Annotated in this window: 60 protein-coding genes and 2 tRNA genes (2 of these 62 running past the window's edge); 50 read left to right on the top strand and 12 right to left on the bottom strand. The window is 69.4% G+C overall.

From position 1 onward, the window contains the following. A protein-coding gene (locus tag BLR68_RS13470; protein WP_018185590.1) for a LacI family DNA-binding transcriptional regulator crosses the window boundary here: on the bottom strand, nucleotides 1–499 show its 5' end (the start). 536 nt of this gene lie to the left of the window's left edge; 499 of the gene's 1,035 nt are visible here — the first part of the coding sequence; its start codon is at nucleotides 497–499; its stop codon lies beyond the left edge, outside the window. A 221-nt stretch (nucleotides 500–720) separates the two neighbouring features. Here BLR68_RS13470 and BLR68_RS13465 point away from each other — a divergent pair, with 221 nt between their 5' ends. The 4 genes from BLR68_RS13465 to BLR68_RS13450 all read left to right on the top strand — a co-directional run bounded on the left by BLR68_RS13465 (nucleotide 721) and on the right by BLR68_RS13450 (nucleotide 5,982). Beyond that, nucleotides 721–2,736, top strand: coding sequence for a beta-galactosidase (locus BLR68_RS13465; RefSeq protein WP_018185589.1), 2,016 nt, complete (start codon nucleotides 721–723; stop codon nucleotides 2,734–2,736). Continuing rightward, on the top strand, nucleotides 2,733–3,668 hold the full coding sequence (locus BLR68_RS13460) for a carbohydrate ABC transporter permease (RefSeq protein ID WP_018185588.1): 936 nt from the start codon (nucleotides 2,733–2,735) through the stop codon (nucleotides 3,666–3,668). The genes BLR68_RS13465 and BLR68_RS13460 overlap by 4 nt, the downstream gene beginning before the upstream one ends. Then, entirely contained in the window at nucleotides 3,665–4,564 is a 900-nt protein-coding gene (locus BLR68_RS13455) for a carbohydrate ABC transporter permease (protein ID WP_018185587.1), read from the top strand. Before BLR68_RS13460 ends, BLR68_RS13455 begins: the two co-directional genes overlap by 4 nt. An 80-nt stretch (nucleotides 4,565–4,644) precedes the next feature. Beyond that, nucleotides 4,645–5,982: an ABC transporter substrate-binding protein gene (locus BLR68_RS13450; RefSeq protein ID WP_018185586.1), complete on the top strand. Its 1,338-nt coding sequence runs from the start codon at nucleotides 4,645–4,647 to the stop codon at nucleotides 5,980–5,982. A 97-nt stretch (nucleotides 5,983–6,079) separates the two neighbouring features. Here the strand turns inward: BLR68_RS13450 and BLR68_RS13445 are convergent, their stop codons facing one another. Then, on the bottom strand, nucleotides 6,080–7,444 hold the full coding sequence (locus BLR68_RS13445; protein ID WP_018185585.1) for a cryptochrome/photolyase family protein: 1,365 nt from the start codon (nucleotides 7,442–7,444) through the stop codon (nucleotides 6,080–6,082). A 74-nt stretch (nucleotides 7,445–7,518) separates the two neighbouring features. Continuing rightward, complete coding sequence (locus tag BLR68_RS13440; protein WP_018185584.1) at nucleotides 7,519–8,688, bottom strand: diacylglycerol/lipid kinase family protein; 1,170 nt, start codon at nucleotides 8,686–8,688, stop codon at nucleotides 7,519–7,521. Between the two features lie 103 nt (nucleotides 8,689–8,791). Between BLR68_RS13440 and serS the strand changes: the two genes are divergently transcribed. The 5 genes from serS to BLR68_RS13415 all read left to right on the top strand — a co-directional run bounded on the left by serS (nucleotide 8,792) and on the right by BLR68_RS13415 (nucleotide 12,605). Further along, nucleotides 8,792–10,057, top strand: a complete 1,266-nt coding sequence (gene serS, locus BLR68_RS13435) for a serine--tRNA ligase (protein ID WP_018185583.1) — start codon at nucleotides 8,792–8,794, stop codon at nucleotides 10,055–10,057. Beyond that, nucleotides 10,054–10,923 carry an HAD-IIB family hydrolase gene (locus tag BLR68_RS13430; protein WP_018185582.1) on the top strand — a complete coding sequence of 290 codons (870 nt, stop codon included), beginning with the start codon at nucleotides 10,054–10,056 and terminating at the stop codon, nucleotides 10,921–10,923. Before serS ends, BLR68_RS13430 begins: the two co-directional genes overlap by 4 nt. A gap of 100 nt (nucleotides 10,924–11,023) precedes the next feature. Further along, nucleotides 11,024–11,108: transfer RNA gene (locus BLR68_RS13425), tRNA-Ser, on the top strand. 68 nt (nucleotides 11,109–11,176) lie between these two features. Beyond that, on the top strand, nucleotides 11,177–12,442 hold the full coding sequence (locus tag BLR68_RS13420; RefSeq protein ID WP_018185581.1) for an LCP family protein: 1,266 nt from the start codon (nucleotides 11,177–11,179) through the stop codon (nucleotides 12,440–12,442). A 74-nt stretch (nucleotides 12,443–12,516) separates the two neighbouring features. Continuing rightward, a tRNA-Ser gene (locus BLR68_RS13415) sits at nucleotides 12,517–12,605 on the top strand. Nucleotides 12,606–12,655: 50 nt separating this feature from the next. On the opposite strand, the gene BLR68_RS13410 is transcribed toward BLR68_RS13415, so the two are convergent. Continuing rightward, nucleotides 12,656–14,119, bottom strand: coding sequence for an MFS transporter (locus BLR68_RS13410; RefSeq protein ID WP_018185580.1), 1,464 nt, complete (start codon nucleotides 14,117–14,119; stop codon nucleotides 12,656–12,658). Between the two features lie 100 nt (nucleotides 14,120–14,219). Here BLR68_RS13410 and BLR68_RS13405 point away from each other — a divergent pair, with 100 nt between their 5' ends. Next, on the top strand, nucleotides 14,220–14,954 hold the full coding sequence (locus BLR68_RS13405) for a TetR/AcrR family transcriptional regulator (RefSeq protein ID WP_018185579.1): 735 nt from the start codon (nucleotides 14,220–14,222) through the stop codon (nucleotides 14,952–14,954). A gap of 18 nt (nucleotides 14,955–14,972) precedes the next feature. Here BLR68_RS13405 and BLR68_RS13400 read toward each other — a convergent pair whose 3' ends face one another. After that, on the bottom strand, nucleotides 14,973–15,287 hold the full coding sequence (locus tag BLR68_RS13400) for a DUF7882 family protein (protein WP_018185578.1): 315 nt from the start codon (nucleotides 15,285–15,287) through the stop codon (nucleotides 14,973–14,975). 68 nt (nucleotides 15,288–15,355) lie between these two features. On the opposite strand from BLR68_RS13400, the gene BLR68_RS13395 reads away from it, so the two are divergent. The 8 genes from BLR68_RS13395 to BLR68_RS13360 all read left to right on the top strand — a co-directional run bounded on the left by BLR68_RS13395 (nucleotide 15,356) and on the right by BLR68_RS13360 (nucleotide 23,507). Then, complete coding sequence (locus BLR68_RS13395) at nucleotides 15,356–16,060, top strand: TetR/AcrR family transcriptional regulator C-terminal domain-containing protein (RefSeq protein WP_018185577.1); 705 nt, start codon at nucleotides 15,356–15,358, stop codon at nucleotides 16,058–16,060. A 191-nt stretch (nucleotides 16,061–16,251) separates the two neighbouring features. Further along, the gene (locus BLR68_RS13390; RefSeq protein WP_018185576.1) at nucleotides 16,252–17,238 is read left to right on the top strand and encodes a MetQ/NlpA family ABC transporter substrate-binding protein; all 987 of its coding nucleotides are present in this window, start codon (nucleotides 16,252–16,254) and stop codon (nucleotides 17,236–17,238) included. A 42-nt stretch (nucleotides 17,239–17,280) separates the two neighbouring features. Further along, entirely contained in the window at nucleotides 17,281–18,345 is a 1,065-nt protein-coding gene (locus BLR68_RS13385; RefSeq protein WP_018185575.1) for a methionine ABC transporter ATP-binding protein, read from the top strand. Then, nucleotides 18,338–19,003: a methionine ABC transporter permease gene (locus BLR68_RS13380; RefSeq protein ID WP_018185574.1), complete on the top strand. Its 666-nt coding sequence runs from the start codon at nucleotides 18,338–18,340 to the stop codon at nucleotides 19,001–19,003. Before BLR68_RS13385 ends, BLR68_RS13380 begins: the two co-directional genes overlap by 8 nt. After that, nucleotides 19,000–20,181: an acyl-CoA dehydrogenase family protein gene (locus BLR68_RS13375; RefSeq protein WP_018185573.1), complete on the top strand. Its 1,182-nt coding sequence runs from the start codon at nucleotides 19,000–19,002 to the stop codon at nucleotides 20,179–20,181. The genes BLR68_RS13380 and BLR68_RS13375 overlap by 4 nt, the downstream gene beginning before the upstream one ends. Further along, nucleotides 20,178–21,371 carry an acyl-CoA dehydrogenase family protein gene (locus BLR68_RS13370; RefSeq protein ID WP_018185572.1) on the top strand — a complete coding sequence of 398 codons (1,194 nt, stop codon included), beginning with the start codon at nucleotides 20,178–20,180 and terminating at the stop codon, nucleotides 21,369–21,371. Before BLR68_RS13375 ends, BLR68_RS13370 begins: the two co-directional genes overlap by 4 nt. Nucleotides 21,372–21,408: 37 nt before the next feature. Beyond that, entirely contained in the window at nucleotides 21,409–22,797 is a 1,389-nt protein-coding gene (locus BLR68_RS13365) for an NtaA/DmoA family FMN-dependent monooxygenase (RefSeq protein WP_018185571.1), read from the top strand. 113 nt (nucleotides 22,798–22,910) lie between these two features. Beyond that, nucleotides 22,911–23,507, top strand: a complete 597-nt coding sequence (locus BLR68_RS13360; RefSeq protein WP_018185570.1) for a fasciclin domain-containing protein — start codon at nucleotides 22,911–22,913, stop codon at nucleotides 23,505–23,507. Nucleotides 23,508–23,582: 75 nt separating this feature from the next. On the opposite strand, the gene BLR68_RS13355 is transcribed toward BLR68_RS13360, so the two are convergent. Both BLR68_RS13355 and BLR68_RS13350 read right to left on the bottom strand, forming a co-directional pair. Beyond that, nucleotides 23,583–24,560, bottom strand: coding sequence for an alpha/beta hydrolase (locus BLR68_RS13355; RefSeq protein WP_018185569.1), 978 nt, complete (start codon nucleotides 24,558–24,560; stop codon nucleotides 23,583–23,585). Nucleotides 24,561–24,644: 84 nt separating this feature from the next. Continuing rightward, the gene (locus tag BLR68_RS13350) at nucleotides 24,645–25,679 is read right to left on the bottom strand and encodes a LacI family DNA-binding transcriptional regulator (RefSeq protein WP_018185568.1); all 1,035 of its coding nucleotides are present in this window, start codon (nucleotides 25,677–25,679) and stop codon (nucleotides 24,645–24,647) included. 248 nt (nucleotides 25,680–25,927) lie between these two features. On the opposite strand from BLR68_RS13350, the gene BLR68_RS13345 reads away from it, so the two are divergent. From BLR68_RS13345 to BLR68_RS13265, 18 genes are all read left to right on the top strand, one after another. Continuing rightward, nucleotides 25,928–27,292: an ABC transporter substrate-binding protein gene (locus tag BLR68_RS13345; protein WP_018185567.1), complete on the top strand. Its 1,365-nt coding sequence runs from the start codon at nucleotides 25,928–25,930 to the stop codon at nucleotides 27,290–27,292. 3 nt (nucleotides 27,293–27,295) lie between these two features. Continuing rightward, nucleotides 27,296–28,255 (top strand): carbohydrate ABC transporter permease, encoded by a 960-nt coding sequence (locus BLR68_RS13340; RefSeq protein WP_018185566.1) that lies wholly within the window; start codon nucleotides 27,296–27,298, stop codon nucleotides 28,253–28,255. Beyond that, a complete protein-coding gene (locus tag BLR68_RS13335) occupies nucleotides 28,252–29,076 on the top strand; it encodes a carbohydrate ABC transporter permease (protein WP_018185565.1) in 825 nt (274 codons plus the stop codon). The genes BLR68_RS13340 and BLR68_RS13335 overlap by 4 nt, the downstream gene beginning before the upstream one ends. Nucleotide 29,077: 1 nt before the next feature. Continuing rightward, nucleotides 29,078–30,001 carry a glycoside hydrolase family 68 protein gene (locus BLR68_RS13330; protein ID WP_018185564.1) on the top strand — a complete coding sequence of 308 codons (924 nt, stop codon included), beginning with the start codon at nucleotides 29,078–29,080 and terminating at the stop codon, nucleotides 29,999–30,001. A gap of 7 nt (nucleotides 30,002–30,008) precedes the next feature. Then, the gene (locus BLR68_RS13325; RefSeq protein ID WP_018185563.1) at nucleotides 30,009–30,395 is read left to right on the top strand and encodes a DUF1304 domain-containing protein; all 387 of its coding nucleotides are present in this window, start codon (nucleotides 30,009–30,011) and stop codon (nucleotides 30,393–30,395) included. 1 nt (nucleotide 30,396) lies between these two features. Next, on the top strand, nucleotides 30,397–31,374 hold the full coding sequence (locus BLR68_RS13320; RefSeq protein ID WP_018185562.1) for a Gfo/Idh/MocA family protein: 978 nt from the start codon (nucleotides 30,397–30,399) through the stop codon (nucleotides 31,372–31,374). A 152-nt stretch (nucleotides 31,375–31,526) separates the two neighbouring features. Continuing rightward, nucleotides 31,527–32,576, top strand: coding sequence for an acyltransferase family protein (locus BLR68_RS13315; RefSeq protein ID WP_018185561.1), 1,050 nt, complete (start codon nucleotides 31,527–31,529; stop codon nucleotides 32,574–32,576). 46 nt (nucleotides 32,577–32,622) lie between these two features. Next, nucleotides 32,623–33,222, top strand: a complete 600-nt coding sequence (locus BLR68_RS13310) for a DUF1349 domain-containing protein (protein WP_018185560.1) — start codon at nucleotides 32,623–32,625, stop codon at nucleotides 33,220–33,222. Nucleotides 33,223–33,338: 116 nt separating this feature from the next. After that, nucleotides 33,339–33,485 carry a hypothetical protein gene (locus BLR68_RS18010; RefSeq protein WP_018185559.1) on the top strand — a complete coding sequence of 49 codons (147 nt, stop codon included), beginning with the start codon at nucleotides 33,339–33,341 and terminating at the stop codon, nucleotides 33,483–33,485. Beyond that, nucleotides 33,482–33,571, top strand: coding sequence for a K(+)-transporting ATPase subunit F (gene kdpF, locus BLR68_RS13305; protein WP_018185558.1), 90 nt, complete (start codon nucleotides 33,482–33,484; stop codon nucleotides 33,569–33,571). Before BLR68_RS18010 ends, kdpF begins: the two co-directional genes overlap by 4 nt. Next, complete coding sequence (gene kdpA, locus BLR68_RS13300; RefSeq protein ID WP_018185557.1) at nucleotides 33,571–35,244, top strand: potassium-transporting ATPase subunit KdpA; 1,674 nt, start codon at nucleotides 33,571–33,573, stop codon at nucleotides 35,242–35,244. The genes kdpF and kdpA overlap by 1 nt, the downstream gene beginning before the upstream one ends. Before the next feature lie 3 nt (nucleotides 35,245–35,247). Further along, entirely contained in the window at nucleotides 35,248–37,413 is a 2,166-nt protein-coding gene (kdpB, locus tag BLR68_RS13295; RefSeq protein ID WP_018185556.1) for a potassium-transporting ATPase subunit KdpB, read from the top strand. 19 nt (nucleotides 37,414–37,432) lie between these two features. Then, complete coding sequence (gene kdpC, locus BLR68_RS13290; RefSeq protein WP_018185555.1) at nucleotides 37,433–38,047, top strand: K(+)-transporting ATPase subunit C; 615 nt, start codon at nucleotides 37,433–37,435, stop codon at nucleotides 38,045–38,047. Between the two features lie 2 nt (nucleotides 38,048–38,049). Next, on the top strand, nucleotides 38,050–40,563 hold the full coding sequence (locus tag BLR68_RS13285) for a sensor histidine kinase (RefSeq protein ID WP_018185554.1): 2,514 nt from the start codon (nucleotides 38,050–38,052) through the stop codon (nucleotides 40,561–40,563). Next, a complete protein-coding gene (locus tag BLR68_RS13280; RefSeq protein ID WP_018185553.1) occupies nucleotides 40,560–41,261 on the top strand; it encodes a response regulator in 702 nt (233 codons plus the stop codon). Before BLR68_RS13285 ends, BLR68_RS13280 begins: the two co-directional genes overlap by 4 nt. 79 nt (nucleotides 41,262–41,340) lie before the next feature. Then, complete coding sequence (locus tag BLR68_RS13275; RefSeq protein ID WP_018185552.1) at nucleotides 41,341–42,486, top strand: zinc-dependent alcohol dehydrogenase; 1,146 nt, start codon at nucleotides 41,341–41,343, stop codon at nucleotides 42,484–42,486. A 20-nt stretch (nucleotides 42,487–42,506) separates the two neighbouring features. After that, nucleotides 42,507–43,082, top strand: coding sequence for a hypothetical protein (locus BLR68_RS13270; protein WP_018185551.1), 576 nt, complete (start codon nucleotides 42,507–42,509; stop codon nucleotides 43,080–43,082). A gap of 114 nt (nucleotides 43,083–43,196) precedes the next feature. Beyond that, entirely contained in the window at nucleotides 43,197–44,003 is an 807-nt protein-coding gene (locus BLR68_RS13265) for a lytic transglycosylase domain-containing protein (RefSeq protein ID WP_018185550.1), read from the top strand. Nucleotides 44,004–44,023: 20 nt separating this feature from the next. On the opposite strand, the gene BLR68_RS13260 is transcribed toward BLR68_RS13265, so the two are convergent. After that, the gene (locus BLR68_RS13260) at nucleotides 44,024–44,215 is read right to left on the bottom strand and encodes a hypothetical protein (RefSeq protein ID WP_018185549.1); all 192 of its coding nucleotides are present in this window, start codon (nucleotides 44,213–44,215) and stop codon (nucleotides 44,024–44,026) included. Nucleotides 44,216–44,592: 377 nt separating this feature from the next. Here BLR68_RS13260 and BLR68_RS13255 point away from each other — a divergent pair, with 377 nt between their 5' ends. From BLR68_RS13255 to BLR68_RS13230, 6 genes are all read left to right on the top strand, one after another. Beyond that, nucleotides 44,593–44,883, top strand: coding sequence for a hypothetical protein (locus tag BLR68_RS13255; protein ID WP_018185548.1), 291 nt, complete (start codon nucleotides 44,593–44,595; stop codon nucleotides 44,881–44,883). Between the two features lie 90 nt (nucleotides 44,884–44,973). After that, entirely contained in the window at nucleotides 44,974–45,291 is a 318-nt protein-coding gene (locus BLR68_RS13250; protein WP_018185547.1) for a hypothetical protein, read from the top strand. 68 nt (nucleotides 45,292–45,359) lie between these two features. Further along, nucleotides 45,360–45,599, top strand: coding sequence for a hypothetical protein (locus tag BLR68_RS13245; protein WP_018185546.1), 240 nt, complete (start codon nucleotides 45,360–45,362; stop codon nucleotides 45,597–45,599). A gap of 122 nt (nucleotides 45,600–45,721) precedes the next feature. Further along, on the top strand, nucleotides 45,722–46,270 hold the full coding sequence (locus BLR68_RS13240) for a Dps family protein (protein ID WP_018185545.1): 549 nt from the start codon (nucleotides 45,722–45,724) through the stop codon (nucleotides 46,268–46,270). A gap of 7 nt (nucleotides 46,271–46,277) precedes the next feature. After that, nucleotides 46,278–46,601, top strand: a complete 324-nt coding sequence (locus BLR68_RS13235; protein WP_018185544.1) for a DUF7882 family protein — start codon at nucleotides 46,278–46,280, stop codon at nucleotides 46,599–46,601. After that, nucleotides 46,595–46,843 carry a hypothetical protein gene (locus BLR68_RS13230; RefSeq protein WP_018185543.1) on the top strand — a complete coding sequence of 83 codons (249 nt, stop codon included), beginning with the start codon at nucleotides 46,595–46,597 and terminating at the stop codon, nucleotides 46,841–46,843. Before BLR68_RS13235 ends, BLR68_RS13230 begins: the two co-directional genes overlap by 7 nt. Here BLR68_RS13230 and BLR68_RS13225 read toward each other — a convergent pair. Further along, nucleotides 46,833–47,162 (bottom strand): DUF7882 family protein, encoded by a 330-nt coding sequence (locus BLR68_RS13225; protein WP_018185542.1) that lies wholly within the window; start codon nucleotides 47,160–47,162, stop codon nucleotides 46,833–46,835. The two genes, BLR68_RS13230 and BLR68_RS13225, sit on opposite strands and share 11 nt — an antisense overlap. A gap of 61 nt (nucleotides 47,163–47,223) precedes the next feature. Here BLR68_RS13225 and BLR68_RS13220 point away from each other — a divergent pair, with 61 nt between their 5' ends. Beyond that, nucleotides 47,224–47,547: a DUF7882 family protein gene (locus tag BLR68_RS13220; protein ID WP_018185541.1), complete on the top strand. Its 324-nt coding sequence runs from the start codon at nucleotides 47,224–47,226 to the stop codon at nucleotides 47,545–47,547. A 199-nt stretch (nucleotides 47,548–47,746) separates the two neighbouring features. On the opposite strand, the gene BLR68_RS13215 is transcribed toward BLR68_RS13220, so the two are convergent. Continuing rightward, a complete protein-coding gene (locus BLR68_RS13215) occupies nucleotides 47,747–48,100 on the bottom strand; it encodes a DUF7882 family protein (RefSeq protein ID WP_018185539.1) in 354 nt (117 codons plus the stop codon). Nucleotides 48,101–48,398: 298 nt separating this feature from the next. Between BLR68_RS13215 and BLR68_RS13210 the strand changes: the two genes are divergently transcribed. Together BLR68_RS13210 and BLR68_RS13205 are read left to right on the top strand one after the other, a co-directional pair. Further along, a complete protein-coding gene (locus tag BLR68_RS13210; RefSeq protein WP_018185538.1) occupies nucleotides 48,399–48,623 on the top strand; it encodes a ribonuclease H family protein in 225 nt (74 codons plus the stop codon). A gap of 33 nt (nucleotides 48,624–48,656) precedes the next feature. Continuing rightward, nucleotides 48,657–49,163 carry a MarR family winged helix-turn-helix transcriptional regulator gene (locus BLR68_RS13205; protein ID WP_018185537.1) on the top strand — a complete coding sequence of 169 codons (507 nt, stop codon included), beginning with the start codon at nucleotides 48,657–48,659 and terminating at the stop codon, nucleotides 49,161–49,163. 19 nt (nucleotides 49,164–49,182) lie between these two features. Here BLR68_RS13205 and BLR68_RS13200 read toward each other — a convergent pair whose 3' ends face one another. After that, nucleotides 49,183–49,728 (bottom strand): flavin reductase family protein, encoded by a 546-nt coding sequence (locus tag BLR68_RS13200; RefSeq protein WP_018185536.1) that lies wholly within the window; start codon nucleotides 49,726–49,728, stop codon nucleotides 49,183–49,185. 222 nt (nucleotides 49,729–49,950) lie between these two features. On the opposite strand from BLR68_RS13200, the gene BLR68_RS13195 reads away from it, so the two are divergent. From BLR68_RS13195 to BLR68_RS13185, 3 genes are all read left to right on the top strand, one after another. Continuing rightward, complete coding sequence (locus tag BLR68_RS13195; RefSeq protein ID WP_018185535.1) at nucleotides 49,951–50,940, top strand: pyridoxal-phosphate dependent enzyme; 990 nt, start codon at nucleotides 49,951–49,953, stop codon at nucleotides 50,938–50,940. After that, nucleotides 50,937–52,094, top strand: a complete 1,158-nt coding sequence (locus BLR68_RS13190; RefSeq protein WP_018185534.1) for a cystathionine gamma-synthase — start codon at nucleotides 50,937–50,939, stop codon at nucleotides 52,092–52,094. The genes BLR68_RS13195 and BLR68_RS13190 overlap by 4 nt, the downstream gene beginning before the upstream one ends. 117 nt (nucleotides 52,095–52,211) lie before the next feature. Then, complete coding sequence (locus BLR68_RS13185; RefSeq protein WP_018185533.1) at nucleotides 52,212–53,195, top strand: Gfo/Idh/MocA family protein; 984 nt, start codon at nucleotides 52,212–52,214, stop codon at nucleotides 53,193–53,195. Nucleotides 53,196–53,198: 3 nt separating this feature from the next. Here BLR68_RS13185 and BLR68_RS13180 read toward each other — a convergent pair whose 3' ends face one another. Beyond that, nucleotides 53,199–53,774, bottom strand: a complete 576-nt coding sequence (locus BLR68_RS13180) for a DnaJ family domain-containing protein (protein ID WP_018185532.1) — start codon at nucleotides 53,772–53,774, stop codon at nucleotides 53,199–53,201. Nucleotides 53,775–53,867: 93 nt separating this feature from the next. Between BLR68_RS13180 and BLR68_RS13175 the strand changes: the two genes are divergently transcribed. After that, the gene (locus BLR68_RS13175) at nucleotides 53,868–54,485 is read left to right on the top strand and encodes a PadR family transcriptional regulator (protein ID WP_018185531.1); all 618 of its coding nucleotides are present in this window, start codon (nucleotides 53,868–53,870) and stop codon (nucleotides 54,483–54,485) included. Then, nucleotides 54,482–54,922 carry the 5' portion of an ABC transporter ATP-binding protein gene (locus BLR68_RS13170; RefSeq protein WP_018185530.1) on the top strand. 279 nt of this gene lie beyond the right edge of the window, so only the first 441 of its 720 coding nucleotides appear in the window; the start codon lies at nucleotides 54,482–54,484; its stop codon lies beyond the right edge, outside the window. The genes BLR68_RS13175 and BLR68_RS13170 overlap by 4 nt, the downstream gene beginning before the upstream one ends.

Below are 54,922 nucleotides of genomic sequence, written 5' to 3'. Positions count from 1 at the left end.
TGTCGCGCGGGTGGCCGACGAATGCGGCGGGCAGGCCCAGGTCGGCGATCGCCCGTGTGATCGGGTCGCCGACGCGCGCCGAGACGATGATGACGCCGTCGATCAGTCCGCCGCTCAGATAGCGCGCGAGTCGCTCGATGTCGCGGGTGGTGTCGGCGATCATGAACGACAGCTGGTAGTCGGCCTCCGACAGCGCCGCGTTCGCGCCGAGCAGGATCGAGCCGATGTTGGGGTCTTCGACGAAGAGTGAGTGCGGCTCGTGGACGATCAGTCCGATGGCCTGCGAGCTCTGCATGACGAGGCTGCGCGCGGCCCGGTTGGGGACGAATCCGACCTTCGCGATCGCGGCTTCGATGGCCTCGCGCGCCTCGTCCGAGACGTACGGCTGTCCGTTGAGAACCCGGCTGACGGTCCCTCGGGAGACACCCGCCTCGTTGGCGACGTCCTTCACGGTCGCACGCCGACGTCGGCCGATGACATCCGTGCGGTCGCTGCTCACGCGTTCATCGTATGTGCACGCACACACGGCTCACACGCACCGCCGCGCCGCCCGCCGAGGGTACGGTTTCCCGTGATCCCCGGGATTCCCGGGAAACCAGGCGCCCTGCGGGGTCGTGTTGACATCCGAATCGCGTCTGCCTACTCTGTACACGTTCACAGAGCCTCAACGCGGAGGAACACCGCGCAGACCTGTGCACGTTCACAGGATCTGAGGAGAACATGTCGGCCCCCGCCCGCCCCTTCGCGCACGACGGCATCGCGTTCGGTTGTGACTACAACCCCGAACAGTGGACGCCGGACGTCTGGGACGAGGACATCGCGCTGATGCGCGAAGCCGGTGTCGACTTGGTCGCCATCAACATCTTCGGCTGGGCGCACATCGAGCCGCGCGCCGGCGAGCACGACTTCGCCCGTCTCGACGACATCATCGGGCGCCTCCACGCCGCCGGCATCCGGATCAACCTCGGTACCGGCACCGCTTCCACCCCCGCGTGGCTGACGACCGCCCACCCCGAGATCCTGCCCGTCGTCGAGGACGGGACGCGCCGCTACCCCGGTGGACGCCAGGCGTGGTGCCCGAGCTCGCCCGTCTACCGCGAGGCTGCCCTCGCCCTCGTCGACGCCGTCGCAGCACGCTATGGCTCGCACCCGGCCGTCGCGCTCTGGCACGTGTCGAACGAGCTCGGCTGCCACAACGCGCTCTGCCACTGCGACGAGAGCGCCGCGGCCTTCCGCGAGTGGTTGCAGGCGCGCTACGGCACGGTCGCCGAGGTCAACCGCGCGTGGGGGACCGCGTTCTGGAGCCAGACCTACTACGAGTGGGACGAGATCCTCACCCCGAAGGCGACGCTCTCCAGCCGCAACCCCGGCCAGGTCCTCGACTACCACCGCTTCAGCAGCGACGCCCTCCTGGCTCACTACCGCGCCGAAGCCGACGCCATCCGTGCGCACAGCGATGTCGCGATCACGACGAACTTCATGGTCACCGCGCACATCGAGAACCTCGACTACTGGTCGTGGGCGGCCGAGATGGACATCATCGCGAACGACCACTACCTCGACCATCGCCTCGGCGACCCCCGGTCCGAGCTCGCCTTCGCCGCCGATCTCTCCCGCGGTCTCGCGCAGGGGTCGCCGTGGCTCCTCATGGAGCACTCGACCGGCGCCGTCAACTGGCAGCCGCTCAACAAGCCCAAGGCTCCGGGCGAGATGATCCGCAACTCGCTCACGCACGTCGCACGCGGCGCCGACGGGGTCTGCTTCTTCCAGTGGCGTGCCTCGGTGCAGGGCAGCGAGAAGTTCCACTCCGCGATGCTTCCCCACGCCGGCACCGACTCCGCCGTCTGGCGCGAGGTCGTCGAGCTCGGCGGCATCGTCGAGCGCCTCGGCGAGGTCGCCGGCTCCCGCGTCGTCTCCGACGTCGCCTTCCTCTTCTCGTGGGAGTCCTGGTGGGCGACCCAGAGCGAGACCCGCCCGAGCCAGGCGTTCGGCTACCTCGACCAGGTGCACGCGGCGCACCGTGCCCTCCACGCGAACGGGCTCACCGTCGACGTGGTGGCCCCGGGCGCCGACCTGTCGGACTACCGCTTCGTCGTCGTCCCGGGCCTTCACCTCATGACCGAAGCGGATGCCGCGGTCCTCACCTCGTGGATCGCCGACGGCGGCACCGCACTCATCACCTTCTCGACGGCGATCGTCGACGAGAACGACCGCGTCTACACCGGCGGCTACGCCGGACCCCTCCGCGAGGCGATCGGCCTCCACATCGAGGAGTTCGCCCCCGTCGCGCCGGAGGCGTCGCTGACCCTGAGTGACGGGTCCACCGCGCGGCTGTGGTCCGAGCGGTCCCGCACCACCACCGCCGAGGTCCAGGCATCCTTCACCGATGGTCCCGCCGCCGGGATGCCGGCGCTCACCCGCAACGCCTCGGGCGAGGGTGCGGCCTGGTACCTCGCGACTCTTCCCAGCGAAGCCGACTACCGTGACCTCGTCGCGCGCCTCGCCGACGAGGCCGGAGTCGCTCCTGCCGCCGTCGTCGAGCCCCGTACGCGCGATCTCGAGATCGTCCGCCGACGCGGCGAGCTCGCGTCCTATCTCTTCGTGATCAATCACGGCGAGACCGACGTCCACGTCGACTCCGACGGTGTGGACCTCGTGACCGGCACGTCCGTCGCCGGTCGCGCCATCGTGCCCGCCGGCGCGGTGCGCATCATCAGAGAGGAGGCGGCCGTATGACCGCCACGGAAGTCCTCGTGACGCGTTCGACGGCGAAGCCGCCGCGCGCGAAGCGGATCCCGCGGGCCAAGACCCCGCACAAGGGGGCGATCGCGGTCTTCCTGGGACCGTTCGGCATCCTCTTCGCCCTCTTCTACCTGCTGCCGATCGGCTACGCCATCTGGCAGTCGCTGCTGGTCGTCCAGCGCGACGGTCTCTACGGCGAGCCCACCGAGGTGTTCGGCGGACTGACGCAGTACATCCAGGTGTTCCAGAACGCGCCGTTCTGGGAGTCGGTCGGACGGGTGCTGCTGTTCGGCGTCGTGCAGGTGCCGGTCATGCTCGGCCTCGCGCTGCTGTTCGCGCTGCTGCTGGACTCGCCGGTCCTCAAGGGCAAGCGGTTCTTCCGTCTCGCCTTCTTCGCCCCCTACGCCGTTCCCGGCGTCATCGCGGCGATCATGTGGGGCTTCCTGTACTCGCCGAACCTGTCGCCGTTCACCGGCCTCACGAACTCGGTCGACTTCCTCTCGCCCGAGATGGTGCTGTGGTCGATCGCCAACGTCGTGACGTGGGTCTTCGTGGGCTACAACATGCTCATCATCTACTCGGCCCTGCTCGCGATCCCCGCCGAGGTCTACGAGGCCGCGCGCCTCGACGGTGCCGGGCAGGTCCGCATCGCCTGGTCGATCAAGATCCCCATGGTGGCGCCCGCCATCATCCTCACGGCCGTGTTCTCGATCATCGGAACGCTGCAGCTGCTCGCCGAACCTCAGGTGTTCCGTTCGTTCAGCACGGCGGTCTCCTCCACCTTCACGCCGAACATGACGATCTACGCGACCAGCTCGGTGCCGAACCCGTACCTCGCGGCGGCCTTCTCGGTCGTGCTGGCCCTCGCCACGTGCGTCCTCTCGTTCGCGTTCTTGAAGCTCACCCAGCGGAAGGCCGAGCAATGAGCCTCCTCACCCGTACCAACGGCGCCCTGGCGACCGACCTGCCGAAGAGCCGGGGTCCGCGGGAGTCGATCCTCTCGCGCGGCGCGGCCCTGCTCATCATGGGCATCTTCACGCTCTACTTCCTCGTGCCCATCTGGTGGCTGTTCATCGCCTCCTCGAAGGACCGCGGTCAGCTGCTGACGACCAACCCCCTGTGGTTCGCCGACTGGAACCTGTTCGCCAACATCGGCGACCTGATCTCCTACAACAACGGCATCTACTTCCGCTGGCTGCTCAACAGCCTGGGGTACGCGGGTCTCGGCGCTCTGCTGGCGACCGTGTTCGCCGGCATGGCGGGATACGCCCTCGGCAAGTACCGGTTCCGTGGTCGTGAGGCGTTCTTCAACATCGTCCTCGGGGGCGTCCTCGTCCCGGCGACCGCGCTCGCGCTGCCGCTGTTCCTGCTGTTCAGCCAGGTGAATCTGACCAACACGTTCTGGGCGGTCCTCCTGCCGAGCATCGTGAGTCCCTTCGGCGTCTACCTCGCGCGCATCTACGCCTCGTCGTCGGTGCCCGACGAGCTCATCGAGGCCGCGCGCCTCGACGGTTCGGGTGAGGTCCGCACGTTCTTCACGGTTTCGACGCGGCTCATGGCGCCGGCTCTCGTGACGGTGTTCCTCTTCCAGTTCGTGTCCATCTGGAACAACTTCTTCCTGCCGCTGATCATGCTCCGCAGCCAGGACCTGTTCCCGGTCACCTACGGGCTTTACACGTGGAACACGCAGCTCAACCAGATCCCCGAGCTGCGCACCTACGTCCTGGTCGGCGCCTTCCTGTCGATCGTGCCGCTCATCATCGCTTTCCTCTTGCTTCAGCGCTTCTGGCGCAACGGACTCGGCACCGGTTCCGTGAAGTGAGCTCCTGCCGCGGGCGGACCCCTCGGCATCCCTGCAGTACCACCACCTGTCACCCGATCAACGATCAGATTGGAAATCCCATGCAGCACACCAAGAAGGCAGTCGTCGCCGGCGTCGCACTGCTCACTGCGTTCACCCTTGCCGGCTGCGCCGGCGGCAACGGTGGAGGCAGCGGCGACGGGGCAGCAGACCCCGCCGCGTGCGCCCCCTCCGACGGCAAGGTGACCCTCGACTTCACGTCGTGGATCCCGGGCATCGAGGACGCCGCGAAGATGTGGAACGACGAGAACCCCGACATCCAGGTCAAGGTCCAGACGGGCCCCAACGGCAACTCCGGCACGTACGCGAGCTTCTTCAGCCAGCTCGAGGCAGGTAACGCCCCCGACCTCGGCCAGATCGAGTACGACGCGCTGTCGAGCTTCCGCGTGCAGGACGGTCTCGAGGACCTGTCCGCGTGCGAGGACGTCGTCGCCGCGAAGGACGAGTTCATCCCGTGGACCTGGAACCAGGTCACTCTCGGCTCCGACGGCGTCTACGGCATCCCACAGGACTCGGGCCCCATGGCGCTGTTCTACCGCTCGGACCTGTTCGAGCAGAACAACATCGCCGTTCCGACGACGTGGGATGAGTACAAGGAAGCCGCCAAGGAGGTCCGCAAGACCGGTGGTTACATCACCAACTTCTCGACCGCCGACATCAACCAGTTCGCCGGCCTCGTTTGGCAGACCGGTGGCGACTGGTTCGCCAACGACGGCCAGGAGTGGAAGGTGAACCTGACGGGCGACGAGTCCAAGAAGGTCGCCGACTACTGGCAGGACCTGATCGACGAGGACCTCGTCTCCACCTACCCGGCCTGGACCGAGGAGTGGAACAACGCCTACAACTCGGGCAAGGTATGGAGCTGGAACTCGGCCGTGTGGGGCGCCAACTCCATCTCGTCCGGTGCTCCTGACACCGCCGGCAAGTGGTCGGTCGCTCCCTCTCCGCAGTGGGCTGCAGGCGAGACGGCCTCCGGTAACTGGGGCGGTTCGTCCGTCGCCGTCTTCAAGGGCACCGAGCACCCGTACGAGGCTGCGAAGTTCGCGCTGTGGCTGAACACGTCCGAAGAGGCGCTCACGGCTCTCAACAAGTCGGCGAACATCTACCCCGCCACCACCGAGGGTCTGAAGCTCCCCTCGCTGCAGGAGGGTGTGGAGTTCTACGGCGGACAGAAGATCTACGACGTCTTCGCCCAGGCTGCCTCCGAGGTCAACCCCGACTTCGTGTGGGGCCCGACCATGACGCAGACGTACGCCGACGTGTCCGACGGCTTCCAGAAGGCCGCCAGCGGCCAGGGAACGCTGCTCGAGGCGCTCGAGTCCGCGCAGACCAAGACGGTCGACGCCCTCAAGGCGCAGTCCATCCCCGTCTCCGAGTGATCACTCCCTGACACCCGTCATTCACTGACACCACGCATCCGCGCCGCGGGTCGGGCCTCCGGGCTCCGATCCGCGGCGCGGTCGTGTGTGCGAGGGATCACTCCTGTCGCGAGACCTGCTTGACCTTCTCGTAGGCGGCGAGCGCGTTCTGCCGCGTCGCCTTCAGATCGACCATCGGCATGGGCGGCTGGCCGTCGGCATCCGTGTACTCGGGCGCCCACCGCCCGATGTACTCGCGGCTCTTGTCGAACTTGTCGGCCTGCAGTTCGGGGTTGAAGACGCGGAAGTACGGTGCGGCGTCCGCGCCGGAGCCGGCGACCCACTGCCAGTTGAACGTGTTGCTCGCCCCGTCGGCGTCGACGAGGCAGTCCCAGAACCATTCCTCGCCGCGGCGCCAGTCGATCATCAGGTTCTTGATGAGGAAGGATGCCGTGATCATCCGCACGCGGTTGTGCATGTAGCCGGTCTCCCAGAGCTCCCGCATGCCGGCATCCACCATCGCGTACCCCGTCTGCCCCTTCTGCCAGGCACGGAGGGCGCTCGGCTTGAGACGCGGCCAGGGGAAGGCGTCGAACTCCGGCCGCAGGTTCTTCGTCGCGAGATCGGGGAAGTGGTACAGCGTGTGCCAGGCGAACTCGCGCCACCCGATCTCGGAGAGGAAGCCCGAGGCGCCCGGGGTCTCGACGGCGGCGTGCCACACCGTGTGCGGGCTCAGCTCGCCCCAGCGCAGCCGCGGCGACAGCAGCGAGGTCGCTCCCGCCGAGGGACGGTCCCTCGCGTCGTCATAGTGGCCCAGGTCCTCGTCGAGGAACTCCCTCAGCCGCGCCTGCGCCGCGGGTTCGCCCGGCTCCCACGTGTCGCGAAGGCCCTGCGCCCAGTCGGGCTCGGTCGGCAACAGGTCCCAGTCGTCCAGGTCGTCCGAGGCGGGATACCGCGACGGTCCCGGCACCTCGCGCGGCTCCGGCAGCGGAGCGCGAGGCGCCGGCTGCGCGAGGCACGCGCGCCAGAACGGGCTGTAGACCGAGAAGTGCTTCCCCGCTCCGGTGGTGATGGTCCACGGCTCGAAGAGGAGGGATGCCGCGAACGACGCGACCTCCACGTCGCCCTCCCGCAGGTCCGACTTGAGAGCCGCGTCGATCTCGCGCTCGGGTCCGCCGTAGCGGCGGTTCCAGAAGACCGCCCCCGCGCCGGCATCCTCCACCGCCTCGCGGACGACCCGGTGAGCCGGGCCGCGGCGGAGGATGAGGCGGGAGCCGCGCTCGGCGAGACGCTCGGCGAGGGAGGCGAGGGAATGGTGCAGCCACCAGCGTGCCGCGCCGCCGAGCGGACGGATGCCGTCGCTCTCCTCATCGAGCACGTAGAGCCCGATCACCGGCTCGCCCCTGTCGAGGGCGGCACGGAGGGCCGGGTGATCGGCGAGGCGGAGGTCGTCGCGGAACCAGACGATCGAAGGGGACGGCATCCCCTCATCCTGGCCGTCGGCGCCGGGCGATGCCGCCCCTTGCAATCCGGCGCCGGATCGCTCAGGGGGCCGGCTCAGACGGCGTCGACCGAGTGCCCGCGGGGGATGGCGAGGGTCAGCCCGCCGGCCACGACGCGCACCGCGATCCGCGTCGCCTCGCCGAATTCGTCGCCGTCGAGCTGCACGGGGTGCGCTTCTTCGGCGGCGAGGTCGATGCCCTTGCCACGCGAATACCGGACGGAGTTGTCGGCCGTCCGGACGGCGAGGATCTTGCGTCCGGCGCGGAACTTCCGCAGCACGCTGTTGTCCCACGCGAGGCGTCGCCAGACCAGCAGCCACCCCAGGGCCGTTCGCGGCTGCAGGATGGCGACGTCGAGCTCGCCGTCGGTGATGGATGCCTCGGGGATGAGCTCGAGCCCCGCCTGAAGTGAGCCGCAGTTGGCGAACAGGACGCTCTGCACGTCCGCGCGGTGGATGCGGTGGCCCGGCACCTGGTAGACGACGGGGAACGGCTTGGCCTGCGCGATGGAGCGGGCCGCGCCGTCGACGTAGGCCACCCAGCCGACCTTCTTCTTGAGGTCGCTGTTCGTGTTCGCGATCATGGCGGCGTCGAGCCCCATGCCGCCCATCACGACGAACGCGTGCTCGGTGGTCTCGCCCTCGGGCCGCCGCAGCTGGGCGAGACCCACGTCGATCGCGAGGGTGTCGCCGTCGAAGGTCGCGGCGATCATGGCCGACGGGTCGGTGAGGGGGAGTCGCAGGTTGCGGGCGAGGAGGTTGCCGGTACCGCTCGGGACGATCGTGAGCGGCACGCTCGAACCGGTCATGGCCTCGCTGACGGCGCGGACGGTGCCGTCGCCTCCGGCGACCAGGACCGCGTCGACTCCTTCCGACAGAGCCTGACGTGCGACGTCGTCGCCGAGGTCGTCGACCGTGGTCTCGTAGAAGAGGGGCTCGGACCAGCCGGCATCCTTCGCCGCCTGCGCCACCTGCTCACGGAGCTGATCACCGTCGACCTTGATCGGGTTGTAGACCAGCGCCGCCTTGGGGCTCGGGCGGCCGTCGACATCGGGCATCGGCTCGGTCGACCCGCTCCGGTCGACGCGACGCGCCTCTCCGGTGTCGCCGTCCTGCGTGTCGGGTGCGACGTCGTCGGGCTCGCGGATCACGCCGTCGGGTTCGGCCGCGGTCGCCGGATCGTGCGCGTCGTCGGAGCGGTGCGTCGTGCCGGGGTCGGTCGCCATGCGTACAGGATAGGGCCCCGCATCCGTCTGGCAGGGCCCCCTTGCGCTCGCGCGTTCCCCGCACCAGGGCTGGGCCCGCAGGGGCCGCGACTAGACTCGTCGGGTGATCGATCTCGCCCTCCTCCGTGACGCCCCTGACCTCGTGAAGCGCTCGCAGGAAGCCCGCGGCGAGTCGCCCGACACCGTCGACGACGCGCTCGCCGCCGACAAGGAGCGCCGCACGGCGATCACCACCTTCGAGGAGCTCCGCGCCGAGCAGAACGCGCACGGCAAGCGTGTCGCGAAGGCGCCGAAGGACGAGAAGGCCGCCCTGGTCGCCGAGGCGAAGGAACTCAGCGAGCGGGTGAAGGCCGCGCAGCAGGCCGTGACCGTGGCAGAGGATGCCGCGTCCGCCGCGCTCGCGCGCATCGAGAACATCGTCATCGACGGCGTCCCGGCCGGTGGTGAGGACGACTTCGTCACCCTCCGCACGCACGGCGAGCCGGTCTCCTTCGACTTCGAGCCGCGCGACCACCTCGCCCTCGGCGAGATGCTCGGCGCGATCGACACCGAGCGCGGTGCGAAGGTGTCGGGTGCGCGGTTCACCTTCCTCACCGGCATCGGCGCGCGCCTCGAGCTCGCGATCATGAACCTCGGGATGCAGCGGGCCCTCGAGGCCGGCTTCATCCCGGTCATCCCGCCGACCCTGGTCCGCGCCGAGGTCATGCGCGGCACCGGGTTCCTCGGTCAGCACGCCGACGAGGTCTACCGACTCGACGACGACGACCTCTACCTCGTCGGCACGAGCGAGGTGCCCCTCGCCGGATACCACATGGACGAGATCCTCGACCTCGAGCGCGGTGCGAAGCGCTACGCGGGCTGGTCGACCTGCTACCGGCGCGAGGCCGGGTCGTACGGCAAGGACACCCGCGGCATCATCCGGCTGCACCAGTTCAACAAGCTCGAGATGTTCGTCTACACGACGCCCGAGGACGCCGAGGCGGAGCACCTGCGCCTCGTCGAGATGCAGGAGCGGATGCTGCAGGACCTCGGCCTCTCGTACCGGGTCATCGACGTCGCCGCCGGTGATCTGGGCTCGTCCGCCGCCCGCAAGTACGACGTGGAGGCGTGGGTCCCGACCCAGGGCGCGTACCGCGAGCTCACGTCGACGTCGAACTGCACGACGTATCAGGCCCGTCGCCTCGACATCCGTCACCGTCCCGAGGGCGGTCGCACCGCTCCCGTCGCGACGCTGAACGGCACGCTCGCCACGACCCGCTGGATCGTCGCGCTGCTCGAGACGCACCAGCGCGAAGACGGCTCGGTCGTCATCCCCGAGGTCCTCCGCCCGTACCTGGGCGGCCTCGAGGTGGCGGAGCCGATCGCGTGACTCTGTCTGCAGACGAGGCGGCCGAGGTCGTCGAGGAGATCGCGACGGATGCCGCCGAGCCCCCGCGCGAGCGGTTGCTCATCGCCCTCGACGTCGACGGCACGATCCTGCTCGAGGACGAGACCTACAGCCCCGGCGTCGTCGACGCGATCGCCGATGCGCAGCGCGCCGGGCACGAGGTCATGCTCGCGACGGGGAGATCGTGGGAGAGCACGGGCAGGATCATCGAGCGCCTGGCGATCACGCCCGAGTACGTCGTCTGCTCCAACGGTGCGGTGATCCTGAAGCGCACGGGGCCCATCGACTCACCCGTGTACGACCGGTTCCACACCGAGCAGTTCGACGCCACCGAGGTGCTCACGCTTCTGCGCGATCACCTGCCGACGGCGCGCTACATGGTCGAGCTTCCCAGCGGTCGCCGCCTGTTCACGCACCACATGGATGACTGGAACCTCGCGAACGCCGACCGGGTGAGCTTCGAGGAGCTCTCGGCCGACCCCGTCTCGCGTGTCGTCGTCGTGTCGGAGCAGGACACCGATGAGGACTTCGTCGAGTTGGTCGCGCGCATCGGCCTCAACAAGGTCTCGTATGCCGTCGGCTGGTCGGCCTGGCTCGACATCGCCCCGCAGGGCGTCGACAAGGCGACCGGGCTCGAGCTCGTCCGCGGCTGGCTGGGCATCGAGCCGCAGAACGTCGTCGTCATCGGCGACGGACGCAACGACATCGGCATGTTCCGGTGGGCGCGGGCCCATGGCGGACGCGCGATCGCGATGGGCCAAGGCCCCGAAGAGGTGCTGTCCGAGGCGTCGGAGCTCACGGCATCCGTCACCGAGGGCGGCGTCACGGCGGTGCTGAAGGCCCTCTGACCTGGCCGTTCAGGCGTCCCCCAGGCGTTCCCGCGAGAATGGACGGGTTCTGGGGTCGGCTAGACTCGGCCTGTTCGACCGCCGCCGTTCGGCGGGGTCGGGAGGGTTGTCCGAGCGGCCGAAGGATCCGGTCTTGAAAACCGGTGGGCAGCAATGTCCCGTGGGTTCGAATCCCACACCCTCCGCACTGTCCGAAAGGTGATCCGTGAGCGCTAGGCACGATGCGAAGGCGACGAAGTTCCGCCGCCAACCCGTGGCTCGTCACGGTGAGCTGACCTCCCCGCATCCGCTCCGTCAGGTCTTCACGATCCTGGCTGCCGTCGTCGCCGTCGTCCTCGTGAGTACGACGGCGATCGGCGGGTTCTACGTGTGGGACGCCGCACGCAGCCTCAGCGACAACGGCGTCTCGATCGGCGACGAGGGTTCGGAGCTGCCGCCGCACATCGGTGAGATCGAGGGCGGCGTCAACATGCTCGTCGTCGGCACCGACTCGTGCGAGGGCCAGGATCTGAAACTGTTCCCGCGCTGCAAGCACGACGACGGCGGTGAGCGCAACGACGTCACGATGCTCGTGCACATCAGCGATGCGCCCCGCCGCGTGACCGTCGTCTCGTTCCCCCGCGACATGATCGTGCCCATCCCCTCGTGCCAGAACCCCGAGGGCGGCTCGTACCCGGCGATGAGCGCGCAGATGATCAACGTCTCCTACAGCTACGGCGGGCTGGGATGCTCGGTCGCCACCGTCGAGGAGCTGACGGGCGTCGACATCCAGTTCGCGGCGGCGATCCGCTGGACGGGCGTCATCAACATGTCCGACGCCATCGGCGGCGTCGACGTGTGCCTCAGCGACGACATCAAGGACAAGCACACGGGACTGAACCTCAAGAAGGGCGAGCAGACGCTCGTCGGCGCGCAGGCGCTGCAGTTCCTCCGCATCCGTCACGGCATCGGCGACGGATCGGACCTCGGCCGCATCTCCAACCAGCAGCAGTTCATGAGCTCGCTGGTCCGCAAGCTGCAGTCGGGTGCGGTCCTCTCGAACTACCCGGCACTCCTGAACCTCGCGAACACCGCGATCCGTCAGGTGAACGAGAAGCAGCTCGTCCTGAGTGAATCGCTCACCAACCCGCAGCGCATGGTGCAGATCGCCATGGCCGTCGCCGACGTCCCGTACAAGGACATCGTCTTCGTCCAGTACCCCACGGTGTACGCGCCCGGGGGCGCGCGCGTCCTGCCGGTCTCGTCGGCCGCGGACGTGCTGTTCACGGCGCTGTCCGAGAACAAGCCCATCAGGGTGACCGGTTCGGCCAGCGGCGGCAACGGCGTCGAGGTCGTCGGCGAGGCTGAGGGCGACGGCGGCACGCCGGGCGCAACCGGCACGCCCGGCGCGACCGACACGCCGACTCCGGGTGCAACCGGGGAGGCCACCCCGGGCGCCGACGACGGCACCGTCGAGCTGCCCGGCGAGATCACGGGGCAGTCGGCGAACGAAGTGACCTGCACGGTCGCGCAGCGCTGACGGCCGGTTCGGTACCGGTCCGCGGAACCGTTATGCTTGCGGGGTGCATTCGCGCCGTTCGCGGTCGGATGCCTGGAGACGTCGCATAGTCAGGCCTAGTGCACCACCCTGCTAAGGTGGAGTCCCCTTACGGGGACCGAGGGTTCAAATCCCTCCGTCTCCGCAGTGAAAAGCCCCGGTATACCTGGGCTTTTCTGTTTCTGAACGTCCGTCTCACGGGGCGTCGACGCGGTCGTGCTCGTCTGTCGTCCTCGCACTGCTCAGGGTGAGCGCCCCGATGATCGAGATCGCGCCGACGGCGATGGCAACCGCGATGAAGGCGATCTGCTCGCCGTGGAAGTACGTGGACGTCAGGGCCGGGCTCCAGGTGCCGTCGGGAAGCGTCGCGGCCACCAGTACCGCGATCACCGTGCCCACGAAGGCCGTTCCGATGCTCGACCCGACCTCCTGTGCGGTGTCGTTGAGTGCGGCGCCCATCGATGTGCGGTCCTCGGGCACGGCCCCGATGAGGGCGACCGCGCAGATGCTCATGACGGTGCGCAGGCCCGCCGTCATGACGACCATGGCGACCGCGATGGCGAGGTAATCCTGCTCGACGGCCCAGGCCATGGCTCCCAGGCCGGCTGTCAGCAGCACGGCACCGATGACGCAGGCGATGCGGTGTCCGAATCGGCGGATCAGCGACTCGGTGAGCGGGGTGGCGAGGATCATGGTCAGGATGAGGGGCAGGTTGGCGAGCCCCGCGGCCATCGGGCTCCATCCCCAGGCGTACTGGAAGTGCAGGATGAGCGCGAACATCACGCTCGCCATGGCCACGGAGCTGCCGATCTGCGCGAGCGCCGCACCGCGGATCGTGCCCACGGAGAAGAGGGAGAGGTCGATCATCGGGGCCGAGGATCGGCGTTCGTTCACGATGAAGAGAACGATGGATGCCGCGGCGCCGATCCCGACGAGCAGTGTGACCGGAGCGAACCATCCGAACTGGACTCCGCTCGTCAGTGCGTAGCAGGAGAGCCCGAGGGCCATCACGCTCAACGCCGCCCCGGTCAGATCGAGGCGGTCTCGCGTCAGTCCGCGCGGGTCGTCGGCGGGGACGCCCAGGCGCACTCCGACTCCGGCGAGGAGGGCGATCGGAGCGTTGATCAGCAACAGCCACTGCCAGGGCAGGTGCGTGAGGATGGTGCCGCCGAGCAGGGGGCCCACGACGAAGCCCGACATGCCGACGACCATCATGAGGGTGATCGCCCGCATCCGCAGGGCGGCGTCGTCGAAGAGGCGGAACACGAGCGAGTTCGTGATCGGGGCCATCGCGGCGGCGGCGACGCCGAGCGCGGCGCGGACCGCGATGAGCCCGCCGATGCTGTTCACGAGGAGGACGGCCAGGCTGACCACGCCGAACGTCGCGAGGCCGATCTGCAGGACCCGCCGCCGGCCGAAGCGATCGGCGATGGAGCCGGCGGTGAGCAGCAGCCCGCCGAACGTCAGCGAGTACGCCCCGGTGATCCACTGCAATCCCGTCGTGTCCCCGCCGAGGTCTCGGCCGATGGTCGGGAGGGCGATGGACAGCAGGGTGTTGTCGACCATCTCTACGAAGAAGGCGAGACAGAGCGCAGCGAGCGGAATCCACGCGGCTCTGAGAGAGGTGTAGACGCGGGGGGAGGTGGTGGTCACCGTCATGAGAGCTCTTCCTATCGAACAGCGTTCGACTATCGAGCGCCGTTCGATACGATAGAACGATGTTCGATAGATCACAACACTCGGTTTCCCGTGTGATGTGATGGCTGTCATGACCGAGCAGGCGCAACCACCCCGCCGACGCGCCCGCGCTCCGCGCGAGCGCTCTCGAACGTCGCATTCCATCGACGCCGTCATCGCCGGCGCGATCGAGATCCTCGACGAGTCGGGATCGCAGGGGCTGACGACGCGGGCGCTGGCGACCCGGCTCGGCGGCGGGCCGGCGAGCATCTACTGGTACGTCTCGGGACGGGAAGAGCTCCTCGACCTGGCCGCCGATTCCGTGCTCGGGGGCGTCCTGGCCGCCGTATCAGACGTGGGTCGCGAGGGGAGCGGCGATCCGATCGAGAACGTGAGGACGATCGCCGTCGCGATGTTCGATGTCATCGTCGATCGCCCCTGGCTCGGGGCGTATGCCATGCGCAACACGGCGCGACAGGTCCATTCGCTTCAGCTGTACGAGAAGCTGGGCGAGCAGATCATGCGCCTGGGGCTCTCGCCGCGGGACTGCTTCCATGCGACATCGGCGATCGTGGGGTTCGTCATCGGCACCGCCGCCGACATGGGGCAGCAGCTCCCTCCGGAGGTCGCGTCCGGCGACGTGGGCCGCGACGAGTATCTCGCCGGAGCCGTCCACCAGTGGCGGGCCCTCGATCCCGAGGAGTACCCGTTCATCCACCACATCGTGGACGAATTCGCCGGTCACGATGATCGTGACCAGTTCCGGGCAGGGCTCGATCTTCTCCTCGACGGACTCCACCTCAGCGCAGGTCGCTGATCGGAGGCGGCGTCGGTGTCAGCCGGCGACCGCTTCGTCCTGATCGGGCTCGGGGACGACCCGCAGCCCGCCGGGCGAGTTCGCCGTCGACATCAGCGCGTCGATCCAGGCCGGGTTGATCGGCCCGATGGCGCGCGAGTGGTAGCGGATGTCCCAGCTCGTCGACACCCCGACCCAGCGCGAGACTCGCCCGCTGCCCAGGCTGGGGTCGACGGTCCACGTGAGGATGAACGGCTCGCGGCGTCGGAGCTTCGCCACCATCACGACCTCGAGATGACCGAGGAGACGGTCATCGAATGTGACCGTCTCGCTGCCGAAGGCCAAGCGTCCCATTCCACCAAGCTTACGGCGTAAGCAGACAAACGAGTGCGAGAAGAGAGAGGATCGGGAAGGAGGCTCCCATGAGCAATCAGTCCGAGCGGTCATCCGGTGCGAGGTTGAGTCGCGCCGCCATCATCGATGCAGCGCTGAGCCTCGTCGACCTCAAGGGTCCGGCGGGCCTGTCGATGCGCGCTCTGGGGGCGGAGCTGGGCGTCGAGGCGATGTCGCTCTACCGTCATGTGCACGGCAAAGAGGATCTTCTCGAAGGCGTCGTCGACGAACTGACGGCCGAACTCGTCGTGGTCATGGAGCGCGAGGCCGAGGGGCACTGGCAGACCTTCCTCCAGAACGTCGCGCACGCGGTGCGGGACATCGCCGTCGCGCACCCCCGCGCATTCCCGCTGATCGCGACCCGGCATCCCGCCGCGCCCTGGCTCCGGCCACCGCTGCGGAGCATCGAGGCGGTGGACATCTTCCTCCGGGTGCTGCTTCAGCACGGCTTCACGGACGAGCAGGCCGTCGGGGCGTACCGGGGGTTCAGCAGCTTCCTCATCGGTCAGTTGCTGCTGGAGGCAGCCGTGCGCGGTGCCGACGTCGGGGGGACGCTCGCCGGCCAGGGGGAGACCGGGCCGGTTTCCACCGGCGAGGCGCAGATCGCCTCCCTGGATGATGCCCCCGAGGTGCGGCGCCTGCGACCGCTGCTGAGCGAGGACCACAGCAAAGAGGAGTTCGACACCGCCCTCGAGATCCTCCTCGACCGGCTCGAGGTCGACCTCTCGCTGTAGGAGCGATGGTGCGCGCATGCGCGATTAGCACGATCTGCGGGCCGATGTCGATCCGCGATGCGCGCGAACGTCAAGGACGGTAACGACCGGTCACGGAGCGTCTCGCAAGTCGTCCTCGAGGTCGCGGCGGGCTAGGAATGTCGCAGTCACAGCGAACATCCACGCCCGGCGCACCACGAGGAGACCATCCCATGTCAGACCAGAACCAGACCCCGCAGAGCGACCTCCGCGCCGCCGTCGCGGGAGACAAGAAGCGCACCCGGATCGGCATCGCGATCGCGATCGCCGTCGTCGCGGTCGGCGCGATCGTCGGCGGAGTCGCCCTCGCGCTCCCGGCGCTCCGGCCCGCCGATGCCGCCGCGGCCGGCGGTGCAAGCCCAGCTGAGCCGATCAGCGTCAAGATCGCCGTGTCGGAGGACAGCCCGTTCCAAGATGCGGTCAAGGAGGTCGCCGCCGAGAAGGGCCTGAACATCGAGTGGGTCAACGTCCAGGACTGGGTCCTGCCCAACACCGAGCTCGCCGCCGGCACGGTCGACGCCAACGCCTTCCAGCACATCCTGTACCTCAGCGCCTTCAACACCGAGAACGGTTCAGACCTCACCCCCGTCTTCTCGACGCTCATCACGCAGTGGGGGATCTTCTCCGCGACCGCGAAATCCCTCGACGACATCGGGGACGGCGCGAAGATCGCCATCCCCGACGACCCCTCCAACGGCGGTCGCGCGCTCAACATCCTCGAGGCCGCCGGCCTCATCACCCTCTCGGCCGACAAGGGCGACTTCCCCGCCGTCGAGGACATCACGGCGAACCCGAAGAAGCTCCAGTTCACCGAGATCCCCGCGACGTCGATCGCTCAGCAGTTCACCGACCCGAGCCTGGCTGCGGTCGTCGTGGGCACGTCGTACTTCGACCCGAGCCAGAACATCGGCTCCGACGATGCGCTCTTCCTCGACAAGGCGCTCTCCGAGCAGAACCTGCCGTACGTCAACGTCATCGCCACCCGTGAGGACAACAAGGACAACCCCGCGTGGAAGATCCTCAAGGACGTCTACGCCGACAAGCGCGTCGCGGCGGCCAACGAGAAGGAGAACCAGGGCTCCGTGGTGCTCGTCGACGTCCCGGTCGAGCAGCTCCGGACCAAGCTCGCCGACCTCGAGAAGCAGGCCGCGAAGAACTGACGGCTGCCGCTCGCGACCGCACCCGGCTGAGATGAGGAACCCATGAGCACCGCCATCGCCTTCGAGAACGTCTCCAAATCCTTCACGTCGAAGGGACGCACGGTCGACGCCCTCCGCGACGTCAGCCTGACGGTCGAGAAGGGCGAGATCTTCGGGATCGTCGGCTTCTCGGGCGCCGGCAAATCGACCCTGCTGCGCACGGTCAATGCGCTCGAGCGGCCGACGAGCGGAAGGGTCGTCGTCGACGGTCGCGAGATCTCAGCCCTCCAGGGCCGTGCCCTGTACGCCGCGCGGCAGCGCATCGGCATGGTGTTCCAGCAGTTCAATCTGCTCGAGTCGCGGAACGTCTACAAGAACGTCGCCTACCCGCTGCGGCTGGCGGGCCTCTCCGAGGCCGAGACCCTCGACCGCGTCGAGGAGCTGCTGCGGTTCGTCGGGCTCACCGACAAGGCGCTCGCGTACCCGTCGCAGCTGTCGGGCGGCCAGAAGCAACGCGTGGGCATCGCTCGCGCGCTGGCCACCCGGCCCGACGTCCTCATCTCGGATGAGGCGACGAGCGCACTCGACCCGCAGACGACGGGTGAGGTCCTGGCCCTCCTCCGGCGGGTGAATGAGGAGTACGGCGTCACCATCCTGCTCGTCACCCACGAGATCGACGTGGTCCGCGAGCTCGCTCACAAGGTCGCGGTCATGGAGGACGGCGCGGTCGTCGAGCACGGCAGCATCTACGACGTCTTCTCCTCGCCGCGGCATCCGACCACCCGACGATTCGTGTCGTCGGTGCTGCACCACATCCCGTCCGCCGAGGCGCTCGCGAAGATCCGCGCCGTCCATCGCGGACGCCTCGTCCAGCTGCACGTCGAGGACCGTGATACCAACCACCCGTTGCTCTCACAGGTCTCCCGCGCGCACGACGTCGACGTCAACGTCGTCTTCGGGGGCGTCGACGAGCTGCAGGGCCGGTTGTTCGGCAGCTTGACGGTGGAGCTCCTCGGAACGGATGCGGCCGTGGATGCCGCCATCGCGGGTCTCCGCGAGACGACCACGGTTTCGGAGCTGCCGGCCCCGGACGCCCGGACGAGCGAGAAGGAGGCCGTTCATGCGTGACTTCGACCCGAACGCCTTCTTCCCCCGCTTCTGGGTCGCCGTCGGCGAGACCGGGCTCATGGTGGTCGTCGCCTTCGCGGGAGCCGCCGTCATCGGCGTACTGCTCGGGCTGCTGCTCTACGCGAGCCGCCCCGGCAACCTCCTCCAGAACCGGGCGATCTTCGCGGTGCTGAACCTCGTCATCAACGTGGTCCGTCCGATCCCGTTCCTGATCGTGGCGATCGCCCTCATCCCGCTCACGAGGTCTCTCTTCGGCACCGGGCTCGGCCCCCTGCCGCAGACGATCCCGCTCATCATCGTCGCGTGCGTCGCCATCGCCCGCGTCTCGGAATCGAACCTCGTCGCGGTGAGCCCCGGGTCCATCGAGGCGGGGGCTGCGATGGGTGCGAGTCCCGCCCGGGTGCTCTTCACCATCGTCGTGCCCGAGGCCCTCGGCCCGCTCACCCTGGGGCTGACCTACATCCTGGTCGCGCTCGTCGACGCGACGGCGGTCGCGGGAGTGCTCGGCGGCGGCGGACTCGGGTCGCTCGCCATGAACTACGGATACCAGCGCTTCGACTGGATCTCGGTCGGCATAGTCGTCCTCGCCCTCATCGTGCTCGTCCAGCTCGCCCAGTTCCTCGGCAACGCCGTGGCGCGGAAGGTGATGCACCGGTGACCGGGCGATTCGAGGACCTCCTCGCTCGCGTCGCAGTCGACGCGCCGCAGCGCGAGCGCGAGCGGCGCCTGCTGACCGCGGAGCTCGCCGAGCTGCGCGAGATCGGCTTCGGCACGTGGCGGGTGCCTGCGGCATCTGGGGGTTCCCCGATCTCGCTGGAGGAGCAGTTCGCCCGCCTCATCCGGCTGTCCGCCGCGGATGCCAGCCTCGGCCACGTCTGGCGCGGTCACCTCGCGTTCGTCGAGTCGCTCCGGCAGCAGCCGATCGAGCTGGCGCAGCCGTGGTTCGAGCGGATCCTCGCGGGGGATTTCGTGGGGAACGCGCAGTCCGAACGGCACGACACGGCGCACCTCGAGACGCGGATCGACCGCACGAGCGGCGAGCCGCTGCTGTCGGGGCGGAAGTACTACACGACCGGCAGCATCTACGCGGACTGGATCCACCTCGCGGCCCTCGACGGGGACGAGCGGGTCGCGGTCACGGTGTCGGCCCACCACCCAGGGGTCCGTTCGACCGACGACTGGGACGGGTTCGGGCAGCTGCTCACGGGAAGCGGGACGACGGTGTTCGATCGCGCGCCGGTGGCGGAGGACGGCATCCTCGTGGCGCCCGCCGAAGGCGCTGAGGCGCGCGGACACCACCTGGGGGCGATCCTCCAGCTCACCCTCCTCGCCGTCATCGCCGGCATCGCCCAGCGCGCCCTCGACGACACCGTCGAGTTCGTGACCCCGCGGCGGCGGACCTTCGGGTTCGCGGGCGAGACGCTTCCGCGCGAGGACCCGCTCGTGCAGCTCGTGGTGGGGGAGCTCGACGTCGTCGCGGCGACGACCCGTCGGCTCGTGCTGTCGGTCGCCGCTGACCTGGGCGCAGCATCCGATCGGGGAGCGAGCGCGACGGAGATGCGCGAGATCCAGTTCGAGGTCTTCCGACTCCAGGAGCTCGTGCCTCGTCTGGTCCTCGACGCGACGACGCGCTTGTTCGAGGTGGGCGGCGCATCGGCGGTCGGCACGGGTCGAGCGCTCGACCGTCATTGGCGCAATGTCCGCACGATCGCCTCGCACAATCCGGTCATCCAGCGCACGCGTGCGCTCGGTCAGGTCGCCCTCACCGGCACGCTGCCGGCGTGGCAGGCGCCGGGAGCGCAGGCGCCCCGTCCTGCGGAGGTCGCGCTCGCATGACACGGGTCGCCGATGCGGTGGAACGCTTCGCCCCCGTCTTCGACGAGGTCGGGCGGGATGCCGTCGCCCGCGAACTCGCGCGGAGACTGCCGCACGACGAGGTCGCTCTTCTCCGGCGCGCCGGGTTCACCCGGGTGACGGTGCCTGAGGAGTTCGGCGGCGGCGGTGAGCCGCCATCGGTGCTGTTCGCCCTCCTCGCCGAGCTCGGCCGTCGTGATCCGAATCTCGCGCAGCTGCTCCGTTCGCATTTCTCCTTCGTCGATCGGACGATCCTGTCGCCCGATTCCGAGGAGCGCTCCCGCAGGCTCGCCCTGGTGGCAGGCGGCGCCATCATCGGCAACGCGACCCACGAGCGATCGTCGGCGAAGGTCGGCGCGCTGTCGACGACGTTGACGGGGTCGACCGATGGGCTCCGCCTCAACGGCACGAAGTACTACAGCACCGGGACGCTGTTCTCCGACCTCGTCTCCGTCGCCGCGCAGGACGACGACGGGGCTCTCGTCGCGGCACTCGTGCCGACGGCGGCGGCCGGAGTCGACGTCGTCGACGACTGGCGCGGCTTCGGTCAGCGCCTCACCGGGAGCGGGACGACCGTCTTCCGCTCGGTCGTCGTCGACGAGGATGCCGTCGCCCGCCGCGTCGTCGGCGGTCCGTCGCACGGCGGGGCGTTCGTCCAGCTGGTCCTCCTGGCCGCCGCCGCGGGGATCGGGCGCGCGATCGTCGACGACGCGGTCGCGTTCGTGCAGAAGCGCACCCGGACCTACAGTCATGCCTCGGCCGCGACGGCCCGTGAGGACCCGCTCGTGCAGGAGACCGTCGGTCGGCTGTCGGCGCTGTCGTTCACGGCGGATGCCGCGCTCACGGCCGCGGTCGCGGGACTCGACGCGTCGGTCGCCGCCCAGTCCGCCGGTGTCTCGGGTGATGCGCTGCGCGACGTGATCGCCCCCGTCGAGGCAGCGACGGCCCGCGCGCAGCTCGTCGTCCTCCCCGCCGTGCTCGAGGCGGCCACTCTGCTCTTCGAGGTCGGTGGGGCCAGTGCGGTCGACGCCGACCTCGCCCTGGACCGACACTGGCGTAACGCCCGAACCCTGGCATCCCACAATCCCCTCGCCTTCAAGGCGCGCGCACTCGGCGACCTGCTGCTCAACGACACCCCCGTGCCCGGGTGGTGGAGCACCGGCGAAGCCTGATCCGCAGCGACGCCCGAAACCTCCAGAAAGGACCCGCATGGCGGAGCGCAAGAAGCTCATCCTGAACCTGTTCGAGATGAACACGGTCAGTCACATCACCCACGGGCTGTGGTCGTTGCCGGGGAACAACCGGCACCGGATCAACGACATCTCGTACTGGATCGAGCTCGCGCAGATCCTCGAGCACGGCGGATTCGACGGGGTCTTCCTCGCTGACGTCGTCGGTGCGTACGACGTGTTCCGGGGCGGCCCCGAGACCGCGATCCGCGAGGGGCTGCAGATCCCCTCAAACGATCCGCTGCTCGTCATCCCCGCCATGGCGGCCGTGACCGAGCGCCTGGGCTTCGGCGTCACGTTCTCGACCAGCTACGAGCCGCCGTTCTCGTTCGCCCGCCGCATGTCGACTCTCGATCACCTCACCCGGGGACGGGTGGGGTGGAACATCGTCACCTCGTACCTGCCGAACGCGGCCCGAAACTTCGGGCTGGCCGATGAGATCCCGCATGATCGCCGCTACGCGATCGCGGACGAGTTCCTCGACGTCGTCTACAAGCTGTGGGAGGGCTCGTGGGACGACGATGCGGTCATCGCGGATGTCGCGACCCGGACCTACACGGACCCGTCCAAGGTCCGCTACGTCGATCACGTGGGGGAGAACTTCCGCGTCGCGGGTCCCCACCTGAGCCAGCCCTCGCCGCAGCGCACGCCCGTCCTCTACCAGGCGACCGGATCGCCCGCCGGCATCGAGTTCGCCGGACGCCACGCGGAGCTCGTCTTCACGGGAGGGCGCTCGACGGCGGACTTCATCCGCAACGTCGAGCAGATGCGGGCGGCGGCCGCCCGCCAGGGGCGCGGCGCAGACGACCTCCGCTTCATCGTGCAGGCGGGCGTCGTCGTCGGTCGCACCGAGGACGAAGCGGCCGACAAGTGGCGGACGTACCGCGAGAACACGAGCGTCGACGGCATCCTCGCCCACGCCGGGTTCCCCTTCGACCCGACGGCCTTCCCCCGCGAGACCCTCGTCCGCGACGCCCTCGCGCAGGCGGGAGTCGCAGCGGATGCGGCGCCGCCGACCGGCCCCGACGCGACGATCGGGGAACTCCTCGACGGGATCGCCACGGGTCGTGAGGGCCGCTTCTTCGTTGCGGGGACTCCCACCGTCGTCGCCGATGAGATCGAACGGTGGCTCGACGAGGACGGCATCGACGGCATCAATCTGCGGCAGTACCACTCCTTCGACACCGCCCGCGATTTCGCCGAGCTCGTCGTGCCCGAGCTGCGCAAGCGCGGTCGCCTCCTCGAGGGCGGTCCGACCCTGCGCGAGCGTCTGTTCGGGCGCGGACCGCGCCTGCCCGAGAACCACATCGCGGCGCGCTACCGGGGCGGCGCGAACCTCGACGTCCCGGTGGCGCCGCTGTTCGGGTGAGCGCCGGCTGAAAAAACTTCTCTCGTGCTGCATCCGAGGCGGCCTGTCCGGCGGAACACCTAGTAGCGCCCGACATGTCCGCCGGGCGTGACTCTTCTCATCGAAGGAGCAACATGATGAACAAGAAGCTCGGAATCGCCCTCGCCACGGTGGTCGCGGGCGCGCTCGCCCTGACCGCATCCCCTGCCTCGGCCCATCAGGCGACCGCGCCGAAGGGGACCATCGTCGACGTCGCGGTCGCCGCCTCCGGCGGCGGCACCCCGGACGCGAACGGATCGGACTACGACATCCTCGTCCAGGCGCTCGTCACGACCGGTCTCGACAAGACCCTCGACGACCCGAACGCCACCTTCACCGTGTTCGCTCCGAACGACCGTGCGTTCGAGCGTCTCGTGACCGACCTGACGGGAACGGCGCCCACCTCCGAGAAGGCGGCGCTCACGGCGATCACCTCGACGTTCACGACCGACGAGATCAGCGACATCCTGCTGTACCACGTGGTCGCGGGCAAGAAGCTCTCGCCCCTCAAGGTCCTCTTCTCGCGCTCGATCGAGATGGCGAACGGCGGCACGATCGAGCCGCGCGGCATCATCCTGCGCGACGAGACGCCCGAGCTGAAGAACCCCAAGCTCGTCCTCCGCGCCATCAACATCCAGGCGTCGAACGGCGTCATCCACACGATCGACCGGGTCCTCGTCCCCGGCGCCTGACCGCTTTCCTCGAACGGCCCGTCCTCGGTGGAACCCACCGGTGGCGGGCCGTTCGCATGCGCCGGATGCCGGGGGTCAGCGCCCGAGCACGCGCCGCAGCCACCGCACCCGCGCGTCGCGCGCGTCGCGGGAGAGCGCGGCGTCGGGGGCGAGCGCGTCGAAGGCGTGGGCGCCGCCCGGCCAGACGTGGAGTTCGGCGTCACCGCCGGCGGCCCAGATGCGGCGCGCGTAGTCGACGTCCTCGTCGCGGAAGGTCTCGGCCGACCCGACCTCGATGAAGGTCGCGGGCAGGCCGCCCAGGTCGGCGGCGAGGGCGGGGGAGGCGTAGGCGGGCACCGCGTCGGCGTCGAGCGCGCCGAGATATGCCGCCCAGCCGGTCGCGTTGGCGCGGCGGTCCCATGCGCCGAGACCCTCCATCTGACGAGCGGATGCCGAGTCGTTGCGGTGATCGAGCATCGGATACACGAGCATCTGGCCGAGGGTGGCCGGGCCCCCGTGGTCGCGTGCGCGGAGCACCGCGCCGGCAGCCAGCCCGCCGCCCGCGCTCACCCCGTGCACGATGACGCGCGTGGGGTCGAGCCCCCACGCGGACCCCTCCCGTGCGACCCACTCCCAGCCGGCGTAGACGTCGTCGAGCGGGGCGGGGTAAGGGTTCTCGGGCGCGAGCCGGTACTCGACCGAGACGATCGCACAGCCGAGGTCGAGCGCCGTCGGTCCCAGGTCGGGGAGGACGTCGTGCGCACCGCCGACGACCATCCCGCCGCCGTGGATGTGGAACACCACGGGGAAGGGCCCCGGCTCGTCGCGAGGGGTGAGGACGGTCAGGCGCACCTCGGCGCCGTCGGCGGCGACCGTCCGGGCCGCGCGGTCCGCGAAGCGTCCGCCGAGCGTGTAGGCCTCGCGCGTCGGCGGGACGGCTCCGGCGCGGAGCGCGCTGATGTCGCTCGGGGCAAGACCGACGACGACGTCCTCGCCCTCCTCGAGCGCCCGGCGGACGTCGGGATCGAACGGGGGGTGCGGGATGCCGTGTGCGCTGGGGCTCCGTTGCTCCATGCTGATCCTCTCCACGCGGCGGGTGAGCCACGTGCTAAATCGCGTTAGCTCAGAGAGTAGCGGATGCCTCGCACCGGTTCTCGTTCAGTGCGCGTCGGTGACCGCGCGCACCGAGCCGCGGCTGCGGAGCGGCATCGGGAGGCGCTCGACCGACGCCGGGGACTCCGCGGGCGTGGTGAGCAGCATCTCGACGGCGCGCAGCCCGAGATCGAAGTGCGGGATCGCGAAGGTCGTCAGGCCGGGGTGCACCCAGCTCGCGAGCTGGTGGTCGTCGAACGAGACGATCGAGAAGTCGCCGGGCACGGTCAACCCCGCCTCGGACACGGCCTGGTACGCGCCGAATGCGATGCGATCGTTGAAGGCGATGATGGCGCCGGAGCGCACGCCGGTCGCGATGAGGTCCGCGGTCGCCTTCCAGCCGTCGGCGGGCAGCCAGATGCTCAGCTTGCGGCCGGAGGCGGGGGAGAGTCCCGCGCCCGTCAGTTCGTCGAGGATCCCCTCGAGGCGTTCCCGCCCGGCGATGGTGCTGCGGGGCACATCCGCCGGCGTCGGCCCCGCTCCGATGAGGTGGATGTCCCGGTGTCCGCGCTCGAGCAGCAGCCGCGCGGCGCGACGCCCGGCATCCAGCTCATCCGGGAGTATCGCGTGCGCGTTCTTCGCCGGCCCCTCGGGCAACGTGTTGAGCAGGACGACGTTCCGTCCGGCGAGGGCGGCGGGGACCGGACGCTCCCGGGTGAACATCGAGGCGAGGATGACGCCGTCGACCTGACGGTCGAGCATCGCGTCGATCAGGCGTTCGCGTTCGGTGTCGTCGCCCTCGTACTCGCCGATGAACAGCATGTGCCCGTGGCGACGGGCACCCTCGAGAGCGCCCTTGATCATGTCGCCGGCCAGCTGCGACGTCGCGACGGAGTCCGAGATGAACCCGAGCGTCCGGCTCGTGCCGCTGCGCAGTCCCGCAGAGATCATGTTCGGCCGGTAGCCGAGTTCGGCGGCCACGAGGCGCACGCGTTCCTGCGACGCCTCGGCGATCCGCATCTCATCGCCTCGGCCCGACAGGACGAGTGACGCGGTCGTGCGCGACATGCCCGCTGCGCGGGCGACGTCGGCGAGTGTCACCCGATTCCTCGTCACGGAGTCCTCCTGTCTCCCGCGATCCTAACGGCGGTGGGGGAGGCGCCGCGGCGCGGGGGCGCAAGCGGCTCCCGCCGGCGGATTGCGCGGACACGTCTCGGTCACGACACGGCTCCTGCCCATTGACACGTCGGGGATCGGTGGCGCATCATGACCTTGCTAACGCGATTTAGCACCGACTCACGTCGACGCTTTTCCTCCCGAACACCGTGGTTCTCTGAAAGGAGACAGTGATGTCTCGACTCACACAGCGCCCCCTCCGCCCGCTCATCCTCGCCGGTGTCCTCACCTCGCTCGCCGTGGCCGTCACCGCGTGCGCCCCTCCCGGAGGGACCGCGGCACCGCAGGCATCCTCGACCGCCGACTTCGGGGCGAACGGCCCCACGTGCGGTGACGAGGACGTCGTCCTCAGCGGCTACTTCGAGACCGGCTTCCCGCTGCCGAAGGACCTCACCGACGAGTTCACGAAGCAGTACCCGAACGTGACCTTCGACATCCGTGAGGACCAGTTCGCCGTCATCACGCAGAACGCACCGCGCGTCCTGCAGGACTCGCCGCCGGACCTCATGCGCCTGCCGCAGATGTCCGAGCTCGCCACCGACGGGCTCCTCCTCGACCTCGACCCCTACGCCGAAGCATTCGGCTGGACGACGTGGCCCGAATCGCAGCTCCAGCAGCTGCGGGTCGACGAGAACGGTCGTCGCGGCAGCGGCCCGCTCTACGCGCTCGGCCTCAACTACTCGATGACCGGCGTCTTCTACAACAAGAGCCTCGCCGAGAAGATCGGCATGACCGAGGCCCCGAAGACCCTCGACGAGTTCGACGCCGCGCTGAAGGCTGCGAAGGATGCCGGCATCACGCCGATCACACAGTTCAACGGCGGCGCGACCGGTGGTCTGGCCTTCCCGCTGCAGGCGCTCATGGCGTCCTATGGCGACCCGGCCAAGATCAACGACTGGATCTTCCAGCAGCCCGGCGCCTCCATCGACACCCCCGAGAACCTCGAGGCGGCAAAGCACCTCAAGAAGTGGATCGACGAGGGCTTCTTCGCCGACGACATCAACTCGCTCGACTACGCGCAGATGATGAGCCGCTTCATCGGTGGCGACTCGCTCTTCATGTTCGACGGCGACTGGGAGTCGGGCAACCTCGACACCCAGATGCCCGGCGAGGCCGGCTTCTTCCTCATGCCCCCGCGTGAAGAGGGCGGCCAGATCGGTGCGATGTCCGCTCCGCTGACCTACGGTGTCGCAGCCACGGCGAAGCACCCCGACTGCGCCGCGTTCTTCCTGAACTGGACCGCGACGAACGAGAAGGCCCGCACGATCGGCGTCGAGGTCGGCGGCTCGCACCCGATGGGCCCTGCGGACGCGTTCATGCCTCCCGTCAAGGAGGGCTCGACCACGGCTGCGACGCTCGCCGCCGGTGCTCAGCTGTCCGAGGCGAACGGTGCGATGGACTTCATCGCCAACGCGACCGGCGCGATCTACGCCCAGAGTTGGACGCCCAACCTGCAGAAGCTCGTCGCCGGCGAGCAGACCCCCGAGGGCCTCCTGTCGTCCGTGCAGTCCGACTACGAAAGCCAAATCGGGAACTGAGTGATGGTCTCTGCTCCTCCCGCTGCTGCGCCGGTGGTCTCCACCGGCGCAGCAGCGCTCGACTCGGCGGCGGCACAGCGCCGTCGCCGGCGGAAGTTCCGCGCCAGCCTCGCGGCGTACCTGCTGGTACTCCCCGCCGCGGGCTTCTACGTCTTCTTCGTGCTGCGTCCCATCGCCCTGTCGGCGCAGTACTCGTTCTACGAGTGGAACGGCATCGGTCCGGCGACGTGGGTCGGCTTCGCCAACTACGTCGAGGTCTTCAGCAACCCGAAGTTGACGGGCGCGATCGGCAACGCGTTCGAGCTGATCATCTACTTCAGCATCATCCCCGTCGGCATCGCCCTCGTCGCCGCGAACATGATCCGCGCGATCGCCGCGAGCCGACTGGCCGCCATCTCGCGGACCGTCCTCTTCCTGCCGCAGGTGATCCCGCTCGTCGCCGCCGGCATCATGTGGAGCTGGCAGCTGTCGACCAACGGGCTGGTCAACCAGCTCCTCGGTCTGTTCGGCCTCGGCGGGGTGACCCGCGCGTGGCTCGGCGACTTCTCGACCGCTCTTCCCGCCGTCGGCGTGATCGGCGCGTGGGTGCAGGTCGGACTCTGCCTCGTCCTCATCCTGGCGGGCATGACGAAGATCGATCCCGCGCTCTACGAAGCCGCCCGCATCGACGGCGCCGGTCCCATCCGCGAGTTCTTCAGCATCACGCTCCCGGGTGTCCGCCAGGAGGTCGCGGTGTGCGTCACGGTCACCGTCATCGCCGCGCTCGCGAGCTTCGACATCATCTACATCGCCACGCAGGGTGGCCCCGGCGACAGCACTCTCGTCCCGGGCCTCCAGATCTTCTATCTCGCGTTCTACCAGCGCGAGGTCGGAACGGCGTCGGCGTTCGCCATCGTCCTCATGGCCCTCGTCCTCCTCATCGTCCTGCCGCTGCAGCGCATCCTCCGAGGGAAAGAATCGTGATCGTCCGCGCACGCGAGAAGTGGCTCGGCCGCGTCTTGCTGATCATCCTGATGCTCGTCACGATCATGCCGTTCATCAGCCTCTTCGTGACCGCGCTCCACGCGCCGGGCACGTACCCCAGCGGACTCGAATGGCCGCCCGAGCCCCGGTGGGACAACTTCGTCACGGCGTTCCAGTCCGCGAACATGGCGGCGCTGCTCGGATCGAGCTTCCTCATCGAGATCGCCGTCGTCCCGGCGGCCGTGCTGTTCGCGACCCTCGCCGGGTTCGCGCTCGGCCACCTCCGTCCCGCCGGCGGGCGCATCGTGTTCGTCGCGTTCATCCTCGGCCTGACGCTCCCGTTCGAGGGCATCATCACGCCGCTGTACTTCCAGATCCGCGAGATGGGCCTGCTGAACACCCGGTGGGCGATCATCCTGCCGCTCATCGGGCTGTTCATGCCGTTCGCCGTCATGTGGATGCGGGCGCATTTCATCACGATGCCGGCCGACCTCTCGGAGGCGGCTCGCATGGACGGCGCGACGACGTGGCAGCTCTTCTGGCGCATCCACATCCCGCTGTCGGTTCCCGCGCTGTCGTCGCTGGCGATCCTGCTGTTCCTGTGGACCTGGAACCAGTTCCTGCTCGCGATCGTGCTCGTGAACGATCCCGAGAAGCGCACGATGGCCGGCGCTCTCGGCGCCTTCCAAGGGCAATACGGCACGGACATCCCGCTGCTGTGCGCCGGGTCGCTGCTCATCCTCACCCCGACGCTGATCATCTTCCTGATCTTCCAGCGGCACTTCGTCTCTGCTTTGATGCAGGGGTCGCTGAAGGGCTGACGTGGCGTTCTCTCTCGAGGCGCACTGGGTGTGGGACTTCTGGGTCGCTGACGACGGCGAGACGTTCCACCTGTACTACCTGCGCGCGCCGACCTCTCTCGGCGACCCGGACCTCCGCCACCGGAATGCGCGGATCGGGCATGCGACCTCAACGGATCTGACCGACTGGGCCGATCACGGCGAGGTGCTCGGCCCGGGGATCGCCGGCACGTTCGACGAGACGGCGACCTGGACCGGATGCGTCGTCCACGGCGACGACGGGCTGTGGCGCATGTTCTACACGGGGGCATCCTTCGTCGACGGATCGTCGCCTCGCAACGTCGAGGCGATCGGCATGGCGACCTCGGTCGACCTGCACACGTGGGACAAGCGCGACGGGTTCGTCCTCCGCGCCGCGGGGGAGTACTACGAGAAGCTCGGCGACACCTCGTGGCCCGACGAGGCGTGGCGCGATCCGTGGGTGTTCCGCGATCCCGCCGGCGACGGCTGGCACATGCTGATCACCGCCCGCGGCGCGGGCGGGTCGACCACCGGCGGGGGCGTCGTCGGGCACGCCTGGTCGCCTGATCTCGACACGTGGACGGTGCAGCCGCCCCTCACCGATCCGGCGCCGGCGTTCCCGCACCTCGAGGTGCTGCAGCTCGCTGAGCTCGACGGCACCCCCGTGCTCCTCTTCTGCGCCACGCGCTCCGACGGGGCCGACGGCGTGTGGGCGGTGCCCGCCGCGGCCGTGCCCACCGGCATCCGGATCGATGACGCACGGCTGATCCTGCCGGCGCCCGCCTACGCGGGGAGGATCGTCACCGACCGGGCGGGCATCCCCGTCCTCCTCGCCTTCACGCGCGACGAGACCGGAGCGCCCGTCGGCATCACCGACCCGGTCGCCGCCGATCCCCTCTGGCGCGCGTCGCGCAGTCTGGGATGATGGCGGCATGATCATCGCCGGTTTGGTGTTCGCGGCGCTCGGCGCCCTCATCCACGTCTACATCTTCTATCTCGAGTCCATCGCGTGGACCGGGGCCGCCGCGCGGCGCACTTTCGGGACAACCGACGCGACCGTCGAGATCACCAAGCCCTTCGCCTACAACCAGGGCTTCTACAACCTCTTCCTCGCGATCGCGGTCTTCCTCGGCATCGTCTTCGTCGCCACGGGCTCCACGGCGATCGGTGCGACGCTCGTGTTCGTCGGAGCCGGGTCGATGGTCGCGGCAGGGCTCGTGCTGCTGCTCTCGGACCGCTCGAAGGCGCGCGCGGCGCTCATCCAGCTCGCCGCTCCGCTCGTCGGCGTGATCCTGCTCGCGATCGGGCTGGCCCTCTGAGGTGAAGCTCGCCGTCGTCGGCGCGGGCAAGATCGTCGCCGAGTTCCTCCCGCACGCCCACGAGGTCCCCGGGCTCACCATCGCGGCCATCGTCGGACGGGCGACCAGCCGTGACAAGGCCGACGCCCTGGCGGCGGCCCACGGCATCCCGCTCGTCTACACCGATCTCGACGCCTGTCTCGCGGACCCCCGCGTCGACACCGTGTGGATCGCCGTGCCGAACGTGCTGCACGCGGATGTCGCCCGTCGCGCCCTCCTCGCCGGGAAGCACGTCGTCTGCGAGAAGCCGTTCGTGCTGCGGACGGCCGAACTCGCCGAGCTGCGCGTCCTGGCGGAAGATCGAGGCCTGATCCTTGTCGAGGCCATCAGCAACCAGTACCTCGCGAACGTCGCGTGGATGCGGGACAACCTCCACCGCCTCGGCGAGCTGCGGCTCGTGCAGTGCGAGTACTCGCAGTACTCGTCCCGCTACGACGCCTTCCGCTCCGGCGAGGTCCCGCCCGCGTTCGACCCCGCCGCGGGCGGCGGGGCACTGATGGACCTCGGCGTGTACGCCCTGCATCTCGTCGTCGGTCTGCTGGGCGCCCCCGGAACCGTGTCGTACACGCCGCGGATGGAGCGGGGTGTCGACACGTCAGGTGTCGCCGTCCTCGGCTACGGCGACGTCACGGCGGTCTGCGTGTGCGCGAAGGACTCGCCCGGGCCCTCCCGGACGAAGATCCAGGGAACGGAGGGCGCGATGGTGTTCGACGGCCCGCCGAACGAGATCCCCGTCGTCGAGCTGCATCTGCGCGACGGAACCCACGAGCGGATCGCCCTCGACCACGACCCGCACCGAATGACGGCCGAGTTCCGGGCGTTCGTCCGCATGATCGCCGAGGCGGACCTCGCCGAGCGCGATCGCCGCCTCGACCACAGCGCCGCCGTGCTCGACACCGCGGTGCGTGCGCTCGAGTCCGCCGGCATCCGCCTGGGCTGACGACGGCCGCGCAGTCCCGCGCCCGTACGCTCATCGGATCGGACGAGCGCGCGAGCGCCGTGATCGGTAGAGTGACGCCAGTCGTCACAGCCGAATGGGATCGGCGGACCGGGCTGGGGAGCCGAGCGATGCGCACGACACGGGGACTTTCGGTGGACGGATCACGCTCAGCCGACGCGCCTCAGGGTCGGGTCGACTGGGTGGACGCCGCGAAGGCGATCGCGATCATCATGGTCGTGTTCCTGCACACGGTGTTCAACCACGCGGGAAGCGGGGTCTCCGGCCACTGGGGTCAATTCGTCGGATTGCTCGACACGTTCCGCCTGCCGCTCTTCTTCTTCACCGCCGGCCTGTTCGCCGGCAGAGCCATCCGCTTGCCTCTCGTTGACCTCTTGCGTACCCGGATCTCGCACCTCGCCTGGGTCTACGTCCTCTGGTCGATCATCGCGGTCGTCGCCGTGCTGGTCCTGCCGCTGACCGGTGCCACGGACAGGCCGGCCGTGTTCTCGCTCCTGCTGATCCCGGTCATTCCGACGCCGGCGACCTGGTTCATCTGGGCACTGATCGTCCACTTCGTCGTCGCGTGGTTCGCCGTCCGCATCCCGGCAGCGGCCGCGCTCGGCATCGCCGTGGCGGTGAGTGTCGTGTTCGGGATGGGGCTCCTGACCACCGGATCCATCGAGATAGACAAGACCCTCTACAACCTCATTTTCTTCCTGCTCGCGGTGCAGACATCGACGCGGCTTCGGCCGATGATCGCGTCCGTGAGCATCTGGTGGGCGGCGGTCGCTGTCGCCGCATTCGCCGCCGCTGCCGCCTTTGTGGCGAAGTTCGCTCTCCTGGAGGTCGTGGGGGTCAGGCTCGCCCTGGGAGTCTTGGCCGTGGCGGCGGGGTGCCTCGCCGCGCGAGCGATGTCGGGACTGCGTGTCTTCTGGTGGATGTCCGTGCTGGGGAGGAACACGCTGCCGATCTACCTGCTGCACTGGTACGTCCTGCTGGTCGTGTATGCCGTCGTCAACCTCGCCTTCGCCGACGGAGCGGGCGCCCTGACGGACCTCCTTGCCCCCGTGATGACAGCGGTGACCATCGCCGGGTGCCTCGCCGTGCACCGTGTCACCCACTGGATTCCGGGCGTCTACGCTCGACCGGCGTGGCTCGTCCGAGTGCTGGAGCCCCGGAAGGGCCCGGCGCGGACGCGCTGATCCGCCGGCATCCGCCTGGGCTGACGACGGCCGCTAGCCTGGCGGCATGAGCGAACCCGTCCGAGCCGTGGCATCCATCGACTGGTCCGAGGGCACCTGGACCACGCCTCCGCGAGCCACGGAAGAACGTGAGGGGATGCTGCTGGTCACCGCCGAGGAGGGCAGCGACGCCTGGCGGCTCACCTCCTACGGGTTCGTGCACGACACCGAGCACGCGCTCCTCGCTCCGCTGCCCGACGACGCCGCGATGGAGGTCGAGTTCGACATCCCGTTCGAGGCGCAGTTCGACCAGGCGGGGCTCTTCGTCCGCGTCGACGCGACGCGGTGGGTCAAAGCCGGCATCGAGTTCGCAGACGGTGAGCTGAACCTCGGCGCCGTCGTCACGGACGGCATGTCGGACTGGTCCCTCGCCCCCGTCCCGCACTGGCGGGCAAGGCGGATCACCGTGCGCATCAGTCGGCAGGGCACCGCGCTGACCGTCCGGGCGGCGGCCGACGGCGAGCCGCTGCGGCTCGTGCGGGTCATCCCGTTCGCGGCGGACCTGGATGCCGCGGCGGGGCCGTTCGTCTGCGCGCCGAGTCGCGCTGGGCTCACCGTGCCGTTCACGGCCTGGCGCCGCGGCGCCGCCGACGCCGACCTGCACTGAGCCCGTCGGCAGGGGGAACGAGGGCCCCCGTGAGGATCCCGTGAGGACGCCGCCACCGGGCGTATGGATTCCGTGAGGAGGCCCGGCGCCGCCCTCGCGGAGGTGTTCCATCAGGGATGCGCCCCACCGGCGTGCCGGCCCGATCAGGGCCCGCATCCCTCGAAATCGGAGCCTCACTCGTGCTCGACATCGTCTACGTCCTGGGCGTCCTCGCTCTGTTCGTGATCATCGGTCTGTTCGCGAAGGCGGTGGATCGACTGTGATCGTCTTCGATCTGATCGCCGCCGTCCTCGGCGTCGCCGTCGTCGTCTACCTGTTCGTCGCACTCGTGAAGCCGGAGAAGTTCTGATGGAGTGGCTTCCCGCTGTCCTCACCCTCGCCACGCTCGCCCTCATCCTCGGGGTCGCCTACCGGCCCCTCGGCGACTACATGGCCTGGGTCTACTCGTCGCCGAAGGATGCCCGGGCCGAACGCGGTCTGTACCGGCTGATCGGCGTCGACCCGGCATCCGCCCAGACCTGGCAGGCGTACGCCCGCAGCGTCCTCGCCTTCTCGGCGGTCGGCGTCCTCATCGTCTACGCGCTGCAGCGCACCCAGCAGTGGCTGCCCTGGTCCCTCGGTCTCCCCGCGCCCAGTGAGCACCTGTCGTTCAACACGGCCGTCTCGTTCGTGACGAACACCAACTGGCAGTCGTACTCTCCCGAGCTGACCCTCGGCTACACGGTGCAGTTCGCCGGCCTCGCCGTGCAGAACTTCGTCTCGGGGGCCGTCGGCCTCGCCGTCGCCGTTGCCCTCGTCCGCGGCCTCGCCTTCCGCCGTAGCGGCACGATCGGCAACTTCTGGGTCGACCTGACCCGCGGGACGTTCCGCCTCCTGCTGCCTATCGCGGTCATCGCGGCGATCGTGCTGCTGGCCGGCGGCGTCATCCAGAACGTCACCGGATTCAGCGACGTCGCGACCGTCGTCGGTGGGGCTCAGAACATCCCCGGCGGCCCCGTCGCCTCCCAGGAGGCGATCAAGCTCCTGGGCACCAACGGCGGCGGATTCTTCAACGCCAACTCCGCGCACCCCTTCGAGAACCCGACCGGCTGGACGAACCTGTTCGAGGTCGTCCTCATGCTGATCATCCCGTTCTCGCTGCCGCGCACCTTCGGCACCATGCTCGGCGACAAGCGACAGGGCTATGCGATCCTCGGCGCGATGGGCTTCCTGTTCCTCGCCTCGACGCTCGCCCTGACGGCGTTCGAGCTCGCCGGTCGCGGCACCGCCCCCGCTCTCGCCGGCGCGGCGATGGAGGGCAAGGAGATGCGCTTCGGCATCGTCGGCTCGACGATCTTCGGGTCGACGAGCACGCTCACCTCGACCGGTGCGGTCGACTCGATGCACGACTCGTTCACCGCGCTCGGCGGGATGATGCCGATGCTCAACATGATGCTCGGCGAGCTCGCCCCCGGCGGCGTCGGATCGGGCCTCTACGGCATCCTCGTGATGGCGGTCATCGCGGTGTTCATCGCGGGCCTGCTCGTCGGGCGGACGCCCGAGTACCTGGGCAAGAAGATCGGTCCCCGCGAGATCAAGCTCGCGAGCATCTACATCCTGGTGACCCCGATCCTCGTGCTCGTCGGCACGGCGCTCAGCTTCGCCATCCCGGCTGTCCGCGATGACGTCACGACGACGTCGATCTGGAACCCCGGCATCCACGGCTTCAGCGAAGTGCTCTACGCGTTCACCTCGGCCGCCAACAACAACGGTTCCGCGTTCGCGGGTATCACGGCCAACACACCGTGGCTCAACACGGCGCTCGCCGTCGCGATGCTGCTCGGGCGCTTCGTCCCGATCGTGCTGGTCCTCGCCCTCGCGGGCTCGTTCGCCGCGCAGGACAGGATCCCCGCGACGGCCGGCACGCTCCCGACGCATCGACCGCTGTTCGTCGGTCTCCTCGTCGGCGTGATCCTCATCGTGACCGCTCTCACCTACTTCCCCGTACTCGCGCTGGGTCCCCTGGCAGAAGGACTGATCTGACCCATGTCCACACCTCTCCGCTCCGAAGCCCCGGCTTCCTCCGCTCCTTCCGCCGCGTCCGCGTCGGCGACCCGGCGCGGCATCGACGGCGCCGCGATCGCGGCCGCCCTGCCCGGCGCGTTCCGCAAGCTCGACCCGCGTGCCCAGTGGCGCAACCCCGTCATGTTCATCGTGTGGCTCGGCGCCGCGCTGACCACCGCCCTCGCCATCGCCGAGCCGTTCACGGGCGGGCCGTCGGATTCCGGTGGTACCCCCGTCCCTGTCTCGTTCACGGCGGTCATCGCGGTGTGGCTGTGGCTGACGGTGCTCTTCGCGAACGTCGCCGAATCGGTCGCCGAAGGCCGTGGCAAGGCGCAGGCCGAGACGCTCCGAAAGACCCGCACGAGCACGGTGGCGCACCGCGTGGCCGGCTACGACGCGCAGTCGGATGTCGCCGCTGAGCGCGTCACGATCGATGACGTCTCGTCGGCCGACCTCACACTCGGCGATGTCGTCGTCGTCGCGGCCGGCGACCTGATCCCCGGCGACGGCGACGTGGTCCACGGCATCGCCTCGGTCGACGAGTCGGCCATCACGGGCGAATCGGCCCCCGTCATCCGTGAGTCCGGTGGTGACCGCAGCGCGGTCACGGGCGGTACCCGCGTGCTGTCGGACCGGATCGTCGTACGGATCACGTCCAAGCCCGGCGAGACCTTCGTCGACCGGATGATCGCCCTCGTCGAGGGCGCCGCCCGGCAGAAGACCCCGAACGAGATCGCGCTCAACATCCTGCTCGCGAGCCTGTCGATCATCTTCGTGGTGGTGGCCCTCATCCTGAACCCCGTCGCCTCGTACGCGGCGGCACCGGTCAGCATCCCCGTCCTCGTCGCCCTCCTCGTCTGCCTCATCCCGACGACGATCGGCGCGCTCCTGTCGGCCATCGGCATCGCCGGCATGGACCGCCTCGTGCAGCGCAACGTCCTCGCGATGTCGGGTCGTGCCGTCGAGGCAGCCGGCGACGTGACGACGCTGCTGCTCGACAAGACCGGCACCATCACGTACGGCAACCGCCAGGCATCCGAGTTCGTCCCGCTCGATGGGATGGCGCAAGCCGAGCTCACCCGCGCCGCCGCGCTGTCGTCGCTGGCCGACCCCACCCCCGAGGGCAGCTCGATCGTCGACCTCGCGGTCCGCCGCGGCGTCGACGTGACGGGTGAATCCCAGGGCGTCATCGTGCCCTTCACGGCGCAGACCCGCATGAGCGGTCTCGACCTGCCCGACGGCTCGTCCATCCGCAAGGGCGCCGGTTCGGCGATCATCGGGTGGCTCGAGCAGGACGGCTCGCCGCTGCCTGCTGATGTACGGACCGACCTCACGGCGCGCACCGAGGAGATCTCGCAGTCCGGCGGGACTCCGCTGGTGGTCGCGACGAAGGATGCCGCCGGCACCGGTCGCGTGCTCGGCGTCGTCCACCTGAAGGACGTCGTGAAGGACGGCCTCAGCGAACGCTTCGCCGAGCTCCGCTCGATGGGCATCCGGACGGTCATGATCACGGGCGACAACCCGCTGACGGCGGCCGCCATCGCCAAGGAAGCGGGCGTCGACGACTTCCTCGCCGAGGCGACGCCCGAGGACAAGCTCGCCTACATCCGCAAGGAGCAGGAGGGCGGCAACCTCGTCGCGATGACCGGTGACGGCACCAACGACGCGCCCGCCCTCGCGCAGGCCGACGTGGGTGTCGCGATGAACTCGGGAACGTCGGCCGCAAAGGAGGCCGGCAACATGGTCGACCTCGATTCCGACCCGACGAAGCTCATCGACATCGTCCGCATCGGCAAGCAGCTGCTCATCACGCGCGGCGCGCTCACGACGTTCTCGATCGCGAACGACATCGCCAAGTACTTCGCCATCATCCCGGCGATGTTCATGGGCGTGTTCCCGCAGCTGGGGGCCCTGAACATCATGGGGCTGCACTCGCCGGCATCCGCTGTCCTGTCGGCCATCGTGTTCAATGCGCTCGTCATCATCGCCCTCATCCCGCTGGCCCTCCGCGGTGTGCGGTACCGGCCGGGCGGTGCCTCATCGATCCTCGGCCGCAACCTCGCCGTCTACGGCCTGGGCGGTGTCGTCGCCCCCTTCATCGGGATCTGGCTGATCGACCTGCTCGTCCGCCTCATCCCCGGCTTCTGATCCGAAGGACATCCCCGTCATGAACAGCTCGTCCCGCGCCACCGGGCGCACCGTCCTCGTCTCGATCCGCGCGATGGTGGTCCTCACCCTCATCCTCGGCCTCGGGTACACCGCCCTCATCACCCTGGTCGGACAGGTCGCCCTGCCCGCCCAGGCGAACGGCTCCCTCGTCCGGGACGCGTCGGGTGAGGTCGTCGGTTCGTCCCTCATCGGCCAGTCCTTCACGGATGCCGACGGTGCCGCACTCCCCGAGTACTTCCAGTCCCGCCCGTCCGCCGCGGGCGACGGCTACGACGGCGGCGCCTCGTCGGGCTCGAACCTCGGCCCCGAGAACACCGACCTCATCTCGTCGATCACCGAGCGGAAGACCGCGATCGCCGAGCGGGAAGGCGTCGCCGAGTCGGAGGTGCCCGCCGATGCGGTGACCGCCTCCGGCTCCGGACTCGACCCGCACATCAGCCCCGCGTACGCTTCGATCCAGGTCGACCGCGTCGCCCGGGCCCGGAACCTCCCGGTCGACGAGGTGCGCACGCTCGTCGCCGAGCACACCCAGGGTCCCGACCTCGGGTACCTCGGCGGGTCGACCGTCAACGTGGTGGAACTCAATCTGGCGCTCGACCGGCTAGGAGGCTGACAGTGGCGGGACGCGGACGGTTGCGCGTCCTGCTGGGCGCGGCTCCCGGCGTGGGCAAGACGTACGCGATGCTCGAGGAGGGTCGGCGCCTGGCAGGCGAGGGCTCGGACGTCGTCATCGCGGTCGTCGAGACCCACGGCCGGGCCGCGACCCTGCGTATGACCGACGGACTCGAGGAAGTGCCGCGCCGAGAGATCACCCATCGGGGTGTCACGCTCACCGAGATGGACCTCGACGCCGTGATCGCACGGCATCCGGGTGTCGCCCTCGTCGACGAACTCGCCCATACCAACGCGCCGGGTTCGGCGAACGAGAAGCGCTGGCAGGATGTGCGGCAGCTGCTGGATGCCGGGATCTCCGTCATCTCGACCGTCAACATCCAGCACATCGAGTCCCTCAACGACGTCGTCCACCAGATCACCGGGGCGCCCCAGCGCGAGACGGTCCCCGATGAGGTCCTGCGCACGGCGGACCAGGTCGAGGTCATCGACCTGGCACCGCAGGCCCTCCGGGACCGTCTCGCCGGCGGGCTCGTGTACCCGGCCGAACGGGTGGATGCCGCCCTGTCGAACTATTTCCGGCTCGGCAACCTCACGGCGCTGCGCGAACTCGCCCTCCTGTGGCTGGCGGACGAGGTCGATCAGGCCCTCACGTCCTACCGCGCCGAGCACGGCATCGACAGCAGGTGGGAGGCGCGCGAGCGGGTCGTCGTCACCCTGACGGGTGGGCCCGAGGGTGAGACCCTGCTGCGGCGCGGGGCCCGTATCGCCGCCCGCTCGGCCGGTGGTCAGCTCCTCGCCGTCCACGTCACGAGCAACGACGGATTGCGCGGCGGAGATCCCGGAGCGCTCTCGGAGCAGCGGACGCTCGTCGAGAAGCTCGGCGGCACGTTCCACCAGGTCGTCGGCGATGACGTGCCGACGGCGCTCGTCGAGTTCGCCCGGTCGGTGAACGCGACGCAGCTCGTCCTCGGCGTGAGCCGTCGCAGCAGGCTCGCCGCGGTCTTCGCCGGTCCCGGCATCGGCGCCACCGTCATCCGCGAATCCGGCGACATCGACGTCCACATCGTCACCCACTCCGCCGCGGGCGGCAGGTTCGCGTTGCCGCGGCTGGGCGGTGCGCTCTCGATGAAGCGCCGGCTCGCGGGGTTCGCGGTCGCCTTCCTCGGGGGGCCGCTCCTCACGTGGCTGCTGTTCGTCACCCGCACGGACGAGTCGATCACGAGCGACGTGCTGAGCTACCAGCTGCTGGTCGTCGTCGTCGCGCTCGTCGGCGGCATCTGGCCGGCCCTCTGGGCGGCGCTGCTCAGCGGGATCACGCTGGACTTCTTCTTCGTCGAGCCGCTGTTCACCGTCCATGTGCACGAGCCGCAGCATCTGTTGGCCCTCTCCCTCTACGTCGTCATCGCGATCCTCGTCAGCGTCGTCGTCGACCGCGCCGCCCGCCAGACGCGAGCGGCCCGACGGGCGGCGGCGGAGTCCGAGCTCCTCCAGACCGTGGCAGGAAGCGTGCTCCGCGGTGCGGGCGCCGTCGAGGCCCTCGTCGAACGCACCCGCGAGGCGTTCCGTCTCGCGGGCGTGCGTCTCGTCGCGGGCACGACCTCGAGCGGGGGGACGTCCGGTGACGAGACGATCCTGGCGGCCAGCGGCGAGCCCCTCCGCGGCGGCCGGTTCACCGCCGTACCGGTGGGGGAGCGCGCCGTCCTCGAGCTCCACGGTCACGACCTGCGGGCGTCGGAACGCCGCCTCCTGTCGGCCATCGTCGCCCAGATGGATGCCGCCCTGCAGCAGCAGGACCTCGCCGAGGTCGCGAGCGGGCTCGCTCCCCTCGAGGCATCCGATCGGGTCCGCAGCGCACTCCTGTCGGCCCTCAGTCACGACCTCCGCCGCCCGCTCGCCGCGGCGACGGCTGCCGTGGGCGGGCTCCGCAACGGCACCTACAGCGAGGGTGATCGGAACGAGCTGCTGCAGACGGCCGACGAGTCGCTCGGCATGCTGGCCGCGCTCGTCACCGACCTCCTCGACGTCAGCCGGCTGCAGGCCGGGGCCCTCGCGGTCTCCCTCCTCACGATCGACCCGGCGGACGTCATCCTCCCTGCCCTCGAAGAGCTCGGTGCCGGACCGGCATCCGTCGACATCCACCTCGAGCCGGATGTCGAGCTCCGAGCCGACCCCGTCCTGCTGCAGCGCGTGGTGGTCAACCTGCTCGCGAACGCGCTGCGCCATTCGCCCGAGGGGCGCAAGGTGCGCGTCGCGACGAGCAGTTTCGGTGCGGTTGCCGAGATCCGGATCATCGACCACGGACCGGGGATCCCCGCCGAGCGCCGCGACGACGTGTTCGTGCCGTTCCAGCGGCTCGGCGACACCGACAACAGCACCGGTCTCGGTCTCGGCCTCGCGCTGTCGAAGGGATTCGTCGAAGGCATGGGCGGTGCTCTCACCCCCGAGGACACCCCCGGCGGCGGGCTGACGATGGTCGTGTCGCTGCCGGTCGCCGACGAGGAGGCATCCGCATGAAGATCCTCATCGCCGATGACGATCCGCAGATCGTCCGAGCGCTCCGCATCACCCTGTCGGCGCGCGGATACGAGGTGTTCACCGCCGCCGACGGCGCGCAGGCCATCTCGGCGGCCGTCGATCACCACCCCGACATCTTCCTGCTCGACCTCGGGATGCCGGAGCTCGACGGCATCGAGGTGATCCACGCGATCCGCGGCTGGTCCGATGCGCCCATCCTCGTCGTGTCGGGACGCACGGGCGCGGCCGACAAGGTCGACGCGCTCGACGCCGGTGCGGACGACTACGTCACGAAGCCGTTCTCGATCGACGAGCTCCTGGCGCGCATCCGGGCCCTGACCCGTCGCGCCCCCCAGCAGGAGCCCGATCCGGTGACGGAGTTCGGATCGATCTCCGTCGACCTGGCGGCGCGCAGCGTCATGAAGACCACCGGTGGTCAGACCGAGCGCGTGCGGCTCACCCCGACCGAATGGCAGCTGCTCGAAATCCTGCTGCGCAACCCCGGCAAGCTCGTCACCCGCCAGACGATCCTGACCTCGATCTGGGGGAGCGAGCACGTGAGCGACACGGGGTACCTGCGCCTGTACGTGTCGCAGCTGCGCCGCAAGCTCGAGGAGGATCCGGCGCATCCGCGTCACATCCTCACCGAGGCGGGCATGGGGTATCGCTTCGAGCTCGGCGGGTCCGCCGAGGGCTGACACGTCGGCGCGGGCGGCGCAACCCCCTCCCTCCTCGCGTCCCCGGCGACCAGGCTCGCCCGGAACCTGAGGAGGACCGATGAAGGCGATGACCTATCGCGGACCGTACAAGATCCGCGTCGACCGCAAGCCCGATCCCGTGATCGCGCACCCGAACGACGCCATCGTGCGCGTCGAACTGGCGTCGATCTGTGGTTCCGACCTGCACCTGTACCACGGCATGATGCCCGACACGCGGATCGGGCACACCTTCGGGCACGAGTTCATCGGCCGGGTGGAGGAGGTCGGGTCGTCGGTACAGAACCTGAAGCCGGGCGACCGGGTCATGGTTCCTTTCAACATCTACTGCGGCTCGTGCTTCTTCTGTGCGCGCGGGCTGTATTCGAACTGCCACAACGTCAACGCGAACGCCACGGCGATCGGTGGCATCTACGGCTACTCGCACTCGACCGGCGGATTCGACGGCGGTCAGGCCGAGCTCGTCCGGGTGCCCTTCGCCGACGTCGGCCCCCAGGTGATCCCCGATGACATCGCCTCCGAGGATGCGCTCCTGCTGACCGACGCCTTCTCGACCGGCTACTTCGGTTCGCAGCTCGCCGACATCGTCGAGGGCGACACCGTCGTGGTGCTGGGTGCGGGACCCGTCGGCCTCGCCGCCGCTCGCTCGTGCTGGCTGATGGGAGCCGGACGCGTCATCGTCGTCGACCACCTCGACTACCGCCTCGAGAAGGCGCGCGCCTTCGCGTTCGCCGAGACCGTGCACTTCGGTCAGGTCGATGACATCGTCCTGACCCTCAAGAAGATGACCGACGGACTCGGCGCCGACTCGGTCATCGATGCCGTGGGCGCCGAGGCCGACGGGCACGTCGTGCAGCACGTGACCGCCGCCAAGCTGAAACTGCAGGGCGGTTCTCCCATCGCCCTCAACTGGGCGATCGACGCCGTCCGCAAGGGCGGCACCATCTCGGTGATGGGTGCGTACGGCCCGCTGTTCAGCGCCGTCAAGGTCGGCGACGCCATGAACAAGGGGCTCACCATCCGTGCCAACCAGGCGCCGGTCAAGCGTCAGTGGCCGCGGTTGCTCGAACACATCCGAGCGGGACGCATCGCTCCTCGCGAGTTGATCACCCACCGCTTCGACCTCGACGACATCGCCGAGGGCTACCACGTGTTCTCATCCAAGCTCGACGGCATCGTCAAGCCCGTCATCACGTTCGGCGCCTGACCCGCATCCGAGGAGGAATCATGCCGTACACCGCAGACAAGCCCGGCCAGACCCCCGATCCCGACGACCTGCGTCGCCGCATCCCGGGGTGGGGTGCAGATCTCGACCCGGCGGATCGTCCCGCGTTCCCCCGCGAGCAACCCGGGATCGACACCGGTGCGCACTGGCGCGTCCCCGAGCAACAGCCGCACGGCGCCGGTCGCGAGCGATCGCTCGAGCACGAACGCCTCACGCCCGTGTTCGGCACCGCGCAGCCCCTCCATGGGCTCTCGGGCCTCATCCGGCGGGTCGCCTATGCGCACTACAGCGAGGGGCAGACTCCGCACTGGATGCTGCTGATCCTGGGAGACCGCGTGGAGTCGGCCGGCGCGCACGTGAGGTCGCTGTTCTCGCGGCGTCCCGACGATCCGGTGACACAGTCGGGGGTGTTCGGCGAACGCGGACGGCATCCGATCGCGTCGAGGTTCGGGCGAGGCCGCGTCGACGTGAAGCATGCCTGGCTCGACCCCGTCCTGGTCGTGGGGCCGTGGGTCGCGGCGGCCGTGGTCGTGTTCCGGATCGCGCGCGCGGCGGCCGTCCCGGCATCCCGTCGCTGACGCGACGCCTCGCTCCTCGGCATCCCTCACCGGGTCGGGTGCGGCTTCGGCCCCAGCGGATCTCCACCGGCGCGGGTTAGCGTGATGCGGGCAGTCGACCGGGGGAGGACGCAGATGGCGGCACGTCGCAAGGCTCCGGCTGCGCGCGCGCGACGACGTTCCGCAGCGCTCGCCGTCGGGCTGGGCGTCGCCCCTGCGGCGGTCGTGGTGCTCCTCGCCGCTTGCCTGCCCACCACGCCCCCGCAGGCCGCCGAGCCCGCTGAGCCGCCCCTGCCGCCCGTTTCGTCCCGCTGGGCGGTGGCACCCCCGCCTGCTGTCGCTGTGGCCGGGGCGAACCCCTCACGGGCTGCCGCCGTCGATCTCGTCGACGGAGCGTGGGCCGACGAGGTGGCGGCGGCCACCGGCATCCCGCGTCGTGCGGTCATCGCCTACGCGGCGGCCGACCTGACCGTCGCGCACGAGCAGCCATCGTGCGACATCGCCTGGAACACCCTCGCGGGGATCGGCTGGGTGGAGTCCCGGCACGGTTCCTACGGCGGGGCGACGCTGACCAAGCGCGGCCTCGTCGCGCCTCGTATTCTCGGGCCGCGGCTCACTGGTGACGGCGTCGCTGCGATCGAGGACACCGACGGCGGCGCTCTCGACGGCGACGACCAGTGGGACCGTGCCGTCGGCCCGCTGCAGTTCATCCCCGAGACGTGGCGGCGCTGGGGCGCGGACGGCGACGCGGACGGCGTCCGCGACCCCAACAACATCGACGACGCGGCTCTTGCCGCTGCCCGGTATCTGTGCCGGTCCGGCCCGCTCGGCACCGAGAGGGCCTGGCGGGATGCCGTCTTCACCTACAACCCGCTGACGCGATATATCAACGATGTCGCCACCCGCGCCAACGAGTACGCGCAACGCGTCGAGCTGGGCTGACGCGTCGGGCGCTGGCGAACTCAGTCGCCGGTGCGGTTGAGCGATCGACTGGAATCGGCCGAGTCGGGGTCCACCCCGGGCTCGATCTGTTCGATGGGAACCGGCTCGTCGTTGCGGGCCGCCTTGGATACGGCCTCGATGGGGTCCTCGTCCGGCAGATTCCCGCCGGGGAGCAAGGAATCGGACTCGGGGGTGGCCTCGTGCTCGGTCATGGGTGCTCCTCTCGTTCGTGTCAACGTAGGGCGCGGATGCCATCGAGCCGGGGGCCTTGCAAAGGTCGGGCCCCGGCGATAAGCCCGATCGCCGGGGCCCCTCATAAGCGTGGGAAAGGATCGGTGACCCGAACACCTCTCGTCTCGACCATCCGCCTACTTACCTTGCGGTGATCACGGTAATCGGGGTGCCGGTTCCGGAAGGGGGGCATTGACGCGCGAGGCGTCGTTCTGCTACCCGCTCCGGCTAACTTGGGGTCCTCTCGGTGTCAAGCCCCTCACCCGTCCGACGAGCGCGAGTGAGGGTGAGGGGCGAGTGAAGACCTCACCCCCGGCGATCAGCGACGATCGCGGACACCACACCTCGGAGGTGCGCCATGAGTGCCGATCCCGTCCATCAGCTGATCCTGCAACCCTTGTCGCCGACGGCATGGCGCCTCTGCGACTCCCGCGTCGACAGCTCCGACGCCGCCAGCGTCATCGCCTACGTCGAGGCGGCGGACCCCGCCGGGTTCGACGTGACGTGGGTCCACGGCGGCTCGGGGAGCGCGTGGTTCGCGGACATGGACCAGCTTCTGATCGGTGCAGCCCGACACGTCGCCGCCTGCGCTCCGCGCCGCGCCAAGCCGAAGCCGATCGCGCACCGCCCGCCCCTGGCGGCGCTCTAAACGGCGGCACCCGAACATGTCAAGGACGTGACACGCGCGACGCCACGACAGATGGTGGATATCGAGACCGATTGCAGCCGAGGAGAACCGATGGGACGCATCGACATCTCGTACGGCGGGCAGTGGTACAGCGTCGCGAACCGGACGCTCGACGACGTCCATCGCGAGATCCAAGAGGGCGCCCGCGACGGCCAGCACTGGCTGGCCGTCAATGACGGCGTCGGAAGCGCGAGCCCCGCCTACCTCTTCATCACGCCGGGTGTCCCCATCGCGCTGATCCCGGTGCCCGAACCACGGGACCCTCCCACCGAAGCCGTCGCGGCGGCGTACGACGATTTCGAGGTCGAGGGGTTCTCCCCGAAGTGGCGCGGGCCCACGATCCATCCGGAGCGCTCACCGCATTCCTGAGACCTATCCGGGTCGTCGCGCCCGGTCAAGGGGATGACCGCGCCCGCGAAGACGAGCACACTGACGCCATGAGTGATGCACAGGATGCCGGCCGCGCCGGCGACGCCGTACAGGCAGAGCCCGCCATGTCGGTGAACCCCGCGGATGCCGGGCAGAAGCTCGACGGCATCATCGCCCAGACCCGAGCCGACCTGCAGGGACACGACGGCGTCGATCCGCGGAACGTCCTCGACCAGCGGCTCACGGACGCCGGCCTGTCACTGTCCGACGACGAGATGGCCGCCGCGCTCGCTCGCATCGAGGAGTGAGCCGGGAGCGTGAGCTCCGGGGATATCACCGCCTCCCGGGCCGCGCAACCCGATGACCTCGTGGCCGCCTTCGTCCTAGCGTGGGAGGCATCCACGTTCCGCGACAGAAGGGGAGCCGTCCCATGACGACCACTCAGACGAAGCCCGCCACCCGCAACAAGCGCCGCCCCGGCAAGTCGGGCGCACAGCTGACCGAAGAGCAGAACGCCGAGCGCGGGTTCACCGCCTCCCAGAAGCTCAGCGACAACCTGCAGGCCGTTCTCGTCGACCTCCTCGAGCTGTCGATCCAGGGCAAGCAGGCGCACTGGAACGTCGTCGGGAAGAACTTCCGCGACACGCACCTCCAGCTCGACGAGATCATCGACGCCGCGCGGGAGTTCAGCGACACGATTGCGGAGCGCATGCGCGCCCTGCACGCCGTTCCCGACGGCCGAAGCGACACGGTGGCCGAGACCACGACGCTTCCCGAGTTCCCGCACGGCGAGGTCCTGACCTCCGACGTCATCGACCTCGTCACCGAGCGCCTCGAGGCCGTCATCGGCACCTGCCGCGACGTCCACGACGACGTCGACGACGAGGACCCGACGAGCGCCGACATCCTCCACAGTATCCTCGAGAGCCTCGAGCAGTTCGCGTGGATGATCAGCGCCGAGAACCGTTCGCCCCGGTGACCGCCCGGTGGGGAAGTTCATCTACGACGGCACGCTGAAGGTCGACTTCGACGACCGTGCGCTGGCCCACCTCCAGGTGGTCATCATGTCGAAGCTCCGTCGCGGCGAGTCCTTCCACTTCACGTGGAAGGACGACGCCGCGATCGGGGACGGCCGCACCAGCATCTGGCTGCACCCGCGGTGCACGCTCGTCTTCAAGTTCTACAGAGGTCAGCGCGCGCCGCTGAACCTCGCTTGGGTGGACGCGCTCGCCGCCGTCGCGAACTCCCCGTCCGGTCTGTACATCGTCCCGGAACCCGCAGAGGCGGAACAGGAGAGCGTGGCATGGTGAAGCGCATCGACGTGCACTACGGGGGGACGCTGTACAGCATCGGCGAGGAGTCCTTCGAGACCTTCTCGGCGCAGGTGGCTGCGGCGCTCGACGCGGGCCACGGATGGATCGTGGTGAACGACGGCGAGGGCGCTCCTCGTCCGGCTCACCTGCTCATCTCGCCCGGCGTCCCCATCGCTCTCATCCCGATCCCGGACGAGTCCGAGCCCGAGGCCGCCGCCGAGGGGCACTTCACTCCGTGACGTCGGGCCCGCTGTCCTCATCGAACATCCGCGCCGGCAGCTGGATCCCACCCGAGGAATTGGCGGATGCCGCGAGCTCCTCGATCCATTCGCGGTTCAGCGTCGGCGGTTCCGCGTGGTCGAAGACGAACCTGAGCGGGATCGCGGGATGCAACCAGATCGTCGTCCGCCCTCGCGGGGAATCGTCCGGATGCTGCCACGACACGGTGAAGCTCTCCGAACGGCGGAGCTTGGTCGCGACCACCACCTTGAGGTGAGCGAGTGCGCGGTCCTCGATGCGGATGGGCATCGCCGAGCCGCCGTAGTAGATCAGGCCCATGGGGACACCATAATGGGGAGACGTCGTTTCGATACCGAGATGACACGACGAGGGGGCTGCCGTGGGCAAGTTCATCTATGAGGACTCCATCAAGGTGGACTTCGAGGACCGCACGCTGGCACACCTGCAGCAGGTGATCGGCAACAAACTCCGTCGTGGCGAGTCCTTCCACTTCACGTGGCGCGACGACAAGAGCATCGGCGAGGGACGGACCTCCGTGTGGCTTCACCCGCACGCATCCCTGGTCTTCAAGTACTACGGAAGCCGACAGTCGCGCATCAACCGCGCGTGGTCGGAGGCCCTCATGTACGCGGCGAACTCGCCGGCGGGTCTGCACCTGGTTCCGGAGCCTGCCGATGCGGGCGAGGGCGACCCCAGCGCCTGACGCGAGTGTCCCCGCGTCGCCGCCCGTAACGAAACATGCCGCCCCGTCGACGCCGTGGGGGGAACGGCGGAGGGGCGGCACGAGTTCGTGTGCTCGGACAGCGGTCAGACCAACAGCGGAGGGGTTCCGAAGCGCTCGGTGAAATCGGCGGCGAGGGCGTCCTCGTAGGCGTCGGCCTCGTCGCTGAGGTCGGGGTGACTCACGCGGCGACCACCGGTCGACGCGCCTCGGTGCGTGCGGCACCGATCTCGGGGATGTCCAGATCTGCGTCGAGGACGAGGCCGCCGTTCGACGTGGCCTGGTCAGCCATCTCCCGCAGCGTGGCGGGGTTCAGCGCGACAGCAGCCGACTGGTCGTAGACGAAGCGCAGCGGGATCGCCGGCTGGAACCAGAGGGTCGTGCGGCCCTCGCCGTTGTCGCCGGTTCCCTTCCAGGACACGACAAAGCTCTCGCTCCGCCGCAGCTTGGTCGTCGCGATCGCGGCGAGGTGGGCGAGGATGCGGTCGGGCATGACGATGGGGGATTCGACGTTCCCGTAGTAGAGGCTTCCCATGACGTTCTCCTGGTGGGTTCGGGGTGCTGTGGTCAGTGGTGTGCGGGCTGCGCCGTTGTGCGGTGCGCTCGCGGGCGTGAAAGGGAGGTGATGAGAGGGACCCACCAGCCCGTGCGCTGCTCGGGGATGAGAGCGACACCGATCGAGGCGAAGGGCGCCGGGATGGGGTGTGCGGGTGAGGGTGTCATCTGTCCGTTCCTGAATTACTAGCTAAACAATAGATCTAGTGTATTTCACAACTCATGTCTATCATTGATTTCGAGAAGGACAATAACTGTCACAGATTCAGACATGTAAGGTGGTGAAGTCGATGGAGGTGCTCGACTCGTACGGCTCCGTGGACGTCAGCGAGAAGATCGCGACGTGGCACGAGGTCGAGGCGGGCTTCTGGGTCGGCAACACCGACGGGCGGTTCCTCGGAACCGTCGAGCAGAGCCCCGCAGGCTGGATCACCCGAGATCACGCCGGAGGGTTCGTCGGGAAGTATCCGGATGCGGCTGAGGCTCGGGCGGCGATCGGATGATGTTCGACACCCGTCACGAGCCGAGGAGTTGACATGCCTCAGTCCATCGTTCGACATGAGCACACGCACCTGTATGCCTCGCAGCCCCACACCGAGGCCGGACGCCTACTCAGTAGCGCCATCCTCGAGCTCCGCCATGCCGAGCAGGTCCAAGCGGACCGCTCGCAGCGGATCTCCGGACTCGGCGGGATCGACCTCGCCGCTCTTCGCTACCTCGTCCAGGCGCGACGGGAAGAGCGGGAGATCAGTCCCAAGGACCTGATCGTCATGCTCGGTACCTCCAGTGCGACCGTCACGAACGTGATCGAGCGCCTGGTGGGCAAAGGGTATGTGACGCGCGAGCAGCACCCCACGGACCGACGTGCCCACTACCTGATGCCGTCGGAGTCGGCCAACGACCTCGTCGACGAGGTCTACGGTGCGCACCATGCGGCCGTGGTGTCGGTCATCGACAGCCTGGATGAAGGCGAAGCGAAGACCACCGCCGAGACGATCCGCCGGATCGCTGCCGCACTGGACGACCTCGCGCGACGTTCCTGATCCCGCGCGAGCCGCTCCCTCAGAGAGCGGTGTCAGGACCCAACCGGTGCCAGGTCCGGTTGTGATAGACGAGCGGTGCCTCGGAGTCGCGGGTGATGTTCGCCTGCACGGCGTGCGCGGCGATGACGGTCGAGCCCCCGGCATCCATCCGGTCGATGACGGCGCACCGGACCCACGCGCGAACCCCGTGATACACGGGCTCACCGGTGACCAGGCGTGACCAGGGCAGCTCCGCGAAGCGGTCGATCCCACTCGTCGCCCCCACCTCGGCGACCCGCAGGTCGTCGGCGTCCAGCAGGTGGACGACGATGGTCTCGGCGGCGGCCAGGACGGGAGCGGCCGACGACTGCGCCGACACCGAGAAGATCAGCAGCGGCGGGTCTGCGCTGACGGACGACACCGAGGTCGCCGTGAGCGCGACCGGTCCGTTCCCCGCATCAGCCGTGATGACGGCGACGCCGCCGGGATGCCCGCGGAAGACGGCTTTGAACTCCTCGGGCGAGAGCGACTCCGTGAATCCGGAGGCGGCCCGGTCGTTCGATGCGGCGTGAGCGGGAGACGTCATACAACGAACCTACGTTCGCGCGGGCGGGACGAGGGTCGTGTGTCCGAAGCTTTCGTTCTGTTGCGTCAGATGACGCCCGCCGCGGATGCCGGGCGTCCGCTACTCTGGTCGGGTGCTGACCCTTCGCTGTTGTCGTCTCTGACCGCCGGTTCCCCGGCGACATCCGCGACCCCACACAGCGACCGCACCTCTGCGAGTGCGGCATCCCGTCAGGAAGAACACGTGCGTTACGCCACCTCCATCGCCGATCTGGTCGGCAACACCCCGCTCGTCCGCTTGAACAAGGTCACCGAAGGCATCGAAGCCACGGTCCTCGCCAAGGTCGAGTACTTCAATCCGGGCAGCTCCGCCAAGGACCGCATCGCGCGGAACATCATCGACGCGGCGGAGCGCGACGGCCACCTCAAGCCCGGCGCCACGATCGTCGAGCCGACCAGTGGCAACACCGGGGTCGGCCTCGCCCTCATCGCCCAGCAGCGCGGGTACCGGATGATCTTCGTCGTCCCCGACAAGTTCGCGGGTGAGAAGGTCGCGGTCCTCAAGGCCTACGGCGCCGAGGTCGTCATGACCGCGACGAGCGTGCCGCCCGAGCACCCCGACTCGTACTACAGCGTGTCGGATCGGCTCGCGGCATCCATCCCCGGCGCGTTCAAGCCGAACCAGTTCGCCAACCTCAACGGACCGCGCGGACACTACGAGACGACCGGGCCCGAGATCTGGCGCGACACCGACGGAACCGTCACCCACTTCGTCGCGGGTGTCGGCACAGGCGGGACGATCAGCGGCACCGGACGGTTCCTCAAAGAGGCGTCGTCGGGGCGCGTCACCGTCGTGGGCGCCGATCCGGAGGGATCGATCTACTCCGGCGGCGACATCCACGGCTACCTCGTCGAAGGCGTCGGCGAGGACTTCATGCCCGCGACCTTCGACCCGACCGTCGTGGACGCCTACGAGCGGGTGAGCGATGCCGAGGCGTTCGCGATGACGCGTCGGCTGGCCCGCGAAGAAGGGCTCATGGTCGGCGGTTCGTCGGGCATGGCGGTGGTGGCGGCCCTCCGCGTCGCCCGCGACCTGCCCGCCGACGCCGTCCTGGTCGTGCTCCTGCCCGACCACGGCCGCGGCTACCTCAGCAAGATCTACGACGACGACTGGATGACCGCCCACGGCTTCTCCGTCGTCACCGACACCGAGACCACCGGGAGCCTCGCATGAGTGCACAGTCCTCCGCTCGCGGCTTCGCGAGCCTCGCCGTCCACGCCGGTCAGGAGCCCGACGAGGCGACCGGCGCCGTCATCCCTCCCGTCCACTTCTCGACCACCTACGCCCAGGACGGCATAGGCGGGCTCCGCGGCGGGTACGAGTACGGCCGCAGCGGCAACCCGACCCGCACCGCGCTGCAGACGCAGCTCGCCGCGATCGAGGGCGGCGCGCACGCGCTGTCGTTCGCATCGGGCCTCGCGGCCGAGGACGCGCTGCTCCGCGCGGTGCTGCGTCCGGGCGACGAGGTACTCCTCGGCAACGACGTGTACGGCGGGACCTTCCGCCTCATCTCCCGCGTGCTCGGCGACTGGGGCGTGACCCTTCGCGTCGTCGACATGAGCGACCTCGACGCCGTCCGCGCCGCCGTCGCCGAGAAGGCGCCCCGCATCCTCTGGGTCGAGACGCCGTCCAACCCGCTGCTGCGCATCACCGACATCGCCGGCCTCGCCGAGGTCGGACACTCCGTCGATGCGCTGGTCGTCGTCGACAACACCTTCGCGACGCCCGCACTGCAGCGCCCCCTCTCGCACGGCGCCGATGTCGTCGTGCACTCGACCACCAAGTACCTCGGCGGGCACTCCGACGTCGTCGGCGGTGCGCTCGTCATGAACGACGATGAGCTGGCCGAGAAGGTCGGCTTCATCCAGTTCGCCGTCGGAGCCGTGTCGGGCCCGCTCGACGCGTGGCTCACCACGCGCGGGATCAAGACGCTCGCGGTGCGCATGCAGCGGCACAGTGAGAACGGCATGGCCGTGGCATCCTTCCTCGACGGACACGACCGCGTCGCCCGGGTCTACTACCCGGGACTCGGGTCGCACCCGGGGCACGAGCTCGCGGCGCGGCAGATGTCCGGCTTCGGCGGCATCGTGTCGCTCGCCCTCGAATCGGGCGAGGCGGCGCGGCGCTTCGCCGAGTCGCTGCGGTTGTTCACGCTGGCCGAGTCGCTCGGCGGCGTCGAGTCGCTCGTGAACTACCCCGACGCGATGACGCACGCCTCGGTGCGCGGCACCGAGGCGGCCGTGCCGGTCGAGGTCGTCCGGCTGTCGGTCGGCATCGAGGACATCGACGACCTGCTCGCCGACATCCAGCAGGCGCTCGACGCCTGACGCCGGCGGCGCTGCGCGTGCCGAGTGCAGGGAGAACGGTGCGATCGGGCCCCATCCGGCATCCGATGCGCTGCTGAACCTGCATCCGGGCCGCGGCGCGGGCGATAGCGTGGCCGGATGACACACGCACGTTGGGCCATCCTCGGTGCCGGAGCGATCAGCGGCGACTTCGCCCACGCGCTCCCGGACTCGGAGCTCGGACGCCTCCACGCGGTCGGCGCGCGCGACGTGTCGCGTGCGGAGGAGTTCGCCGCGGCCCACGGCGCAGCCGTCGTCGGCACGTACGACGAGATCCTCGACCGCGACGACATCGACGCGGTGTACATCGGCACGGTCCACACGACGCACACCGAGCTCGTCCACCGCGCCCTCGCCGCGGGCAAGGCCGTCCTCTGCGAGAAGCCGCTCGGCGTCTCGCCGGCCGAGACGGATGCCGCGGTCCGCGCCGCGCGCGAGGCGGGACTCCCGCTCGTCGAGGCCTTCAAGTACCGCTTCGGTCCCTTCGCCGACCGCCTGCGGGAGATCGTCGGCGGCGGCGCGCTGGGCGACCTCGTCGAGATCGAGTCGTCGCTCGGCTTCGCCGCCGGCTCGCACACCGGCAGGCTGTTCGACCCCGCGACGGCGGGCGGCGCGATCCTCGACGTCGGCTGCTACCCGCTGTCGCTCGTCGTCGGTGTCGCGGCCTGGGCCGGCCACGACCTGTCGGGGCTGGCCGTGCAGGCGGCGGCGGGCACGATCGGCGAGACCGGCGTCGATGTGAGCGCGGCGGCATCCATCGATCTGGGCGGTGCGTCGGCGAACATCCGCACCGCGATCGTGCACGACCTGCCTCGGCTGACGCGCATCGTCGGGCGGGATGCGACGCTCGAGATCCCGAACGTGTGGGGGAGTCGCACCGACAGCACCGAGGCGGCGACCCTCATCCGCACCGACGGCACGCGCGAGGAGATCGAGGTGCCGACGGTGCAGCCGATGGCGGCCGAGGCGGATGCCACGATCCGTGCGCTCCGCGACGGGCGCACCGAGGCGCCCGAGGTGCCGTGGGACGAGACCCGCACCATCGCGCGGCTCCTGGCCGAGTGGCGCGCCGCCATCGGCTGAGCCTTACCGCCGCCACCAGCGACGGCGCGGCTTCGCGGGAGCTTCGGGAGGGGCGGATGCCGCGGCCCGCGCCGCGCGCCGTTCCCGCCAGGCCGCGACCTCGGCGTCGGGGTCGCGGGTCGGGGTGACGACGGGCGGTCCGCCCTGCAGCTGCCTGCGCGCCTCGACGACGCGGCGCGAGAAGTCGGCGGTGTACTCGCGGACGTCCTCTTCGCGGTGGAAGGCGTCGACGCGGTCTTCGAACTCGGCGTGCTCGATCCGCAGTCGCAGAGCGGGCGGGCCGAGGCCGGAGAGCTGCTCGGTGCGGATCTTCCGCTTGATCCACCAGTCCGGATCGTGCGAGCCGCCCAGGCCTTCGAGGGGCTTGCCGGCGCCAGGGAGGTCGTCGAAGTCGCCGCGCCGGATGGCCTGCTGGATCGCGGTCTCGACGTACATCGCGCGCTCCGTGCCGGTGGGCGTCCCGGCGTGACGCTCCGGTTCGGCGGGCGGCTCCTCGCCGTTCTCCTGCGCCGCCTTTTCGACGCGATAGCGCGCCGCAGTGAGGCGGGGGTCGTCGTTCGCGGCTCGGTCGTCGGCCATTCCTCCAGCGTAGGACGGGCGGGCGTTGTGTGGATGTTGCCCGGTATGCATATACTCAGAAAACACATACCCGGTATGCAGCGAGGAGTCCCGATGTCGGTACGACAGAGCCTGCTGGCGATCCTGGATCAGGGTCCCTGCTACGGCTATCAGCTGCGCGCGGAGTTCGACCGCCGCACCGGATCGACCTGGCCACTCAACGTGGGTCAGATCTACAATACGCTCGACAGGCTCGAGCGCGACGGGCTCGTCGAGAAGGGCGACGTCGACGAGCAGGGTCACGTCTACTGGCAGATCACGGATGCCGGATCCGCCGAGGTGCAGGCCTGGCTCGACGCTCCCGTCGAGCGCACGCAGGGGACGCGCGACGAGCTGGCCATCAAGCTCGCCGTCGCCGCGACCCTGCCGGGCGTCGACCTCGGCGCCGTCATCCAGCGACAGCGTTCCGCGTCGCTGCGCCAGCTCCAGGAGCTCAACCGAGCGAAGTACGCCGGTTCGAACCCGGACGGTCCCGAAGAACTCGCGTGGTCTCTCGTCGTGGATTCGATGATCTTCGCGGCAGAGGCCGAGACCCGATGGCTCGATCACACCGAGCAGCGCCTCGCGCGGCATCCGCACCGCACGATGGGGCTCGAGCTGTCCACAGAGACTCCCAAACGGGGGAGGCCCGCCAAATCCGAGGCGAGCGACACCGAGGCGGTCGTCGGATGAGCGCCGCCGTCCTGCAGCTGGTGGGGGTCACGCAGCAGTACGGCGAGGGCGAGACGAGCGTCTCAGCACTGTCGGGCGTCGATCTGACGGTCGACAAGGGTGAGCTCGTCGCGATCATGGGAGCGTCCGGTTCGGGCAAATCCACGCTCCTGTCGATCGCGGGCGGGTTGCAGAAGCCCACCAGCGGCGAAGTCGTCGTCGAGGGGACCTACCTCTCGACGGCGACACGTCGCGATCTCGCGCAGCTCCGGCGGCGCTCCCTGGGGTTCGTCTTCCAGGACTTCAATCTCATCCCGACCCTCACGGCCGTCGAGAACGTGACGCTGCCGCTCGAGCTCGACGGCTTCCGGGCCCGGGTGGCGCGCCGTGCGGGTCGGGATGCACTCGCCTCGGTCGGACTCGAGGACAAGCTCGACTCCTACCCCGACGACCTCTCA

The organism is Microbacterium sp. 77mftsu3.1, from assembly GCF_900100525.1.
GTDB lineage: Bacteria > Actinomycetota > Actinomycetes > Actinomycetales > Microbacteriaceae > Microbacterium > Microbacterium aquilitoris.
This window is presented reverse-complemented; position numbering and strand designations above follow the sequence as displayed.

Bases quoted from the DNA above. Each gene is read 5' to 3' on its own strand.
- BLR68_RS13465 (WP_018185589.1), top strand. From the start codon at position 721: ATGTCGGCCCCCGCCCGCCCCTTCGCGCACGACGGCATCGCGTTCGGT.
- BLR68_RS13460 (WP_018185588.1), top strand. From the start codon at position 2,733: ATGACCGCCACGGAAGTCCTCGTGACGCGTTCGACGGCGAAGCCGCCG.
- BLR68_RS13455 (WP_018185587.1), top strand. From the start codon at position 3,665: ATGAGCCTCCTCACCCGTACCAACGGCGCCCTGGCGACCGACCTGCCG.
- BLR68_RS13450 (WP_018185586.1), top strand. From the start codon at position 4,645: ATGCAGCACACCAAGAAGGCAGTCGTCGCCGGCGTCGCACTGCTCACT.
- BLR68_RS13445 (WP_018185585.1), bottom strand. From the start codon at position 7,444: ATGCCGTCCCCTTCGATCGTCTGGTTCCGCGACGACCTCCGCCTCGCC.
- BLR68_RS13440 (WP_018185584.1), bottom strand. From the start codon at position 8,688: ATGGCGACCGACCCCGGCACGACGCACCGCTCCGACGACGCGCACGAT.
- BLR68_RS13410 (WP_018185580.1), bottom strand. From the start codon at position 14,119: ATGACGGTGACCACCACCTCCCCCCGCGTCTACACCTCTCTCAGAGCC.
- BLR68_RS13405 (WP_018185579.1), top strand. From the start codon at position 14,220: ATGGCTGTCATGACCGAGCAGGCGCAACCACCCCGCCGACGCGCCCGC.
- BLR68_RS13400 (WP_018185578.1), bottom strand. From the start codon at position 15,287: ATGGGACGCTTGGCCTTCGGCAGCGAGACGGTCACATTCGATGACCGT.
- BLR68_RS13395 (WP_018185577.1), top strand. From the start codon at position 15,356: ATGAGCAATCAGTCCGAGCGGTCATCCGGTGCGAGGTTGAGTCGCGCC.
- BLR68_RS13390 (WP_018185576.1), top strand. From the start codon at position 16,252: ATGTCAGACCAGAACCAGACCCCGCAGAGCGACCTCCGCGCCGCCGTC.
- BLR68_RS13385 (WP_018185575.1), top strand. From the start codon at position 17,281: ATGAGCACCGCCATCGCCTTCGAGAACGTCTCCAAATCCTTCACGTCG.
- BLR68_RS13380 (WP_018185574.1), top strand. From the start codon at position 18,338: ATGCGTGACTTCGACCCGAACGCCTTCTTCCCCCGCTTCTGGGTCGCC.
- BLR68_RS13370 (WP_018185572.1), top strand. From the start codon at position 20,178: ATGACACGGGTCGCCGATGCGGTGGAACGCTTCGCCCCCGTCTTCGAC.
- BLR68_RS13365 (WP_018185571.1), top strand. From the start codon at position 21,409: ATGGCGGAGCGCAAGAAGCTCATCCTGAACCTGTTCGAGATGAACACG.
- BLR68_RS13360 (WP_018185570.1), top strand. From the start codon at position 22,911: ATGATGAACAAGAAGCTCGGAATCGCCCTCGCCACGGTGGTCGCGGGC.
- BLR68_RS13355 (WP_018185569.1), bottom strand. From the start codon at position 24,560: ATGGAGCAACGGAGCCCCAGCGCACACGGCATCCCGCACCCCCCGTTC.
- BLR68_RS13345 (WP_018185567.1), top strand. From the start codon at position 25,928: ATGTCTCGACTCACACAGCGCCCCCTCCGCCCGCTCATCCTCGCCGGT.
- BLR68_RS13340 (WP_018185566.1), top strand. From the start codon at position 27,296: ATGGTCTCTGCTCCTCCCGCTGCTGCGCCGGTGGTCTCCACCGGCGCA.
- BLR68_RS13325 (WP_018185563.1), top strand. From the start codon at position 30,009: ATGATCATCGCCGGTTTGGTGTTCGCGGCGCTCGGCGCCCTCATCCAC.
- BLR68_RS13310 (WP_018185560.1), top strand. From the start codon at position 32,623: ATGAGCGAACCCGTCCGAGCCGTGGCATCCATCGACTGGTCCGAGGGC.
- BLR68_RS18010 (WP_018185559.1), top strand. From the start codon at position 33,339: ATGCGCCCCACCGGCGTGCCGGCCCGATCAGGGCCCGCATCCCTCGAA.
- kdpA (WP_018185557.1), top strand. From the start codon at position 33,571: ATGGAGTGGCTTCCCGCTGTCCTCACCCTCGCCACGCTCGCCCTCATC.
- kdpB (WP_018185556.1), top strand. From the start codon at position 35,248: ATGTCCACACCTCTCCGCTCCGAAGCCCCGGCTTCCTCCGCTCCTTCC.
- kdpC (WP_018185555.1), top strand. From the start codon at position 37,433: ATGAACAGCTCGTCCCGCGCCACCGGGCGCACCGTCCTCGTCTCGATC.
- BLR68_RS13280 (WP_018185553.1), top strand. From the start codon at position 40,560: ATGAAGATCCTCATCGCCGATGACGATCCGCAGATCGTCCGAGCGCTC.
- BLR68_RS13275 (WP_018185552.1), top strand. From the start codon at position 41,341: ATGAAGGCGATGACCTATCGCGGACCGTACAAGATCCGCGTCGACCGC.
- BLR68_RS13270 (WP_018185551.1), top strand. From the start codon at position 42,507: ATGCCGTACACCGCAGACAAGCCCGGCCAGACCCCCGATCCCGACGAC.
- BLR68_RS13265 (WP_018185550.1), top strand. From the start codon at position 43,197: ATGGCGGCACGTCGCAAGGCTCCGGCTGCGCGCGCGCGACGACGTTCC.
- BLR68_RS13260 (WP_018185549.1), bottom strand. From the start codon at position 44,215: ATGACCGAGCACGAGGCCACCCCCGAGTCCGATTCCTTGCTCCCCGGC.
- BLR68_RS13255 (WP_018185548.1), top strand. From the start codon at position 44,593: ATGAGTGCCGATCCCGTCCATCAGCTGATCCTGCAACCCTTGTCGCCG.
- BLR68_RS13250 (WP_018185547.1), top strand. From the start codon at position 44,974: ATGGGACGCATCGACATCTCGTACGGCGGGCAGTGGTACAGCGTCGCG.
- BLR68_RS13245 (WP_018185546.1), top strand. From the start codon at position 45,360: ATGAGTGATGCACAGGATGCCGGCCGCGCCGGCGACGCCGTACAGGCA.
- BLR68_RS13240 (WP_018185545.1), top strand. From the start codon at position 45,722: ATGACGACCACTCAGACGAAGCCCGCCACCCGCAACAAGCGCCGCCCC.
- BLR68_RS13230 (WP_018185543.1), top strand. From the start codon at position 46,595: ATGGTGAAGCGCATCGACGTGCACTACGGGGGGACGCTGTACAGCATC.
- BLR68_RS13225 (WP_018185542.1), bottom strand. From the start codon at position 47,162: ATGGGCCTGATCTACTACGGCGGCTCGGCGATGCCCATCCGCATCGAG.
- BLR68_RS13215 (WP_018185539.1), bottom strand. From the start codon at position 48,100: ATGGGAAGCCTCTACTACGGGAACGTCGAATCCCCCATCGTCATGCCC.
- BLR68_RS13205 (WP_018185537.1), top strand. From the start codon at position 48,657: ATGCCTCAGTCCATCGTTCGACATGAGCACACGCACCTGTATGCCTCG.
- BLR68_RS13200 (WP_018185536.1), bottom strand. From the start codon at position 49,728: ATGACGTCTCCCGCTCACGCCGCATCGAACGACCGGGCCGCCTCCGGA.
- BLR68_RS13190 (WP_018185534.1), top strand. From the start codon at position 50,937: ATGAGTGCACAGTCCTCCGCTCGCGGCTTCGCGAGCCTCGCCGTCCAC.
- BLR68_RS13185 (WP_018185533.1), top strand. From the start codon at position 52,212: ATGACACACGCACGTTGGGCCATCCTCGGTGCCGGAGCGATCAGCGGC.
- BLR68_RS13180 (WP_018185532.1), bottom strand. From the start codon at position 53,774: ATGGCCGACGACCGAGCCGCGAACGACGACCCCCGCCTCACTGCGGCG.
- BLR68_RS13175 (WP_018185531.1), top strand. From the start codon at position 53,868: ATGTCGGTACGACAGAGCCTGCTGGCGATCCTGGATCAGGGTCCCTGC.